We start from the raw sequence: 51,798 nt of genomic DNA, 5'->3' as shown, positions 1-51,798 counted from the left end.
CTGATTGACGATGAACCGGGTCTCCGGACGCCAGCCGGTCACGCTCTTGCCGTCCGCGCCCATGATCGGCAGCGTGGTGTACAAAATTCCTGGCGCGCCCTTGGGAAAGAGTCGGTGATCCGTGGCAATGGAACGGTCCTTGGTCAGGGGAACGTTGATGTTGCCCACCGCGTCCACGGCCATCTCCCGGAAAAAGACATACGAGGCATTGGCAAAGAAGATCCGTTGCTGCTCCTTGGGATGGTCCATCAACCACTGACGCAGACGTGGCATGGTCATCTCCTCGTGGGGAATCTTCCCTTCGTCGATCAGAATCTGTCCGATCGCCTTGTAGGCACGGCCATTCGTGCCCGCATACCCCACACGGATCAAGCGTCCATCATCCATCTGCACCCGACCCGATCCCTGGATGTGCAGAAAAAAGGCGTCGATCACGTTATCCACCCACACCAGCTCCAACCCGCGATTGGCCAGAGGGCCGGCAGGTTTTGACCGGGCCGTTTTTTTCGCCTTGCTCCCCTTTTTGGCGTGCTTGGCCGGAGGGGGGGGCGTTTTCTGGGGTTCCGGTTTGGTCAGATAGGGGGCGTCGATTTGTGCGCGGGCGAAATAGGGGGCCGGTTTGCCACGCTCCATCCGACACACCTTCTTGCGATCCGCGCAGTTGACCAGATCCGGCGGCAGTCGGTAGAGCGGGTAGTGATAGCGCGCCGAGGGCCTGGTGGAGCCGTGCAGCAACGGCTCGTAGTAGCCGGTCACCAGCACATTGCCCTTCGAGTTGCCGCCGATCGATCGGTAGAGCCGATACCGGCTTTTCAACACCCGTTCCAATCCGACCAGATCCCCGGACCTGGCCAGTTCGGCAAGCTCCTGGGTCGCCTGATGCATGCGTGCGGCACTCACCTTGTAGGAGCCGAACTCGAACGCCTGTTCCGGTGGCAGGCGTCGGTAATACTGGGCGCTCTGGGCCAGAGCCTCGCCCCAGGTTTGGATGGCCCCATCCTTGAACAGTTCGTCCGGAATTTCCGACCATGCGACCGAACGCAGACTGCCTCCATCGGTGGGAGCGTCGGCTTCATCGATCGCCTGTTTTCGGATCCCCTCCACCACCTCTTCCACCGGCTGTCGCTGACATCCGGTCATGAACAGTCCCATTGCCAGGACAATCGAAAACAACGGCCATAAACGCTTCACGGCAACACCTGTGATCACGAGAAGAGAACATGCCTGGCGGAAACCGGTCCCTTCGGCCCGAATGCCAGATCATGTTTTTGCCATCCGTTGGGGATTGTCGCAAGGTTTGATGTTGCGAATCGTGCCTGCCCTGGCGACGAAAACAGGCTTGAGGCCTGGCGTGGAATCAAAAAAGTTCCGACAGGGGGACGAGTTGCGGCTTGGGTGTGTTTTTGAGGTATTCCAACAGCCGTTCCACGCCGCGCGCTTCGTTGCCGTTGCCGTGAATCAACACGATGCCGCCTGGACGGATGCGATCGCCATCGGCCAGGATGGTGTCGCAACCGATGGCGAGCAATCCCAGACGGCTCACCGTTTCGAGCAGCGCCGGGGAGGAGACCAGCCCCGGAAAGCGGAAATAGGGCGGAGGGGTCACCCCTTGCCGGATCAGCAGCCATTCGAGGGCCAGCACCTCGCAGAGCGGATCGCTGCCCCTGGCCAGGAGGAAATTGTCCGGATAGGGTCGTCCCGGTGCGTAAAAGTGGGTGTGGGAGTGGTTGATCCAGGTGATGGATAACGCCCCTTCGGCGTGGCGGGCAACCAGCCAGTGGAACGCTTTGTCGTGTCGGCGGATCCAGCCCCCGGAGACGGCGATGGCCACCGGAACCGGACGGGGCAGATCGTGGGCGAGGAGTGCCTCGAACAGTCGCTGCTCCATGAGTTTGGGCGCGGGACAGAGATCGATGGTGAGACAAAACCCCGCGACCGGGTGCGCCGCGCGCCGCATGCCGGCGTTGACCAGCGGATGGGGCGGAGCCAGTTGACGCGCCAGGGCGCGGGCGTGGCGGCTGTGGGTTGGATTGTCCGGTGGCGCATCGAGCAACGTCACCGCCTCGCGCGGATGGATGGCGGTGGTGAGGGAGTCCGGATCCAGGGTCAGCACCAGGTGTTCATCCTTCAAGGTGAACGCCCGCAACAAGCGCACCGGATTCGGGGTGCCGGCGAGCTGGCCGAACTGCTGCACGGGTTGATAATCGGCCTGGAGATGGCAGGCGGGAAGCCGTTCGTCCGCGTGGGTCGGAAAGGCGGACAGCAACGCCCCCAGTGCTCCGGTCCGCCCGGCGCGCAGGAGTTGGCGGCGGGTGAGCGGTCGGGAGGTGAACGGGTGGCGGGGATGATCGTTCATGGCGCGCTCGTCAGGGATTCGGCACGCGTCGGATTCCCGTCGGGCGTCGCCTGTCCGTGCCGGCGGAGATCGTGCGGGGGGGGGATGACCGGCTCCGACGGGAGGGGGATCACGGCATGCGCCATTGGGGGTTGGCCAGGGTGCCGGAGAGGAGCAGACGCACCGGCTGGCCTCGGGCGAGGAGTTGACCGGCCAGACCGGGCAGATTGGTCTTGACCGGCTGGATCTGGATTTCGCCGTGGAGCGGACCGGCACGGGGATCGGCGGGCAGGAAACGCGCCGTGATCTTGCCGGAGACGGCCACATCCCCCTTGCCGGCCAGGGCGATCTCCACGAGGTTCGGTTCCTTGACCTTGGCCGAGAGGTTCAGCGGCTCGATTTTGGCTCCGAAGGCCACCACCCCTTGCAACTGGATCTCCCCTTCGCCGTTCTCCAGGGTGCGCGGTTCGTCGGTGGAGGCGTTCATCCACCCCGATCCCAACCCTTTGCCACGCAGTTCGGCGCCCAGGGGGCCGAGCCACAGACCGGCCAGCTTGCCCAGTTCCTCCAGGTGCAACCGCCATTCCAGACGCCCCTGATGACCGTTCCAGCTCCCTTCGCCCTCCAGGTGTCCGAACGCCATGCCGATCTCGTAGCCCGCGCCCAGCCGTCCGGAGAAGAGCGGGAGAAGCGACGGATGAAAGCGCATCGAATCGATGTCGCGATCCGGGTTGAAGAGCGGAGGGGTGAAACGGACCTTGGAAAAGCGGAGGCCATCCCAACCGAGGGAGAGTTTCTGCCAGCTCATGCGTTCGCCGATCAGGGCCCGTGACCAGTCGGTGAGCCTTTCCGGCGGCATGAAGAGCACCAGACCCGCCCCGTAGGAGAGGATCAGCACCAGCATCACACCGAGGAGCGCCCGTTTGCTCATGCCTGCCTGTCCCGCGATGCCAGCCCCACGTTCATCGGTCCGTTCATGCGCGTCGCCTCACAAAAGCCCGACTTCCAAGGAGAGCGACACCCCCGGCGCATCCTTTTCGGCGCGCTTGAGATCCCCGCGCACCACTCTCAGGCGCGAATGGGACTCCAGACGGGTCAAAAGACGAATCGCGGTCTCCATGGAGATCCCCTTGAACGTCAGATCGGCCTTCTCGCGCAGGGAGGGGGTTTCGTGGGTCTTCACCGGGATCGGCGCGATCTGCTGCATCTTGTCGCCAAGTTGCATGGCGGCGGTCTCTTTTTCCAGCCAGGGAAGCAGGGAGTTGATCGCCTCTTCGTCGGGTTTGGACGGGGCAGCGGTTTTCTCCCGGGTGCCGGAACCGCGTCGCGCCTTGATCTGTCCGGCCAGATTCGCCACCTCGCGTCGCACCCCCTCCTGGGCCTTGGCCTTGGCCTCCCAGGCTTGCACGCTCTCGTCGATCCAGCTCATTCCCTGCACGATCATGAGCAGCGTGGAGACGATCAGGGATAGGGCCAGCACCAGGCGTTTGTCGGATTCGTTCATGGCAGCACCAGGCGGAAACGGACCGTTTTGCTCTCCGGGACGATGCGCGCTTCGTCCATGCGGGTCTCCTTGCCCTTGGCCAGAGGCTGCAAGGCGGCGCGCAATTTGTCCAGATGGTTGTAGGAAGGGACCTCACCGTTGAGTTGCACCTCGCCGGGCTCATACCGCAACCGCAGCCACTTGACTTTGGTATCCGCCGGGACCGAGGTTTGGATCAGGCCGATCCAGGTGCTCAGGGTCGGGAAATCCCCCTCCCTGCCCCCTCCGGACATCAGCCCCAACGCCTGTTTCATCTGGGACAGAGGCTCGACGATCACCGGAATGTTCGGCAGGGCCTCGCGAAAGATCGCCTCGGTTTCGGCCTTGAGCCGGTCGTGACGGCTTTTGGCCTGGTGATGGCGCCACCCCTCCTCGCCGCCCCACGCCACCAGGAACATCAGCGCCAGAACCCCGGCTCCCCGCCAGGGACGCAACCAGCCGTGCCATTGCCGCTCGCCGGCCCCATGCAGAAAATCGAGCAGCCGTTCGTGTTGACCCCGCGCCGCGGCCAGGGCCAGTCCGGCGGGGCGCAGGAACTCCCACTGTTTCAACCCTTGTCCGAGGGCATCCAGGGTGGGAATTTCCACCGCGCCCAGGCCGCGGTTTTCCCACAACGGGCGCCAGAAGTCGCGGGTGCGACCCAGAAAAATCGCGCGACAGCCGGCGGGAGCGTTCAAACGGGTGGTGGTCTCCTCGATGAGCCAGGTCAGCTCCTCGATGAGCGCCTCCTCGCCGAGGTTTTCGGTGGCCGGGGCCACGAGACGCAGCGCCCGAACCCGGCCATCCTCGATCAGGTAGAGGGCGCACGGCGTGGCCGAGCCGTCCACCACCAGCGTCGGACCGGTGGTGCCGGTCAGGTGGGCGACCTCCAGCAGCGGCCAGGCCCCCAGTTCGGCGATCACCACCCCCACCGGCTTGATGGCCGATTCACGCAGGCGGTCGAGCAGCCCATCCATCGCGGTCCGCTCGCATACGGCGTGAAACACCCAGGCCCCGGATTCGACCGGTTCCCACTGCATGGCGTGACAGGGTGCCTCGAACCGTCGCACCAGGGAGTCGGCGGACTCCTGGGGGAGCACGGCCCAGATCTGATCCCGGCGCGCAAAGGGGAGTGTGCAGGTGCGCACCGCCATGCCGAGCGCCGAAATCCCGGCCAGAACTCCGCGTTCCCCGCCGGAGATCACCGGCAGGCCGCATTCGAAGCGCGGCGCGTCCCGATCGACCAGGCGCGCCCAGAGCGGTTTTTCGGAAGGGGCGGCAGAGACCGCGCCCCATGTGGCTCGCGATTTCATCTGTCCCAACCCGCGCGGCTGACGGTGACTTTCGGGCCGGTGCGGATCAGTTGTGCGTTCAGGAGCGCCGCCGAGCCCCCCACACGGGAGCGGATGCGCGCGGAAAAGCAGCTCGCTCCGGTGGTCACCAGATTGAGCATCTCCGTCGGAAGGGTCACGCCCATGGCGACCAGGTCATTGACCTGGCTGATCGGGGTTTTCATGCGCTGTTCCACCACACCTTGCCAATTCATCTCCGGAGCCAGAGGTTCGAGCACCTTCAAGCCCGCAGTATTGAGATTCAAGCGGCTATTCTTGCATGTATCGTCCACGCTGACAAAGGGCGCGAGTTTTCCCAACGCTTCCCGGTCCCAATCCGGCAGAAGCAGAAGCTCCTCCAGGTCGTGCAGGGGTTCCGGGGTCAGGCCCGGCGCGGCCCCGCCCGAGGGGGCGGCATCGAACGGCACCAGCCGTTCCACCAGCCGTTCGATCAGATGGGTCGGAATCCCCTCGCGGGAGGCCAATCGGGTCAGGATCGCCCGCAACTCCAGGTTCAGATGGCCATCCTCCTTGCGCAGCGCGTTGAGGTTCCAGCGCCGCCCCCCATCCTCGATCATGGCTTCGGCCTCGCCGTCCGGGTTGTCCGGCAAGGTGACCGGCATGGCCCACGGTTCGCGCGGGTGATCGATCATGCCGCCCTGCATGCCGTCGAGGGTCAGGATCGCCACCACCCAGGTCAACAGCGACTGGGCGTGACGATGGGCCGTTTCCAGCTCCAGCTCCCGTTGCACCTGACGCATCTGGAACCGTTGCGAATCCATGCCGGCGTAGACCAGCGGCACCAGAAAGGCGATGGCCGCCAGGGTGACCAGCAGCACCATGCCCCGTTCGCCGGCCCGTTCGCGCCGTGGGGGCGGTTGTGCCGCGCCGGCCTGTTCGTACCGCCGTGCCGCGCCGGCCTGTATTCGCCGTGGGATCATGGTTGCACCCGTGGTTGAATGACCGGCATGGGGGTGAGATGGACGATCAGGTTCCAGGGGCCGATGTCCTTCCAGGTGAAACGCCAGCGGAGCGCCTTCCACGGGGTTTGCGCCCCCTCGCCGAAGGGACGCCACTCCTGGGGGTCGAGCAGGTCATAGGCCAGTTCGTCGAGATTCCTGTCGATGGTCAGGGTCACCACCGCCTCTTTCCGATCGCGGCCCGCCGGCAGGATCGCCCGTTCCCAGATCATCCCCTTCTCCTCGACCTTGGAACGCCAGCGGTAGAGCACCTCCACCCGCGGTCCCATGCGCCATTCGGGAACCAGGTCGCCACGACAGCGCAGGACCAGAAGCTCCTTGCCCTCGCGGATCAGACGCGCCGGGGGCTCCTTTTCCAGATGTTCGATGTCGCGACGGATCACCCGTTTGAGATGGTTCCACAGATGGACGGTCTCGGCGCGCTCCTCCAGCAGACGTGTCCGCGTCGCGCCGGAGCGCACCGTCTGATAGACCCCGGTCATGATCAGGGCGGCGATGCTCAGGGCGATCAGGGCTTCGATCAGGGTGAAACCGGCGCGCGCGGGACGGGGTTTTGTCTTGGCGGTCCATTCGTTCAAGGTCTGGGTGAAACCGGCGCGCGCGGGACGGGGTTTGCGCGCGGTGGGGCCGCCCTCCGGGGGGAGACCGCCCTGTCTTGCGTCGGTTTTCACGATCCCGGCCATTGAAACCGTTCGGCGAACAGGATGGTTCTTTCGCGCGCCACCTCGATGTGCGCGATCTGGCCGCGTCCGTCCTCGGTGCGGCGGATGCGGCGGCTCCAGGTGTACAGGCGTCCGCCCATCTCCTCCTCGCCGGTCAACTCCTCGGGGGTGACCGGCCAGCCGGCGGCGAAGAAGAGTTCCATCTGATTGCTGGCGACCTGGGCCGCGCCCAGTCGCTCCTCGAGCCGGTACTGGGTGTCGGTTTGCTTGTTCAGGATCGCGCCGATGGCCACGAACAGACCGCCGATCAGGGCCATGGCGACCAGGATCTCCAACAGGGTGAAACCGCGCGCATGCCGGGAGGCTATTCCCATCGTTTCAGTCCCGCTTCCAGGCGTGGTTGGCTCCATTCGGGACGATAGGAGACGGTGAAGCCGTCCGGTTCCGTGTTGGAGGCGAACTGCACCAGGATCGGCTTGATCGGCCCGAAGCGGGTGAAGGGGATGGCCAGTTCGCTCAAGTCGGCCAGATCGCTTTTGTCCGGGATCCAGATCAGCCGCCCTTCGGCGGGGTTCAGGCGTCCGGGGGTCAAAAGGGGATCGGCGACCGGCAGAAAGGTCTCCCCGTCGCGCACCTCGGGGTGATAGCCCCCCTGGGTCAGATCGAGGCGCAGGCGGTAATCGGCCAGGCCCGAGGCGCCCTGATCCCGCAACCAGATCAATACATGGCGGAAGCGGTTGGCCGAAACGCGCAGCCCCTCCAGTTTGTGCGGTGCCAGGTGGGGGATCACCAGGGAGAGGAGAATCGAAACCAGAAACAGGGTGACCATCACCTCCAGCAACGTGAAGCCGTTGACCGGACGGCGTGGCGTCACGGCTTGATTTCCAGGTTCCAGGAGGTGATGTCCCCGTTCTTGCTCTCGCCGCCGGGCATGCCGTCGGCGCCCAGGGACATCAGGTCGTAGGCCCCGTGCAGACCGGGGGAGAGATAGACATAGGGATTGCTCCACGGATCGACCGGCGGTTTGGGCAGATACCCCTCCGAACGCCAGCGACGGGGGATCGGTTCGCTCTCCGGTTTGGTGACCAGCGCCTGCAAGCCCTGCTCGGTGGTGGGGTAGGTGTTGTTGTCGAGGCGGTAGAGGTCCAACGCTTGGCCGATGGACTGGATGTCGAGCACGGCCTTGGTCTGCCGGGCCTCGTCGGGACGGCTCATCACCTTGGGGATGATCAGGGTGGCGAGGATGCCGAGGATCACCACCACCACCATGATTTCGATCAGGGTGAAGCCGGCTTGGGAGAGGCGGAGTGGCGGAGCGTATAGGGTTGATTTCATGCGTTGATCTCACTTTATGCTTTGGATTGGTTGGCCCGTCACGGTCATTCCAGCCAGAAATCGTTGGCTGCCAGGGGGTCGAGGAGTCGTTGCGCCCCATCCGGGGCCAGGATCCTAGGCGCCCGGTCGATCTCTCCCCGTTCGTGGATCAGTCGGTCGATGGTGAGCAGGAGTCCCGTGAGCGCGCCATGGCGTTCGATGGCCTGTTTGGCGTAATGGGAGCAGTTGGGGTGCGAGGGACACCGATCGCCATCCACGCGACTTATCGTATGGGAATAGAGTCGCAAGGGGAAGAGCAGCCATTGGACGACCGGATCGGACTGGGCCCGTTTAACCTCGGGAAGGGGGTGGTATTCGAGGGGGTTCTCGTTGGCGTGGGCCGGGCTGGTGGCGCGGCAGAGGGCCAGGAGTGCCAGGATCGCGATTCCGGGGAGAGTCCCGCGAGCGGTTTGGGGCGGAAGGGCATGGGGGGGCATCGAAGACATGGCGACGACTCGTTCGGGGTGATTGTCGTGGAACGACCGTGACGCGGGAGGTTCCGAGACTCCATCATGCAAATTCGTGGCGCGACGTGCAAGATCTTCGTATCCAGAGGAGCGCGGCGATCTCAACATCTTGTAACATTTTGTGGGGATTTGAAAAACAATTCCATGTTGCGCGCCTTTCGTGTTAGAATGAAAAATGCCGAATTTGATTTGGATAAATGGGTGTTTATCGTGAATCGACCATCTCTTGTAACTTGACATGATGGGGGGATACCCCCTCACCCCTCGTACCATGGACCGCCCTTCGGGAGTTCCATGGTACGAGGCTGTTTGTTGATTCCCTGAATGGAATCGCCAAACCTGTCACGAAGCGGAAAAATCGATTCGTGCGTCTCAAATTGCCGCGCAATTTGGCGGGCCATGAATGGCCCGCGTCGGCTGTTTGGCAGGTGCAAACAGCCTCTAAGCTCTGTCGGGGGTCGCTCGTGGAGGTTGCATCCAACGGGGATCCTGTGACCGCGCTCTCCCTGGGGCTGCGCCCTGGATTGTCGGAGCTGGTCCAGGCCCATCTGCCCGGATTGACGCGCCGGATCATCGGCGAGGAGGTCGAGCGTCTGCGCGCCGAGGCCTTTTCCGTGCCCGTGGAGCCGGCCTTGCTGGCCGAGGCGTTGCGGCAGGCCTTCGAACCTCTGGTGGAACGGACCGCTCGCGAAACCGCCCGAATCATGTTGCGGGATATCCTTCCCGAAATGGCCGAACGCTTGGTCCGCGAAGAGATCGCGCGGATTGGCCAATCGGATTGATCGGTTACCCTGGGAACTCCCGAAGGGAGGTCCATGGTACGGGGGGTGAGGGGTTCTCCCCCCATCATGCAAGTTGGACCCTATCGTTCATGAACGCTTCGGAGAAATAGGACCATGGGTATGGTGAATCCCCGCCTGTCTGGAAAGAGCCTTCGCATGGCGCGCGCGTTGGGCGTGCCCAGTCTCTTGGCCCTGGCGTTGTTGCTGACTCCGTGTTCGGTTCTTGCGGCGGATCCCCCGGCCAAGGAGGCTCCGGCCAAGAAGGAAGCCGCCAAGGAGGCTCCGGCCAAGAAGGAAGCCGCCAAGGAGGTCCCGGCCAAGAAGGAAGCCGCCAAGGATGCTCCGGCCAGGGATGCGGCGGTTGAGGCGCTGCGCGCGGCCTCCGAGGCCGAGGCCAGGAAGGATCCCAAGGCGGTGGAGTTGTTCGTGAAGGCAGCGGGCCTGGCCGCCGAGGCCGGGCGTCAACCGGAGGTGGCGGTGGCCAACGAGGCGATCGTGCGTCTGCGCGAGGCGCTGCCGGCCAAATACGACGAGAAGTTGGCCAGCGTGGCCGGTTTCGCTCCAGAGAAGATGATCGCCGCCCGTGCCTGGTCCGCCTTGAACCAGGAGGCTGCGGCGCTGATGGCGCGCGGCGATGCCAACGGCGCCCTGGAGAGGGCCGGCAAATCGGTGGAGATGGCCAAGAGCGAGTTCGGGGAGAAGCACTATACCGGGCTGGTGGCGTTGCGCGAGCGGGCGCTGTTGTTGTTCCAGATGGGGGTGGCCCCGGATGCCGCCGCCGGACTGGAAGCCGCCCATGCCCTGGGGGTGGAGATCCTGGGCGCCGATCATCCGGAAACCCTCAAGCTGCTCGGTCAGCAGGCCGACCTGCACGAGGCCGTCGGCAACATGGCCAAGGCGCTGGGGATCCGCGCGGCGGTGGTCAAGGGGTGGAGCGAGGCGGTCGGCGCGGATCATCCGGTGACCCTGGACAACGGTTTGGCCCTGGCGCGTCTGCACCTGAATGTCGGGGACGTGGCGTCGGCCCACAAGATTCTGACCGGCGCGCGTCCCTTGTATGAGAAGGCGTTGGGGGTCAACCATCCGCGTCTGGCCGACTGTCTGACCCTGACCGCCGCCACGCTGGCCCGCCAGGGGGATCTCAAGGGGGCCTTGGCGCTCTACGACCAGGCGGCGGGGATCCATCGGGTGGCGCTTCTGCCCACGGCTCCGAGCGCCTTGAGCGCCCGTGTCGAGGCCGCGGAGTTGATTCGCAAGGAGGGTCGGTTCGACGAGGCCCGCAAGAGTCTGGAAGAGGTGATCGAACTGGCGAAACAGGATCCGGCGGGGCAACAGGCGCTGCTCGATGCCCTGGGGGCGTTGGCGTCGGTGCATGAGGACGCCGCGGAGTACGACAAGGCGGAACCTCTGATCCTGGAGGTCTTGAAGGGCGAGGAGGCGCTTCTGGGGGTCGAGCATCCCAATTTGTTGGCCACCCGGAACCGTCTGGCCGGGGTCTACCGCCGCCAGGGGCGGCTGGCCGAGGCCGAAAAGCTCTACGCCAAGGTTCTGGACGGCTACCGCAAGATCGTGGGCACCGAGCATCAGGCCTCGATCAACGTGATGAACAATCTCGGACTGGTGCTCGAGAACGAGGGGCTTTTCGACGAGGCCGAACCGTTGTTGCGCGCGGCGGTGATGGGTTCGAAGAAGGTCGCGGGGGAGGATCATCCCGAAACCCTGGCCACGCTGAACAATCTGGCCCTTCTGCACGAGAGCCAGGGCAACTTCGAGAAGGCCGAACCCCTGTATCGCCAGGCGATCGTCTCTTCCGCCAAGACGCTCGGGGAGAAGCATCCGGACAGCGTGGCCTTCGTGAACAACCTGGCCTATCTGATGATGCTGCAACAGAACCACAAGGAGGCCGGACCGCTCTTCGAGAAGGTGTTGGCCCAGTGGAGCGAGCTGTTCGGCGAGGGACATCAAAAGACCTTGAAGGCGATGAACAACCTGGCGCGGGTCAAGCACAAGCTCGGCGCCAGGGAGGAGGCGGAAGCGCTTTTCAAGAAGACGCTGGCCAAGCGTCAGGAGGTGCTCGGACCCAGACACATGGACGTGGTGCGATCCATGCGCGACCTGGGCGCCCTGTATCTGGACATGGGACGCCTCAAGGAGGCCGAGGAGTTGTTGCGCGGCGCGTTGCAACTGGGCGAGGAGGTGCTCGGCAAGCAGCATCCGTACACCTTCGAGGCGCTCAATGCCCTGGCCGACGTGCTGGAAGCCAAGAAGGACGAACCCTCCCTCAAGGAGGCCTTCACGGTGCGGCGCGAGGGGTTCGACCGGCGCACCGGGTTCTTGAACCGCATGCTGTGGGCCACGGGTGACAACGCCCGCGAGGGGTACATCCGTCTGCATCGCGAGGAGCTGAACACCTTCCTGAACCTGGTCACCCGTCAGGATGCCAAGGTGGGTGGCAGGGAGTTGATGGACATCGGCATGCAGCGCAAGGGGATGCTGCTCAAGGTGACCGCCGAGATGCGTCAGGTGGTGCAGTTGTCGAAGAATTCCCAGCTCGAGGCGATCGGTCGGCGTTTGACCGCAGCGCGCAAGAAGTTGGCCGCCCTGACCCTTTCCGGTCCCACCCCCGAGACCAAGGATAACCATCTCAAGACCCTTCACGAACTCGAGGATAGCGTCGATCGGCTGCAACTCGAGCTGGGACGGGCCAGCAAGCGGTTCCGGCGTTCGGTGGACGCGGTGACGGTGGACAAACTGGTGGCCCATCTGCCCGAGGACGCGGTGCTGGTCGATTTTCTGATCTACGGCGATCAGGGCAAGAGCCGTCTCGTGGCCGGTGTGCTGCGGCGCGAGAAAGATGGCCCGGTCTTCGACATGATCCCCTACGACACCGACATGGAGACGATGCAAAAGGCGATCGTCGCCTATCGCACCTCGATCCAGGAAGAGGGTATCGAGGACGAGGAGTTGATCAAGGCCGGTCAGGAGACCTACGATCTGATCTGGGCGCCGCTCAAGAAGGCCCTCGGCGGTCGGGAGAAGGTCTATGTGGTGCCGGACGGGATGTTGAACATTCTCCCCTTCAACGCGCTGGCCGATGAGGATGGGAACTGGCTGGCCAAGACCCTGGATCTGCACATCCTCACTTCGAGCCGGGATCTGATCCCCTCGGAGATTCCGGCGGCCAAGGGTGGGTTGTTGATTCTGGCCGGACCGGATTACAACTCCGACAAGGTGGTGGAACGCGAGGTGATCGCCGAGATCGCCGGCAAGCGGTCGGCTGCCTCCGGCGAGGTCAAGGAGGGGATGCGCGCCTTCTCGAGCGGCATGCGCGGATTGCATTTCGATCCCCTGCCCGGCGCCGAAAAGGAGGGCAAGCTGATCATCAGCCAGGCCAAGGGGGTGGACGAAAAGAAGGAAAGTCGGATCTACCTTCAGAACGACGCCCAGGAGAAGGTGGTTCAGTCGATCGAGGAGCCGCCGGAGATGCTGCATGTGGCCACCCACGGCTTCTTTTTGAAGCCGGACGACAGCCTGCGCAAGCGTCTGCTCAAGATGCAGCGCGGCGGCGAGGTGCCTTTGCCGCCTCCGGGGGACAACCCGTTGCTGCGTTCTGGTCTTGCTTTTGCAGGCATCAACGGAAATGCCACTTATCTGGGTGAGATCGATACCCGAAATGATGGGGTATTGACCGCGCTCGAGGTGTTGGGGCTGGATCTCACCGGCACCCGGCTGACGGTGCTTTCCGCCTGCGAAACCGGTCTGGGCGAGATTCACGAGGGCGAGGGTGTGTATGGTCTGCGTCGCGCCTTCCAGGAGGCGGGTTCCGAAGCGGTGATCGCCTCGTTGTGGGAGGTGAGCGACGCGGGAACCCAGGCGTTGATGACCGGGCTTTACAAGCGCATGTTGCAGGGCATGAGCGCCCATGACGCGCTGCGCGAGTCGCGTCTGGAGATGATCAACTCCCAGGAGTGGTCCTATCCGTATGTCTGGTCGGCTTTCATGCTGGTGGGGAAATAGGGGTTGACGATCATCGAATCGCCACGACGCCATCGGCCTCTTGTCGGTGGTTGAACGAGAAATATCGGGCTGAAGGACCAACCGGGCATTCAATCTGGTGGGTAAACCGTAAGGAGAGAGCAGATCATGGCCAAGCGCATCGAAATGACCCCGTTTCGTCCCCTGGAGATCTTTTCGCACACCCTGCAACGGGCGCAGGAGGGGGTGCGGGTCGATGTTCCGGGCGATGAGATGTTGCTCAGGGCCGAATACATCCGCCATGGTCAGGATCTGCTGCTGCGTGGCACCGGCGAGCACGCCGGACAGACGATCCTGGTTCCTGGATATTTCCTGCTGGCCACCCCGCCGGATCTCTACACCGCCGAAGGGGCGCGCATCACCGGCGACCTGGCGGTTCGTCTGGCCGGTCCGGTGGCTCCCGGCCTCTACGCCGAGGTGGCCCCAGGCGCGAGCCAGACCGGCATCGGCACGGTGGATACGGTCTCCGGCGAGGCATCCATCATGCGCGGTGGGGTGAAGATTCCGGTCACCCAGAGCATGGCCCTGATGGAAGGGGATATTGTCCAGACCGGTGAGAAGGGGGCCGTCGGTCTGATCTACGCGGATAAATCCACCGTCGCCCTGGGCGACAACGGTCGTCTGGTGATCGAGAAGATGGAGTTCGATCCCGCCGCCGGAACCGGTAAATCCTCGACCAACGTGGTGCAGGGTGTCTTCACCTTCACCAGCGGCGCGGTCGCCAAGATGGGACCGAACAACATGGTCTTCAAGACCCCGGTGGCCGAGATCGGCATCCGGGGCACCACGGTGGCCGGTCAGGCCCAGGCCGAGGGCAAGGAGAACACCATCACCCTGTTGCAGGATGCCGATGGTGGCGTGGGTCAGATCTCGGTCACCAACGCGGCGGGCACCCAACTGCTCAATCAAATCAACCAGACCACCGCGATCAAGAGCTTCAACGTGGCGCCGCCCCAGCCGTTCATCATGCCCGCCAACCAGGTCGCGCAACGGTACGGTTCGGCCACCAAGGCCCTGCCGCCGCCGCAGCAGATCCCGACCTTCAAGGGCGATCCGCGCCACGCCCAGGATGCCAAGAAGGGGGGCGACAAGAAGGAGGGCGACAAGAAGGAAGGCGACAAGAAGGAAGGCGAGGGCGAGAAGAAGGAAGGCGACAAGAAGGAAGGCGAGGGCGAGAAGAAGGAAGGCGACAAGAAGGAAGGCGAGGGCAAGGAAAAAGAAGGCGACAAGAAGGAGGGCGAAAAGAAGGAAGGCGAGGCCGAGAAGAAGGAAGGCGAGGCCGAGAAGAAGGATGCCGAGAAAAAGGATGTCGAAGCCAAGGTCGCCGCCGACACCAAGGAGAGCACCCCCAAGACGAGCGCCGAGGCTGCCCAGGATGTCAAGGCTGCCCAGGATGTCAAGGCTGCCCAGGTGATCGCCCAGATCTTCGGTGCGCAAAAGGATACCACGCTGGTCGGCAACTCCCTGCCTCTGGCCAACCCCGAGGTGAGTTCCTCCGCGCTGCAAAAGGATCTCGCGGACAAGGGGATCGCCTCTTCCAGTGGCAAAAGCATCGAGTTGCTCGTCAGCCAGACTGCCAAGACCGGAAGCGATATCCTCTCGAACAGCGTCACCAATATGCTGACGGACAGCACCAAGGCGATTCTGAACTCCAGTGACCTCACCCAGGTCGTCAGCCAGGGTACCAAGTCGCTGACAAGCTCCTCGCAGACCGATATTCTCAAGACGGTCACGCAAACGCAAACGGTGGTTGTCGAAACCAACACCACCACGACCACGACTCCGGTCGTGACGGCCCGCTCTTTCAAAGTCGCGGACGATTATCTGGTCGGCGCACGGGTCTATGTGGACGCCAATGGGGACGGCCTGGCCCAGACCGGTGAATTCGTCGGTCTGACCGGCGCGGGTGGCGCGATCAGCTTCACCAGCACGTTGCAGGGAGACCTCATCGTCGAGGGTGGCACGGAGGAGAAGACCGGCGTTGCCAACACCATGATCCTCAAGGCGCCCGTCGGCGCGTTGATCGTCAATCCGCTCACCACGCTGGTGCAGGAGTATCTGGAGCGGCATGAAAATGCCACTCTGGCGGACGCCAAGGCGGTGATCCGGAGCACCTTCGGGCTGTCGGATGTCGATCTGGCCACCTTCGATCCCCTGGCCAACCCGACCAGCAGCGCCGCTCTCGCCATGCAGAAGGCGATCACCCAGATCGGCACGATCATGCACTATGTCAAGCCCGGCAAGTTCGCGGATGCCATGGGTGCGTTGATGGGGACGATCGAGGCGCACGGTTCGGGTCATCTGGATCTGGGGGACAGCGCGACCCTGGCGAATCTGTTGAACTCCGGGGGGTTGATCGATCCCAACGATCTGACCAAGATCGTCGCGATCAACGACAAGATCAAGTCCGCCGCTTCCATGGACGGGTTGGGCAACGAGGCGCCGACCGGCCTGGTGACGATTGCCGGCAGCGCCATGGAGGATGCGACCCTCACCGTCTCCAACACCTTGAGCGATGCCGACGGCATAACGGGCGACATCACCTATCAATGGCTGGCCGATGGAGTGGTCATTTCGGGCGCGACCACCAATCAGTTCACCCTGACCCAGAATCAGGTGGGCAAGGCGATCACGGTCAAGGCGAGCTACACCGACGATCGCGGCAAGGTCGAAACCAAGGCCAGTGCCGCCACCGAGAAGGTGGCCAATGTCAACGATCCGTCCATGGGCACGGTCTATTTGAAGGATTACGCCACCCAGGGGACCATCGGCAACCAGACCGTCGTCAAGGAGGGGCAGACGTTGCAGGCTGCGGTTTCCGTCCTGGCCGACGAGGACGGGGTGGGAACGCTGCACTACCAGTGGTTCTCCGATGGCCATGCGATCGCCAACGCCACGGGCTCCGCCTTCACCTTGCGCGAGGCCGATGTGGGCCGGAAGATCTCGGTGCAGGTGAGCTTCCACGATGGGTACAACCATGAGGAGATCTTGCCGGTTTCCGCCGAAACGCGCACCGTGGCCTCCTTGAATCCGAATCTCAACGGCAAGGTGTCGATCGTTCAGACCACGCCGCAGTATGCCTCGGAGGTCGAGGACGTCAGCTCCGAGTGGTCGATCAGCCTCTGGTCCGCGAAGCAGGCCCTGGGCGCGCCGGACACCACCGCCTATGGCGACTTTTCCACCGCCTGGGCGCCGGGTCGCATGAACTCCCAGGATGAAGAGTACCTTTCGGTGCTCTTCGACACCCCGGTGCATGCCAACGGCGTGACCATTCACGAAACCTGGGGCAATGGCTTCGTCCTGGCCATCGATCTGCTGGATCTCCAGGGGGAGTGGCATCAGGTCTGGACCGGTCTGGACACCAGCCAACCGGGTGAGGTGGCCGAGTTCGATGTGGCGTGGCAGACCACCGAGTATGCGGTGAATGGCTTGCGGGTGCATGTCGATACCGAACACGACATGGCGACCTACGAGGCCATCGACGCCATCGAACTGCATGGCGGCGTATCCACCTTCCAGACCCTGACCGCGCACATCGACGACGCGGACGAGGTTTACGGCAACGTCAGCTATCAATGGTATGCCGACGGCAGCGCGATCGCGGGGGCCACGGGTCAGAACTTCACCGTGCGCCAGGCCGATCTGGGCAAGGCGATCACGGTGCGCGCCAGCTATCTGGATGGGGAGAACAACGCCGAGAATCCGCTCAGCGCGTCCACGTCGGTGGTGGTCGCCGGCGAGAACCAGAACCCGGTGATCACCAACGCCTCGTATGTCACGGTCAACGAGAACGCCGCGAGTTATGTGTTGACCGCCCAGGGCACGGATCCGGAAGGGGGAACGCTCACCTGGTCGTTGTCGGGCGTGGATGCGGGGCTGTTTGATCTGAATGCCTCGGGTGTGCTGTCGTTCAAGGTGGTGCCGGACTATGAGCATCCGGCTGATGGCGATCACAACAACACCTATCAGATCACCCTGACCGCCACGGACAATCAGGGTGCGGAGACCACCCGGTCGATCGACGTGTATGTGGCCAATCTCAGCGACACCCCCAACAGCACCTTGACCATTCTCGAACTCACCCAGCATGCCAGCGCGGTTGAGGGAAAAAGCAGTCAGTACTCCTCCATCAGTTGGAGTGCCGAGCAGGTATTGGGATTGCCCAATACGTTTGATTATGGGGACATCACCACCTCCTGGGCTCCTGCCGGCATGAACGGCAACGACGAGTACCTGTGGGTGTCGTTCGATACCCCCGTGCATGCCACCGGGGCCACGATCCGCGAGACCTGGGGCAACGGATTCGTTACCGGGATCGATTTGCAGGATACGGATGGCATTTGGCATTACGATGTCTGGACCGGCACGGATCCGAGTCTGCCGGGCAGCCCGGTCGATTTCACCGTGCATTGGAATGCCACCGAGTATCTGGTTCAGGCGCTCAACGTGCATGTGGATACCGATCATGACCAGTCCGCCTGGGAGGAGATCGACTCGATCCAGTTGCACTCCGCGCCGCTCGTGGGGCAGACCCTGACGACGCAGTTGCGCGACGCGAATGGCACGCCGAGCGGCGTGCAATACCAGTGGTATGCGGATGGCGTGGCCATCGCCGGGGCCAATGGCGCGACTTTCGAGGTGGCCTCGGCCCAGGCGGGCAAGGCGATCACGGTCCAGGCGACCTATACCGAGAGTGGCGGGATCCATTCGGTCGCGACCAGCGTGGGCACCTCGCCGGTGACGAACGTCACCGGTACGTTCACGGCCAACAATCTGAATCTGGCTGAGAGCTTCACCGAGGACGACGAATCGGTGGTCTTGAACGACATCGTGATCACCGATGCCGATCCGCTCGCGACCTTCACCGCCACCCTGACCCTCTCCGACTCGCGCGCCGGGTCGTTGGGCACCGGCACGATCCACGGTGTCACCTCGCATTTCAACGGTCTGACCTGGATGGTCACCGGCGATGCGGCGACGGTGAATGCCCATCTGGCCGAGGTCGAATATCTGCCGGCGAACAACTGGAATGAAAGCTTTTCCATTGTGACCTCGGTTTCGAACGATCTGGGTTTTCTGGCGACCGGTTCCAAGGCGATTGCCGGAACCGCGCTCGATGATCTGCCAGTCGTCACCAATCTCGGCGCCTCGGTGGGCCTGGGATCGAATGCGACCGTGTTCGATCTGCCGAATCTGTTCATCACCGATCTCGACAACACCAGCGTGACGGTGACCTTGACCCTGCCGGGCAGCGTGACCGGCACCTTCTCCACCGCCACCGCCGGAACCGGGGCGACCGCCGTCACCTCGACCTTTGCGGATGGTGTCTGGAGCGCGAGCGGTGACATCGCCCATGTCAACACCCTGTTGGCCGGGGTCGCCCTCACCCTGAGCAGCGCGCCCAACACCGACACCACCCTTCCCATCGCCGTGTCGGTGAACGATGGCCAGGTCACGGGATCGCTCTATCTGCGCGGCGCGATCATCGGCACCTATCACGACGATCGGCTGGAAGCCCCGGATGGCACGGGGTGGGTGTTGCGTGGCATGGACGGGAACGACACCCTGATCGGCGCCAGCGGCAACGATACCCTGGAGGGCGACTACGGCAACGATATCCTGGATGGTGGCGCCGGGACGGATATCTTGCGGGGTGGGTACTCCGGTTCGACCCCTTCGAGTTCGGATTACGGTCGCGATCTGTTCGTGATCGGGCCAAGCAGCGAGGGCGCGGATCTGGCCAAGGCGGACACGATCCAGGATTTTCACCACACCGATTCCTGGTCCGAATGGTCGAGCATCGGCTGGAATGGTGGCGACCGGATCGGTTTGAAGGGAACTCTGAACTTCAACGACATCGGTTGGGAGCAGGGTTCCGGAATTTACGCGCAAGATACGATCATCCATCTCACGGCCAACCACGATCCGTTGGCGATTCTCAAGGGTGTGTCGGCCTCCAACCTGACCGCGCAACACTTCGTCCACATGAGCGCCACCGAGCGGACCCTGACCGGCACGGCGGGCAACGACGGACTGGTGGGCGGCATGGGGAACGACACCATCAGCAGCACCGGAGGCAGCGATACCATTCAGGGCGGCGGCGGAAACGACCGGATCGTGGTTTCCGGCAAGAGCGGCACGTTCGTGGATCGCATCGATGGTGGCGACGGACAGGATACGCTTGCCATCCAATATGGCACGATCCAGGGCATCGACGATTTCGTCACCCGTGGCTTGACCAACGGGACCCATGCCTGGACCGATGCCAGTGGCGGCCAGTTGGTTTTCAAGGATATCGAAACCGTTGAATTCGCGGATGCCAGCTACCATCTGGTGATGAGCAACCCGAATTATGATGTGAGCTATCTGTTTGGCGGGTACTATTTTTACTCGACGGACACGATGGAGGTGCGTTTGTTCGAGGGTCCGGACAATGGCTACGACAACAATGTCGTGGATGCCTCCATGCTCTTCGCGGGGGTGCCGGGTGGGGTCACGATCACCGGAACCGGTACGACCAACGATCTGATCGCGGGCACGATATTCGTGGATCGCATCGAAAGCGGCGGCGGCGATGATTATGTCCGCTCCGGTGGTGGCGCCGATACCGTGCTGTTGGGCGCGGGTCGGGATGTGCTCTATCTGGAGGGTGCGGCGCGTCACGAAACCCTGCTCGATGGTGGCGATGGCATCGACTGGCTCCACTTCGGGTTCAAGGACCAGATGATCCCGCAAACCTTCTCCCTGGCCCAGGCCAAGCTGAGCGGGCTGGTGGTGAATTTCGAGAACCTTTTCGGCGGGGATGGCATCGATCGTCTGAGTGGCGACGAGGGGGCCAACGAGATCCGTGGCGGTGGGGGTTCCGATCATCTGTACGGCGGGGCCGGAGACGATACCCTTGACGGCGATCAAGGACCGACCAGTTCGGGATCGAACTATCTGGATTATTACAATCTCTCCTATTGGGGGGTCGGCAGCGGCGACGACACCCTCGAGGGTGGTTTGGGCAACGATACCCTGACGGGCGGTTACGGGGCGGACACCTTCGTTGTCGGTTCGGATGTGATCCAGATCGTCAACGGCGTCACCACCATCGGCGGCACGGACACGATCAGCGATTTCGATGCCACGCAGGATGTCATCGATGTGCGTGATCTGTTGACCGGACTGGGTTACACCGGCACCCAGCCGATCACCGATGGCTGGTTGCAACTGGTGCAGTCGGGATCGAACGTTCTGGTGCAGGTGGATGTGAATGGCGCGACCCTGGGCGCCTTCGACGCCCCCAGCACCTACACCCTGTTCACGGTCAACAATGTCCAGACCACGGCGCTGGATGGTCGCATTCTCCCCGGCGTGGGCAATCAGACCCTGACCGGCGATTCCAGCAACAACACCTGGACCGGTGGCATCGGCAACGACCGGCTGGAGGGGCTGGATGGATCCGACCGGCTCACGGGTGGGTATGGGGATGATAGCCTGATCGGTGGCGACGGATACGATCACAGCTCTTACGGTGGCGGACTGTACGGTGGACCGGGCAACGATCAACTGTATGGCGGGAACGGCACGGATTCGCTGTATGGCGGTTCCGGCGACGATCTTTTGGATGGCGGTCAGGACGACGACTACTCGGATTACCTGAGTGGCGATGAAGGGAACGATACCCTGGTTGGCAAGGGGACGCTCACGGGTGGCGACGGGGATGATTATCTCCGTGGCAGTGGTTCGTTGTATGGTCAGAACGGCGATGACGAGCTGTATGGTTTGGCCACGAACGATGTCTTGTACGGCGGTGCGGGGTCGGACCTGTTGTTCGGGGGCGCGGGCAACGATACCTTCGTGATCGACGGTTCGGAGATCCGGTACGATTATTATTACGATGTCCAGGGCAACAGTCACACGCGTTATGTGCTGTTGGGCAGCGATCGGATCGTGGATTTCAATCCAGCCGAGGATACCCTCAATCTCGTCAATCTGTTGTTTTACACCCTTTCCTATTCCGGCAGCGATCCGTTTGGAGATGGTTGGCTTCTGGCCGAACAGGTGGGGAGCGATACCGTGATCCGGATCGATCTGACTCAGACCGGTCATGTAAGCGCCTCTTCCCAGATTCTCGTGACCCTGGAGGGGATACAGGTCGATGCGTTGATCACCGGGATCCAACCGGCTGGAATCGTCATCGATCGGACGATCCAGGGAACCCCCGCCAATGAAACCCTGAATGGCGGCGCGGGGCTTGATCATCTTCATGGTTCAAGCGGGGACGATATCTTGAATGGCAAGGCCGGTGATGACCATCTGGCCGGCGATTCCGGGAACGATACCCTGTGGGGGGATGATGGCAACGATACGCTGTCGGGTGGCTTTGGACGCGACACCCTGTATGGCGGCAACGGCAACGATACGCTGGATGGCGGTGGTCTGGACCTGGATGGCGATTATTACGACTTTGGGGGGTATTATTATTACGATCGTTTGCATGGCGACGCCGGCGATGACACCCTCACCGGTTTTGGCGAGATGTATGGCGGGGATGGCAACGATCATCTGACCGGTATGGGGCAGATGTGGGGTGGCGATGGGAACGATGTCATCTCCGGCAATGGATACCTGTATGGCGAGGAGGGGATCGATATCCTGACCGGTGGGTCTGGAGACGATTATTTGAGCGGTGGTGCCCGCTCCGACACCCTGACCGGTGGCGCGGGTTCGGATCTGTTCCTGTTCGACTACCACACCATCACCAGGGTCTGGAACGAAGATCTCGATCAATACGAGTTTCTGTCGGGAGACGCGGATCTCATCACCGACTTTTCCGCCGAGGACCACCTGGATTTTTCGGGCATGCTCAGCGAGGTCGGGTATTCAAACAGCTATTACAACTATTACTACAATACAGGTAACTACTATTACGGTTATTACTACAACAGCTACAGTGGTAATCCGTTTGGGGATGGCTGGCTGAAAGCCGAACAGGTCGGCAATGACGTGGTGATCCGGCTGGATACCACCGGGACGGGGAATTTCGGTGCCGGATCCATCGAGGTGGTCACGTTGCAGGGGATCACGGTGGCGATGCTGAACAACAACATCTTCCCCGGTGGTCCGGAGGTGGCGTTGGCGCTCGATGGCACGAACGGGAACGACACCCTGTTGGGCAATACCGGTGACGATACCCTGAATGGCTTCTCGGGCAACGATATCCTGGTGGGTGGTTTCGGAGACGATCATCTCTTCGGTGGTGCGAATCAGGATACCATCTACGGCGGTCCGGGCGATGATGAACTTTCCGGCGGGCTGGACGATGGCAGCACGAATTACCTGTACGGCGAGGCGGGCAACGACGCCCTGTCCGGTCGCGGCATGTTGTACGGTGGCCTGGGCGCCGACACGATCAACGGCGTGGGCACGCTCTACGGAGACGATGGTGACGGGGGTGGCGGTGCCGAGGATTGGGATATGATCACCGGCAGCGGCACTCTGTATGGTGAGGGCGGGGATGATATCCTGACCGGTCTGGGTGGGGATGATCAGTTGTTTGGCGGGAACGGCCTCGATACCCTGTTGGGTGGGGCTGGCAACGATCGGCTCAATGGGGGTGCCGGCGCGGACAACCTGACCGGTGGCGCGGGTGCCGACACGTTCGTGTTCGACTCCAGCGGCCTTGTCAGCGCCAATGGCGTGAAGGTGTCCAATGGCACGGATACGATCACCGATTTCGCCCTGGGCGACAAGCTCGATTTCACCTATGCGTTGTATCATGCCGGATATTCCGGTTCCAATCCGTTCGGCGACGGCTGGCTGGTGGCCACCGATGTGTCTGGCGATGTGGTGATCAACATGAAGGGCGGGGCAAGCTCCACCGGGTTTTCCACCCTGGTCATTCTGGAGAATGCCACCCTGGATCTGCTGTGGAACGCTGTCTCACCCGGCGGTCCGTCGGTCGCCCTTTCCATCGAGGGGAACGGGCTTGCCAACACCCTGTACGGCGGATCCTGGAACGATACCCTGTTCGGTCTGGCGGGGAACGATACCCTGATCGGCTATGCGGGCAACGACATCCTGCATGGCGGATCGGGCACGGACTACCTGTATGGGGATGTGGGTGACGATGTTCTGTATACCGGATCGTCGATAGCCGATGTTTTCTGGTATCAGGATTATGCTTACGGAGAGGGCGGCAACGACACTCTGTATGGGTGGAATCTGGATGGGACCATCGGCAGTGTGCAGGTTGGGTTGTATGGTGGGGACGGCGACGATGCTCTCTGGGGGATCGGTTCCCTCAACGGGGATGGCGGGAACGACACACTGATCGGTTCTTCCGGCACGTATGGCAGCCTCAACGGCGGCGATGGCAACGACCAGATTTCCGGTACGGGGGTTTTGCGGGGTGGCTATGGGGATGACATCCTCATCGGCCAGGACGGCGATGATGCGCTCCATTTTGGGGCCGGTATCGACACCCTGACGGGTGGAGCCGGCGCGGATACCTTCGTTCTGGATGAGAATCCGTTCACCGGATCCGGCGCGTCGAGCGTGGTGGATGGCATCGACACCATCACCGATTTTGGGGTGGGCGATACGATTGAGGTGTCGAACGCCCTGTATTCGGCTTGGTATTACGGCTCGGACCCGATTGCGGACGGGTGGTTGTATGCGGTTGAGGAGGGATCGAACACCCTGGTCTTGATCGATGTGGATGGGGGTGGCGACTCCTGGCAGACGCTGTTGAAGTTGCAGGGGGTTCAATTCGCGGATCTGGATCTTTCGGCGGTCCAATCCCGTGTGTTGAAGCATGTGGCTGGGGACGGCACGGAACTTGACAATGTTCTGACCGGAACGACCGGTGACGATACGGCGCATGGGGGGGGGCGCAACGATACCCTGTCCGGTGGCGATGGCAACGACACCCTGTATGGGGATTCGGGCAACGATACGCTCAACGGTCAGAGCGGCATGGATACGCTGTATGGCGGCTATGGCGCGGATATCCTCGATGGCGGGGATGGCAATGACCGGCTCGTCGGCTTCACCGACTTCACCACCTCCGACATCAATCTGGCGATCGGGGATGGCAATCGGGATACCCTGCGTGGTCAGGGTGGGGATGACGAGATGGTGGGTCTGGGCGACCTGCATGGCGGGGCAGGGAACGATGTCATCTTCGGTGGCGGCTATTTGAATGGTGACGAGGGCGACGATCAGATCACGGGCCTCGGCACCCTTGTCGGCGGTGCCGGAAACGATACCCTGACCGGCCTGGATGGGGATGATGCGCTTTCGGGTGGCGCCGGTTCGGACAACCTGACCGGCGGCTCGGGCGCGGATCTTTTCAAGCTCGATTCCGACAGCGTGATCATGGTCAATGGCGTCAAGAGCGTGGATGGCAGCGACATGATCCACGACTTTTCTCGCGCGGATGGGGATCGTCTGGATCTTTCGGGTGTTTTGTCGGCCATGGGGTATGCCGGCTCCGATCCCGTGGGCGACGGCTGGATTCAACTCACCGAGCAGGAGGTCGCGGGTTTTTCGGGACCGACGCGCACCGATTTGCAGATCCGTTTGGATGGCAATGGGGGCGGCGATGATTTCTCCACGGTGTTGGTGACCTTGAAGGGGGTGACGCTCTCCGCCTTCACCGGTTATGCCGGGACGAGCGGGGATGACGATGTGCATGGGACCTTCGCCCATGATTCCATGGCCGGTAACGAGGGGACGGACTATCTGTCCGGCGGTGGCGGGGACGATCAGGTGAGCGGTGGTGCCGGAAACGATTCGCTGTATGGTGAAGCCGGCGACGACAACCTCGATGGCGGCTTCGGCAACGACTACCTGGTGGGGGGTGCCGGGAATGATCGCTTGTCTGGCGGTGCCTGCACCAGCGGCGATACGTTGTATGGCGAGGATGGGGACGATTATCTGACCGGATACGGTTACCTGAACGGCGGCAATGGGAATGATGAACTCTCCGGCAGCGGTCAATTGTACGGCGATGCCGGCAACGACACGCTGATCGGGACCGGCACCCTGCATGGCGGTGAGGGAGACGATCATCTCACGGGTCTGGAAGGGAACGATCTTTTGTACGGCGATCGGGGATCGGACATCCTGACCGGCGGTGCGGGGGATGACACGTTCATCATCGACTACGATGTCCGATATTGGGATACCGTGTATCGCGTGGATGGCACGGATACCATCACCGATTTCTCTGCCGGGGACAAGCTGGATATTTCCGGGTTGTTGGGGTATTACGGCTATGGTTATTCTGGCCAGGATCCGATCGCCGAGGGTTGGATCCAGGTGAGCCGCGACGAGACCACCCAGGATGTGACGGTGAAGTTGGATACGACCGGATCGGGTGATTTCACCAACGCCATCACCCTGGTGGTTCTGCTCGATGCCAACCTCATCGATCTGACCAACGGCATGTTGCCAGCCGGTCCGGCGATTGCCCAGACGATCACGGGTGACAACGGCATGGATCGTTTGAACGGCGGCAGCGGCAACGACACGATTCACGGCCTGGGTGGAATCGATACCCTGTATGGCGGTGCCGGTGACGATATCATCCATGGAGGGTCGAACATCTACTACGGCTACTCCTACTATGAGAGCGAGAAACTCTACGGCGATGCCGGCAACGACACGCTGTATGGCGAGGAGGGGCAGGACGAACTGCGGGGCGGCACCGGCAACGACCATCTGTTTGGCGGCAACGACGGCAGTTGGGACTACCTGTATGGCGAGGCTGGCAACGACGAACTGGTGGGTCGCGGATCGCTTTATGGCGGCGAGGGTGACGACATCCTGAGCGGGTCCGGCTACCTGGAAGGTGGCAATGGCAACGATACGATCAGCGGCAGTGGTCGTCTGGAAGGTTCCGCGGGCAACGATATCCTGACCGGTCTGGAAGGCGACGACGTGTTTTATGGTGGCGCCGGGGATGACGTGATGACCGGTGGCGCGGGCGCGGATCGTTTCGTGTTTGACAGCGCGATCCTGGAATACACGGGCTATGCCAACGGTCGCTATCTCTATGCCTTGGCCGGCGCCAATCAAGTCGGGTATCAGGGGGATCGCATCCTTGATTTCCAGGCCGGTGACACGTTGGATTTTTCCAATCTTCTGTATTATATGGGCTACAGCTATTATACCACCAATCCCTTTGGCGATGGTTGGTTGCAAGCTGTGCAGAATGGTACGGATGTCGAGATCCATCTGGGTCCGATGGCCAAAGAGGGGGTATCCGGCTTTGGCGATCTGATCGTCACGCTGGAGGATGCCACGCTGGATCTGCTGATCGACGGTGTTCTGCCTGGCGGTTTGCAGATGACCTTCAGCCAAACCGCATTGGATAACGATTTTGAGGGTAACCAGTTCAACACCCGCTACCAGTGGGATCAGTCGGACGGCACCTTCGGCGGCATGGATGCGATTCGGGATGCCGGCGGGCAGGATCAACTGCTCTTTGGCAACCTGCATGACGTGGCGATCCGCGTGGCCCAGGCTTCCACCGATACCACGGGCAGCGATCCCTTGTCGGTGGATATCGATCATGGCGTGGTGGACACTCAAACCGGTGGGCTGGATCTGACCTTCGACACCCCGGAGTCTCACATCGCGCTGGCACGCGATATCGAGACGGTCGCGGCCACGGACGGGGCTTTGACCACCTCCTCCACAACGCCAGCGGTGGATCTGCATCCCGTGCTGGAAGGGACGGACGCGAAGAACATCGATGCCACCCATGCGGCCTATATCGTGGCCGGCAATGCCTTGAACAACGTGATCGATCTGAGTGGTTTGAGCGACGCCACGCGGACTTTGGTGTTCGGTGGCGATGGAAACGACAGCATCGTGGGGGCGAGCGGTTCGGATGCTCTGGTGGGTGGCAAGGGGAACGACATCCTGACCGGTGGCGCGGGCCAGGATATCCTGACCGGTGGCGATGGGGCGGATGGTTTCGTGTATGCCAATGCGGGCGAGGGATCGCTGACGTTTGCCCGGGCGGACATCATCACCGACTTCACGCCGTTGCAGGACAAGATCCTGCCTGGTGGCGGATTCAATCCTCAGGCCGGTTATGTGGAGCTTTCCTTCGAGGCCCATTCGTTGGCCGGTCTCCAGACCGCCATGGAGGGTGGCGTTCTGGATGCCCTGGCCAGGGATGCCGGTATCGCGGATGGAACAAACTATTTTGCTTTCCTGAGCTTTACCGATAAGGATGGTGGGGCCGAGAGTGGCAACTATCTGGTGTATGACACCGACGCCGCCACGAGCGGAAACATGACGGTGCTGGCGGAACTCGAGCATGTGAACGCCAACCATTTCGGACACGCGGATCTGGTTCATCCGGTCTGATTCGTTGAATGGTCCCTTGTCCGGCCAGGCGTTTTTTCTCCTGGCCGGGCCAGGGGTGCGAAATCGATGCTTTTTCGTGAATTCCGGTTACATTTGGTTGACGAAGTGCTGGTATTGCCGGTATAAATCTTGCTGAATGTTGGATTGGAACGAATGGTATTCGTGAAACTCCCGTTGGGGAGGTTCACGTTCGGGGGTGAGTGGGCTCTCCCTCCCATTAGGTAGGTTTGTGATCCTGACCCGGTTTTAAGGAGTCATTCCCATGAAGGTAGGTCGTATCGGCGGTATCGGATTGTTGGCCTTGCTGGCTTTTATGAGCCCGGATGGGCAGGCGGGCGCGGAGACGCTGCGCGGTGCCGTGGAAGGGGTTTTGCAGCGCCATGACCGTGTGCTGGCCGCCAAGGCCGATGTCACCGCGGGTGAGGAGCGCGTCTCCGAGACCTTCAAATCCGGCTTTCTGCCCACCTTGACCTTGAGCGGTCAATACGGGCATGAGCGGCGCTTGCAGAAGGCCCCGGGCACCGATACCGAACTGGAGCCGCGTGAATTCGACGTGCGGTTGAGTCAGTTGTTGTTCGACTTCGGCAAGGCCTATGCAGCGGTGGATGTGGCGCGTTTGAACAAGGACCAGTTGCTCGCCGATCTGGAGACCGCGCAGCAAAACCTGATCCTGGATTCGGCCACGGCCTACTACCAGATGCGTAAGACCAACGAGGTCTTGAAATACTCCAGGCAGTCGGTGGAGAGCATCAAGCGTCAGGGCGAGGTGGAAGATGTGCGCGTGGCCCTGGGACGCGGTTACTCGTCGGACGTGCTGCAAGTCAAGATGCAACTGGCCGGGGCCCGGGCCCGTGAGGTGCAGGCCACGGGTGCCGTGGCGCAGGCCCAGGAGCGTGTGCGCACGGTCTTTTTGCAGGAGCCCGCCGAAGTCCTGAAATATTCGCCTCCGGACGAGACCTTTCTGAAAAATCTTCCCAAGAGCGTGGATGACGCAGTGGCGGTGAGCGTGCAGAAGAACCCGCAGCTCAACAAGCGGCGTCTGACCGCCGACATGCGCGAGGCCCAGAAGCGTGGCGCGTTGCGCAACAACTTCTTTCCCACCTTTCAGGCGATCATCGAGCGTAAGTTCAAGGACAAGATCAGCGGCGTGGATGAGTTCGAGGACGAGACCTACGGTCGCGTGGAGATGAGCTATCCGTTGAATCTGGGTTTGTCCGGGTTGAACTCCGTGGCCGCCGCCGGTCAGGATCTGGAGTCGGCCAAGCGGCAATACGAGGATACCCGGCGTTTGATCGAAGAGCAGGCCCGCGTGGCCTGGCACAACCTCAACACCGCCCGCGCCAATGCCGAACTGCTGCACAACCAGGCCAACATTGCCCAGAAATTTTTGGAATTGGCCCGCGAGGAGCGCAAGCTCGACAAGCGGTCGCTTCTCGAGGTTCTGACCGCCGAGACGGCGTTGATCAACGCCCGTGCGGATGCCACCGCCGCCGAGACCGATGTGATCATCGCCGGTTATACGTTGTTGCAGGCCATGGGTGCTCTGGATACCGTCGCCCTCGACAGCGGCAACGGTCCGCCCAAGCGGATGACGGATGGTCCGGCGGTGCCGCCTCCGGCCTCCGAGCCGGCCAAGTCCGCCAAGCCTGCCGCCGACAAGAAGGCGGATGCGCCCAAAGCGGACAAGAAAGCCGATGCCGCCAAGAAGGGCGCCAAGGCAGAGACCAAGAAGTAAGAAGTGACCAAGACCGGTGTAAAAACCGTTGCAGGGGTCCGGGGACCGAAGGTCCCCGGCGGAGGTCCGGAGGCAGAGCCTCCGGGACTTTGTTTTTGACTTTGGCGCGCTTTGCAAAATAGCGTTTTCTTTCGCGTTTTTTGCGAAAAAAAACGCTGCGCGCCGTCTTGGTTCCTTGAGACGTTTTGCGTCTTTGCAAAACGTCTCAAGGAACCATCGCCAGAACGAACCGTCGCGGAACCGACCGTCACCAGAACGGAGGACCGTCGGACAACCGACCGTCGCCAGAAGGGAGGACCGTCGGACAACCGACCGTCGCCAGAACGGAGGACCGTCGGACAACCGACCGCGAAGGCGGTTGGCCAAACGGCCCCTGCGCATCAACCGTTTCCCTGCCGCGGCCCATCCCATCACCTTCCACGCATGAATCAACCAACCTCATGACGGTTCTGCTCAGGCAGCTGTTTTCCCGCCCCCTCTTCGCGGTCGAGTTGTTGGCCGTCTCCCTGTGCATCCACATCCTGGGACTGGCATCCTCCCTCTACGTCATGCAGGTGTTGAATCGCTATGTGTCGCACGGGCTCGATTCCACCTTGTTCACCCTGACCATCGGGGCGATCCTGGCGATCGTCCTGGAGTACGGCTTTCGACAGGCCCGCCTGAAACTGACCCATGGGGTGACGGTGAAGCCGGATTATCATCTTGGCATCGGCATCTTCGACCGCATCACCACCACCAGCGCGGCCAGCATCGATCGACTGACCCCCGCCGCGCAACGGGAGATCGTCGCGGCGCCCGGAGTGCTCGGCAGGGCCCATGCGCCGGCCAATCTCGTGGCCCTGATCGACCTCCCCTTTGCCTTGATGTTCGTGGGGGTGTTGTTTTTGATTCAACCCTCGGTGGGTTGGGTGGCGCTGTTTTTTCTGATCTTGACCTTCATCGTCTCGATGTTGGGGCATCCCCTGTTGCGCGGACTGCTCAAGGAGCAGACCCAGACCGCCTCCGAGGTGACCGCCCTGAGTGGCGCGACCCTGCGTGCCGTGGACGCGGTGCGCGCCTTCAATGGCGCGGAGTTGTTGAAGAGCCGCTTTCGCACCCGTCAGGCCGAGGGGTCGCGTCTGCAACGGCTGGTGGAGACGCGTCGGGAGCTGATCCAGACCGCGGCCCAGAGCCTTGGGGCGTTGATGAGCGTTTTCGTCATCGCCGAGGGGGCCAGATTGGCCGTGGCCGGGCAGATGGATGTGGGATTGCTGGTGTCGGCCAACATTCTGGCCTCCCGGGCCATGGCGCCGATCCTGCGATTTGCGCAGTTGGGCGCGGTGCTGGGTGAGGCGCGGCGTGCCATGGAGACCTTGGGCGCGTTCACCCGCCTGCCCGTGGAACGGCCCGCCGGCGCGCAGTTGAAAACCTTCAACGGTCGCCTGGAGTTGAAGGATCTCGCTTTTGCCCATCCGGAATCCGATCCGCTTTTCGAATCCCTCAACCTGGTCCTGACCGCCGGCACCTCGCTGGTGGTGGCCGGGGCCAACGGCTCCGGAAAGACCACCCTGGCACGCATTCTGGTGGGATTGTTGGAGCCGACCCGTGGCCAGATCCTCGTCGATGGGGTGAATCTCGATCAGTTGTCGCTGGCCTGGTGGCGGCGTCAGGTGGTCTATCTGCCTCAGGAACCCACCTTCGTCGAGGGGACGATCCGGGATAATCTTCTGATCATGAACCCCGATTGGAGCGAGGAGGGGATGAACGCCGCCATCGCCGAGGCCGGTTTGGCCAAATTCCTCCATGACAGTCCGAAAGGGTTGAATACCCCGCTGGTCAACGGCGGCGCCCAGCTGGCCATGGGGATTCGCAAGCGTCTGGCCCTGGCCCGCGCCCTCGGGGGAGAGTGTCGTCTGGTGATCTTCGACGAACCGTTGGAAGGGATGGATCTGCCCGGTCGCGAGGCGGTCACCGGGGTGATCGCCCGCCTGGCCAGGCAGGGGCGCGGGGTGATTGTCTTTTCCCACGACGCGGGGTTGATCCGGGGGGCGGATTTCGTGCTGAATCTGGATCGCAAGCCGGTGCCCGAGGTGCGCGTCAAGGCGGTGCAACCGGCGGAGTCGGGATCATGAGCGGCATGCCGGTTGTTCCGATGTCGGGTGACGAGATCGACGACGGGGTGGGTCGCGGTCACCATCTGGTGGTGTCGCTGTTTCTCGGGCTGTTCGTGGGCATGATGATCTGGGGCTCCTACGGCATGCTCGACGTGGTGAGCTACGCCCAGGGCGAGGTGATTCCCTCGACCATGCTCAAGCAGGTGCAGCATCTGGAAGGGGGCGTGATCCGGAGGATTCTGGTCAAGGAGGGGGAGACGGTCCGCAAGGGACAACCCCTGGTCGAGTTGGAGAGCGTGGCCAGCGACTCCGACGTGGGGGAGTTGACCGCCCGCATCGCCTCGCTGGAGGTGGACAACGCCCGTTTGCAGGCCGAGGCCGGCGGGGCCGAAAAGATCACCTTTTCGGCCACCATGAAGAAAAATCATCCGGATCTGGTCGCGCGTGCCGAGGAGTTGTTTGCCAGCAACCGCGCCAGGCGTCACGAGAAGCTCGCCAGCCTGCGCGAGAGCGTGGCCGGCCAGAAACAGGCGATCCAGGAGGTGCAGTCGCGCATTCGCGGCAACAAGAAGCGGCTGAGTCTGGTGGAAGAACAGGTGAAGATCAGCGGTGAGTTGCTGAAAAAGGATATCACCAACCGCTACTCCCATCTGGACCTGCTCAAGGAGCAGCATCAGATCTCCGGGGCCATCGAGACCGATGCCCAAACCCTGTTGCGCACCGAGGCGGCCTACAAGGAGGCCCAGGCCAATCTGGCGGCGGTGGGTCACGAGTTCGAAGAGGCGGCGCGGGAGAAACTGGCCGAGAACCGCCGCCAGATGACCGAACTGTCGGTACGGTTGCAGAAGTTCGAGAACAACCAGTCCCGCACCGTGTTGACCGCGCCGGTCGATGGGGTGGTGAAGAATCTTTATGTGGTGACCGAGGGCGGGGTGATCCCGCCGGGTGGCACGGCCCTGGATCTGGTGCCGGGGGAGGATCGCCTGGTGGTCGAGGCGAAACTGCCGATTCAGGATATCGGCTATGTGAGCGTCGGGCAGCCGGCCTTCATCACCCTGACCTCGGCGGATGCCTCCCGGTTCGGCAAGCTGGCCGGCACAGTGGTGTTGATCAGTCCCGATGCCCAGGCCACCAAGGAGGGGAACCACTATTACAAGGTGCGCGTGGAGACCGAGCGGGCCTATTTCGAGAAGGGGAGCATGCGCTATCAGCTCTTTCCGGGCATGATCGTGCGCTGCGCGATTCACACCGGGCAGCGCACGGTGATCGAGTATCTTTTCTACCCGGTCATGAGTTTCATGGATCCGGCCCTGACCGAGCGTTAGACAGCGACAGGCGCGGGATCATGCGGAGATTGGCGGCGCGGGATCACTCGGTGATCGGCAGGATGGTGTCGTGACACCAGTTGGCGTCATCCTTGTCGGGATAGTCGGTGGTGTAGTGGAGGCCGCGACTCTCCTTGCGATGGATGGCGGAACGGATGATCAGCGAGGCCACCACGGCGATGTTGCGCAGTTCCAGCAGGTCGCGGGAGATGCGGCAGTTCCAGTAGTGTTCGTTGATTTCGCGTTGCACCAGTTCGATGCGGCGTCGGGCGCTGTGCAGACGGCGATTGGAGCGCACGATGCCTACGTAGTTGCCCATGAAACGGCGGATTTCGTCCCAGTTGTGGGAGATCAGCACCGCTTCCTGGCAGACATGGGAGTCGAAGCTGTCCCAGAGCGGGATGTCCGGATGGGCGAAACGGGGGTGCTCGCGCATGGTGTTGAGCATGGCGTTGCCGGCGGCCTCGGCGAAGACCAGGCACTCCAGCAGGCTGTTGGAGGCGAGCCGGTTGGCCCCGTGCAGACCGGTATGGCTCACCTCGCCGATGGCGAAGAGGCCATCGATGTCGGTGTGTCCGTGCAGGTCGGTGACCACGCCGCCACAGGTGTAGTGGGCGGCTGGGACGACCGGGAGGGGCTCGGAGGTCATGTCGATGCCCAACTCCAGACATTTTTTGTGAATGTTCGGGAAATGATCCTCGATGAAGCTTTTGCCCTTGGCGGTGATGTCCAGGTAGACGCAGGGATCGCCGGAGCGTTTCATTTCGTAGTCGATGGCCCGTGCCACGATGTCGCGCGGGGCCAGGTCGGCGCGCGGGTGGTGACGTTGCATGAAGGGTTCGCCGTTTTTCATCACCAGGATGCCGCCTTCGCCGCGCACCGCCTCGGAGATCAGGAACGATTTGGCCTTGGGGTGGTACAGGCAGGTGGGGTGGAACTGGATGAACTCCATGTTGGCGACGCGGCAACCGGCCCGATAGGCCATGGCGATGCCATCCCCGGTGGCGATGTCCGGGTTGGAGGTGTAGCGGTAGACCTTGCCCGCGCCACCCGAGGCCAGGATCGTGAAGCGGGCCTGGAGGGTCGCGACCCGACCGGTCGGGATCTCCAGGGCGTAGCAGCCGAAGCAGCGGTTGGGTTGACCGGGCGCGAAGATACCGAGTTTGCGGGCCGTGACCAGATCGATGGCCATGTGGTCGGCGAGGATGCGGATGCGCGGATGTTGTTTGGCCCGTTCCAGGAGCAGTTCCATGACCGCCCGTCCGGTGGCGTCGGCGGTATGGATGACCCGGCGGGTGGAGTGGCCCCCTTCCTTGGTGAGATGAAACCCACCCTGGGTCTCGTCTCGGGTGAAGGGCGTGCCGAGGTCGAGGAGGCGACGGATGGAGCGGGGTCCGTTTTCCACCACCTGCCGGACCGTATCCTCGTGGCAGAGTCCGGCGCCGGCGATCAGGGTGTCGGCGATGTGGGAGTTCAGGTCATCGGCGGGGTCGAGCACCGCGGCGATGCCGCCCTGGGCGTAGTAGCTGTTGGATTCTCCCTCCGCGGCCTTGGTGAGCACGAGCACGTCGCCGTGTCCGGCCATGCGCAGGGCCAGATCCAGACCAGCGACGCCGGCGCCGATGATCAGGAAATCGGCGGTAAGCGGACGGGATGAGAGCAAGGTGGACATGGGGTCCCTATTTTGGCCTTGTTGTGGCGTCTGTCAAGACATGCTATGTGATCTGACGTGAGAATCGAACGTTTCTTGAGATGAAACAAGGATTTCATGGTTTGGAAACCCGGATGCGCCGATTGTCGGCGACGGCAAGCAGACTGGCCAGAATGGTGCGAACCGGCATGCGCGTGCCGCGGAACGCCAACTCTTCCCACGGATTTCCGGGTCGCGCGTGATAGGGTCTTGGATGTTCATGGTATGATTCGGGAACTGGGGAATGAGGGGTGCGCAACGCTTCCAATTCCATGGTATGAGTGTAGCATGAGGAGGTGTCCATTCGGCAAGCACAAAGTCGCGGCTTGTGGGTTGTATCGTGAGGAAGGTTGTGAAAGTCGCTTCTCATGAGCTATGATACATCGACTCACGCTGCATTGGTGTTGGGACGAGCATGCGTTAGAGAAATCAATTGTGGCAAAAAATAATGGGGTAGGGTTGAATTTTTGCAACGAAACGGTGTTTAATCTTGTCAAAGCGTCAGATGGAGCCGATGTGGAGTCCGAGCTTTTGAGCGAAGTCGAAGCAGACCAGATCGGGTCGGACCAGACCGAAGCGGATGCCATCGGGTCGGACCAGACCGAAGCGGATGCCATCGGGTCGGACCAGGCCAAAGCGGATGCCATCGGGTCGGACCAGGCCAAAGCGGATGCCATCGGGTCGCTCCAGACCGAACCGGCCCAGACCGGGGGCGATGACGCCGATCGACTGTTGGTGTCGCACGCCCAGAAGGGGGATCAGAAAGCCTTCGAGGTGCTGGTGCGACGCTATCAGGGCAGGGTGGCCTCCACCATCGGTCGGATCGTCTCGGATCCGGACAAGGTGCTGGATCTGACCCAGGAGACCTTCATCAAGGCCTATCGCGCCTTGGAGAAGTTCCGGGGCGAATCGGCGTTCTACACCTGGCTCTATCGGATCGCCGTGAACACGGGCAAGAATCACCTCTTGTCCAGGGAGCGCGGGTTGTCGATGTCCGACGAGGAGTTGGAAGACTCGGAGCGGATGGCCCCGCAGTTGCGCAACCACGAAACACCGGAACGCCTGATGCTGCGCCAGGAGATGATGACCAACCTGCGTCAGGCCATCGATGCCTTGCCGGAACAGATGCGTCGCGCCATCCAGATGCGCGACGTGGAGGGACACTCCTACGAGGAGATCGCCAAGGCCTTGCACTGTCCCATCGGGACGGTGCGTTCACGAATTTACCGCAGTCGTCAGGAGATCATGGATCGGATGCAGGCCTATTTGCAGGATAGAAATCCATACGGTATGGGCACGGGACATCATCATGCGAGGGGGCACGGGCGATGAGTCAGTCGGGCGGTTGTGATCCGGAACTGGTTTCCGCGTTTCTGGACAGCGAGTTGGATCGTATCATCGTCGGCCATGTGGCGCGACATCTCATTCATTGCGACCACTGTTGCCGCACCATGGGGCGACTGGCGCAGATTCGCGAACTCATGGCCGGCGAGGCTCCCTGGTTCGAAACCGAGGCCTTCACCGAATCGGTGATGCTGGCCATCCGCAACGAAAAGAGCACCACGCCGCGGGATGTGCGCCGCGATTCGCTCCGGGATCGTCTGTTGCGTTTCGGCATTCCGGTGCTCGTGGTGGGAACGATTCTCGCCGAGGCCCTGCCGGTCGGGGCCGAGTCATCGGAGACGCTGGAGTCGCCGGAAATCCATGCCTGAACCCAGAAGAATCGAAAAACCGAAAATGATCCGCGAAGAGGGACTTGTCGTGGCCCTGGAAGGGGCGTATGCGGTGGTGAGCGGCCAACGTCAAAAGATGTGCGGCTCGTGCCATAATTCACAATCCTGCACTGTCCTTTCTGGAGGGCTGGGGCAGCGATCCATCAAGATCCGTGCCTTCAACGCCTGTCATGCCCAGGTCGGGGAGAGGGTCTCCATCGAAATCTCCGAACGAACCTTTCTCAGGGCCTCGTTTCTGGTCTATATTCTCCCCCTGGTGGTTCTGTTCGCCATGGTGGCATGGGCACGCTACCTGATTCAGACCTTCGGCTGGTCCGTGGATATCGAAGCCTGGTCCGCAGTGGTCGGATTCGTCTCCCTGGCCGCGACCTTTTTCTGGTTGCACAGCCGCTCCCATCGTTCGGATCGGGATGGCGGACCCGTGGTCGTGGAAGTGCTCTCCACCGATTGGTGTCATGGTCAACCGCCCGGTTTTCTCTCCTGATCCTATTTCACCAAGGGAATCGTCCATGTCGAAGCTGACCGGTCGGCTGCTTGTCGTTTGTGGGCTGTTGCTGATGTGCCTGGGGATGATCGCCTCCGCCGAGGCCAGCAACCTGCCCGATCTGGTCCCCCTGGTGAAGAAACTCCAGCCGGTGGTGGTGAATATCAGCACCTCCCAGAAGGTTCATGCGTCCGCTTCCCGGCAGGGCGGAAAACTCCCCCGTCGCGGTCAGCCGCAAGGGGAGTCGCCCCTGGATGAGCTGTTCCGGCGTTTTTTCGAGGAGGGGCCGAACGATCACCCCTCGATGCAGTCGCGCAGTCTGGGTTCCGGGGTGATCATCGACGACGCGGGCCATATCCTCACCAACCATCATGTGGTGGACGAGGCGGACGAGATCCTGGTGCGTCTGTCCGACGAGCGGGAACTGGTCGCCACGGTGGTGGGGCGCGACGCCAAGAGCGATCTGGCCCTGATCCGCATCAAGAGCGATGGAAAATTGCCGATCGCCACCCTGGGCAACTCCGATCAGGCCGAGGTCGGCTCGTGGGTGGTGGCGATCGGCAATCCGTTCGGACTGGAGGCCTCGGTGACCATGGGGATCATCTCCGCGCGCGGTCGCAGCATTGGCAGCGGTCCCTATGACAATTTCCTCCAGACCGACGCAGCCATCAATCCGGGCAACTCCGGCGGTCCGTTGTTCAATCTGCAAGGCGAGGTGATCGGCATCAATACCGCGATTTTCTCCCGTTCCGGCGGCAACATGGGAATCGGTTTCGCGATTCCGATCAACATGGCCAAATCCATCGTCGCGCAGTTGCGCGAGTCGGGGAAGGTGACCCGTGGTTGGCTCGGGGTGCGTATCCAGACCGTGACCAAGGAGTTGGCCGAGGCGTTGGGTCTGGGTGACCAGAGGGGAGCACTGGTGGCGAGCGTGGAGCCGAAGAGTCCGGCGGAAGCGGCGGGGGTGCGCTCCGGGGATGTGATCGTGCGGTTCGATGGTCATGAGGTGGGGCGGATGAAGGAGTTGCCGGCCATCGTCGCCGAGACGCCGGTGAACAAGAAGGTCGCCATGGAGGTGGTGCGCGCGGGCGAATCCCGGAAGATGGAGGTGGTGATCGCCGCGATGCGCGATGACGAACCGGACGAAGACGAGGATGAGGAGCGCGATGCCGGTTCGGGAAAACGGGAGAAGACGATTCTGGGCGTGGTGCCTCAGACGCTGACGCCGGAGTGGCGCGAGCGTCTGGAACTGCCCGCCGGGATCGAGGGGGTGGTGGTGGCGAACGTGGAGAGCGGTTCTCCGGCGGATCAATCCGGCATGCGTCCCGGCGATCTGATCCAGGAACTCAACCGCAAGCCGATCAAGAGCGTGGAGGACCTGCGCGCCGTGCTCGGCAAGGCGACTCCGGGGCAGACGCTGTTGGTGCTGATGCGTCGTGGCAGCGATCCGTTGTTCCTGGCCGTGCCCCTGCCGGCCAAAAAGCCGTGAAGCGCAGCAAGCCTTTCACCTGAACCTTGGTGAATCGGGATCTGCTCACCCATTGTTTTCCTCCCGTCATTCGATGAGAGCCGTTCTTTAAACATGGACGCAACCGATTGGACTGGATTGTCAACCGCTCCCCATGGGGCCATCCTGTCACGGGTTGCGGAGATGCTCCGAGAGGTTCATCTAAGCGCAAGGTTGCGTTCAGAGCATCCCCAGGTATGGATGGAGATGGAAACACGGTTTTCCTATCTTCCGGTTGCCTGTTCGGGCAGCATGATCGATTATCAAATGGCCTATGGGAGCTGTGGCGGGGCCGTCATGATCGACATCTCCCTGATCTTGAATCATGATCGCAATCCTTGCGGACTCTGGCCGCTTTCGTTGACGCTCCTTGAAAACGGTGACGCACGTATCAGCAGTCAAGGCGGATGCATCGCTTCACCTCTGTTCCTGGCCGAACTGGCCGGGAGATCGGTTCATGACATTGTGACGAGATGCCTGAATTTCCTGAAACTGCTTGGGAACTGGACGCGTCATCGTGAACTGATGTTGATGGAGGGCTTTTCCGGACGCCATGCAATCGGCCATTGGCATGATCAACTGATGCGGTTGGGCGCCGTGGTGACGGTGCGTCACGAGCTGTTCGTGGATCTCTCCCTGTCGTTGGCGGAGATCAAGAGCTGCATGCGCAAGAGTTTTCGTTCGTTGATCACCTCGGGCAGCAAGATCTGGCAGCTCGAATCGATCACCTCGGCCAATCCGGAGGTGTGGGCGGAGTTCAAGCGATTGCATTGCCAGGTTGCGGGACGATCAACCCGTTCCGATGAGACCTGGCAGATTCAATACGATACCGTGGTCAGTCAGCAGGGGTTTTTGATCGGTCTGCGTGACGCGCATCAACGTCTGGTGGGGGGCGGTTACTTTCATGTCACCAGGCAGGAAGGGTGTTATGCGGTTGCGGCTTATGACCGCGCGCTGTTCGACAAACCGCTCGGGCACGTCGTCCAGTTTATGGCCATTCAGGAGATGCAGCGTCGTGGATTGCGTTGGTACAAGATCGGTCGGCGCCACTATCCCGCGGATACGCCGTCGCCCACGGAAAAGGAGCTATCCATCGCCTGTTTCAAGCAGGGATTCGCGACCCATATCTTGCCGAGCTACGAATTCAGTCTCACCCTATCCCCCCTTGATTCCGCATCCCCCCCTTGATTCCGCATCCCCCCCCTTGATTCCGCATCCCCCCCCTTGATTCCGCATCTCCCCTTGATTCCGCATCCCCCCCTTGATTCCGCATCCCCCCCTTGATTCCGTTTTCTGACCTGGTGATTGTTCAGCACGCCCTTGCCCGCGCGGATGAGTCGGGAAAATGACGGGAGATCAAGAGGCTGTCCGGCCATCACCGCACAGCCTCGCATGATCGAACAGGCTTGAATATCCGTCGCGGATCGGTATTCTTGATATCGTTGATTGGGTGTTTTCATTGTTTTTCTATAGGTTTAAAAAAATCTATTGAGATCGATTATGGGTTTATATAAAATAAAGAGCGCATTGTTTCGGATAATGAAATCATATTGGAAGCAATCCACGCCAAGGGCCCTGCCTGGCTTTGTCCGTGGATCGGTCATGCCTGGTGGGGCAGGGGGATCCATTCTTATGTTGGCCATTCTGTCATGACCGCCTCGGAATGCCCGTCAGGGAGGTCCACGATGCTGTTTCATGCCCCATGGGGAAAAACCGATGGAGCGGTGGTCCATCATCTGGCGCATCATGGTGCGGATGTGGCGGCGTGTTTCGAGGGGCTTGCCACGCACCCGGTGGTGCGGAGCCGCCTGGAGCAAACGGCGGGCAGGGCGCTCACGGCGCGCGATATCCTCCGTTTGGCGGTGCTCGCCTTTCTGCACGATGTGGGCAAGTTGCATCCGGGATTTCAGGCCAAGGGGTGGAGCGGGGTCAACTGGCCGTTTTCCAAGCCCGGACATGTCGATGCCGGGGCGGCGATCTTCTTTTCCGGCGCGGAAAAATGGCGTATCGCCAACAACCTGCACCTGCCCGCGCTGCATCGCTGGGGTGTGAATGAACATCTCCTCGGTGCCGTTCTCGCCCATCATGGCCGGCCTTTTCAACCCAACAGGGTCCACGGATGGCAAGCCGCGTTCGGGTACGACCCTCTGGCCGCATCCAGGGAGATGGGCGAGGTCATGTCCAGCTGGTTTGCCACCGCCTTCGACGAAGGGGGCGAGGTTCTGCCGGAGCGTTTCGAATTCCAGCATCTGCTGTGCGGTCTGGTCACCCTGGCCGACTGGCTGGGATCCACGCGGACGATCTTCGATTATCGGCCCGAACTCGACATCCATTACATGGAACAGGCCCGGGAGAAGGCGCGGCGGGCGCTGGAGGAGGTTGGTCTGGATGCCGGGGCCTTGCGGCGTACCGGCGCATCCTGGACCGAATTCGCCACGATCAGTGGCCGAACCGATCCCCCGCGTCCGGCGCAACGACTCGTCGGGGCGTGGCCGCTGGAGGATCCGCTGGTGATCCTCGAAGCGGAAACCGGATCCGGCAAGACCGAGGCCGCTTTGTGGCGGTTTGCCCAACTGTTCGCGGCGGGCAAGGTGGAGAGCCTCTATTTCGCCCTGCCCACGCGGGCCGCCGCCCGACAACTGCATGGTCGGGTGCAACAGGCGTTGCGACGCATGTTCGGCGACCATGCTCCGGAGGTGGTGCTCGCCGTGCCGGGCTACTTGCAAGCCGGGGAGAGCACCGGGTGCCATCTCCCTGGCTGGGAGGTCCGCTGGGACGATGACGATGGCCGGGACGAACGGCAGCGTCTGGCCCGCTGGGCGGCGGAAAGCGCCAAGCGTTACCTGGCGGCCACCGTGGCTGTGGGCACGGTGGATCAGGTGATGCTGGCCGGGGTTCAGGTCAAGCATGCCCATCTGCGCGGGGCGGCGCTCTGCCGGTCGCTGCTGGTGATCGATGAGGTCCACGCTTCCGACTCCTACATGAGCCGGATCCAGACCCATCTGCTCAATCAGCATGTCGGACGCGGCGGATACGCCATGCTGATGTCGGCGACTCTCGGTTCCGTGGCGCGCAGCCGCTGGTTGAGCCGGAGGTGGAAGGTGGATCAACCCTCCTTTGCGGAGGCGGAGTCCGCCCCCTATCCGGCGGTCTGGGGGATGTCCACGCCCCAACCCCGCGAAGCCGCCCTGGCCGGAGCGGGGAAAAAGGTGGCGATGACCCTGCTCTCCGGTTGGGATGCCGCCGAGGCGACCCATCCTGCCATCGACGCGGCGCGACGTGGGGCGCGGGTGCTGGTGATCCGCAACACCGTCAAGGCGGCGGTGGGGAACTTTCGCGCGGTTCGGGAGGCCGGTGCGGAGGATTGGCTGTGGCAGGCGGCTGGCGGACCGGCGCTGCATCACAGCCGGTTCGCCGCCGAGGATCGCATGCTGCTCGACCGCTCCGTGGAATCCGTGCTCGCCCCGCACGCGGAGCGCGTGCCAGGGGGCGTCATCGTCATCGGGACGCAGACCCTGGAACAGAGCCTCGACATCGATGCCGATCTGCTGATCACCGATCTCTGTCCGGTGGATGTGTTGCTGCAACGCATCGGGAGGTTGCATCGCCACGCTCTGCCCCGGCCCGACGGGTTCGAGAGGCCGGCCTGCATGGTGTTGGCGCCAGGGGAGGGGCTCGACCGGCTGGCCGCGCCGGCTTTTGACAACGGTCTGGGCTGTTTTCGGGATGGGGGCGGGGTGTATCGCAACCTGCATGCCTGCGAGTTGACGCGACGTCTGGTTGGGGAGCATCCCGAGTGGCGGATTCCGGCCATGAACCGGTTTCTGGTCGAAAGCGCGACCCATCCGGACATGATCGAGGCGCTCAACGCGGAAAAAGGGGCGCTCTGGAGCGACTACTGGAACAAGGCGACCGGGAGCGACATGGCCGAGACGCATGCGGCCCGGAATGTTCTTCTGGAAACGGAACGGGGATTTGCCGATACCTGTTTTCCTGGGGACGAGGAGAAGATTCGTACCCGGCTTGGGGAGGAGGGGGCGCGGATCATCTTCGTGGCGCCGGTGGTGGGCCCCTTCGGGGTGGTCATCGGCGGGTTGACATTACCCGCCCACTGGTCGAGGGGGGTGGTTGCGGAGGAAAAAGTGACGGCGCGGACCGAAAATGACCAGGTGTTCTTTCAGGTCGGCGACGTCCCGTTCATCTATGGCAGGGAAGGGGTGGAAAAGGCAGGCCCATGACGACGCTTCGATACAATCTTCTGGATGAACCCCATGTGCGGGTCTCCCCTCTGGGTGTCCTGACGCTTCCGGGCCTGTTGGCCGCCCTGACCCGTGATGAGGTGGAGGGGTTCCCGGCATTGAGGCCGCATCAGGTGCCGTTCTGGCATATGTTTCTGGTGCAGTTGGCGGCACTGGCGCTGCACGGCGCAGGGAAAACGGACATCCCCACCGACGAACCAACCTGGAAAGGGTTGCTGCGCGGTCTGACCCCGGATTTTCCGGATGACGAGCCGTGGTGCCTGCTGGTGGAGGATTGGAGCCGGCCCGCCTTCATGCAACCGCCGGTGCCCGCGGAGGTCAGGCTGGAGAAGGAGATTCCGACGCCCGATGCCCTCGACCTGCTGATCACGTCGAAAAATCACGATCTCAAGCAGTCCCTGGCCCGTGACGGCGCGGTGGAGGATTGGGTTTACGCGCTGGTCTCTCTGCAAACCGGGGAAGGGTATGGCGGGGCGGGCAATCAGGGCATAGCCCGCATGAACGGCGGATCTTCCTCCCGTCCCATGCTGACCCTGGCACCCTTGCTCGTCACTACGGGCCGTGGCGGCTTGACGACGCCTCGCTCGGGGGCGTGGTTTGGACGGGATGTGCGGGTATTGCTCGAGAAGCGGGAGGAGGTTCTGGAGCGGTCAGCCCTGGAGTATCCCGCCGGGAAGGGGCTTGGGCTGGTCTGGCTGGCCCCCTGGTCGGAAGGGGCACAGCTTCGGATCAACCAGTTGGACATCTGGTTCATCGAGGTGTGCCGCCGGGTGCGTCTGATCCTGAGGGAGGATTGTGGCATCTCCTGTCGCAAGGGCATCTCCCAAAAGACCCGCATCGATGCCAAGCATCTCAAGGGTGCCCTGGGGGATCCTTATGCACCGGTACACAAGACTGAAAACAAGAACTTTACCCTGTCTGGGGGCGATTTCGATTACCGCACGTTGACCGATTTGTTCCTTTCCGGGGAATGGGTTCGTCCGTTGCTGGCCGAAACGGCCTCTTTCGAGGTTGGTGGCGCGACTCTGGCCCTGGTGGCCAGCGCGTTGGCGCGGGGCAACAGCAAGACCGAGGGATTCAAATCCCGGACGGTTCCCGTGGGCGGCCCGATCTCCCGCGCCCTTGGTCCCAAGCGTGCTGAGCTGCACAAACTGGCCCAGGCGCAAATGAAGACCATCGCGGAGTTTGACAAGGCTCTGCGTGACGCGCTGGTTCTGGTGGTGGCGAAGGGCGATCACGCGCGCATCAAGAAAGAGCATTACACCTTCACCAGCACGGCCAGAGACCATCTCGACCGTTATGCCGACGCCATCTTTTTCGAGCGGCTCTGGGCGCGGTTCGAGGCTTGGGAGGAGCAGGGCGAGGAGGGGGAGGGAGCCGAGGAGGAGGCATTCCTACGTCTGCTCTGGGCGCGCACGCGCGCCATCTTCGAGGCGGCGTTGCCCGGCATGCCCTGTTCCGGTTTGTTCCGTCCCCGTGCCGAGGCGCGGGCGCGTCGGAGGCTCAACCAGGCCGTCGGAAAGAGCTTTCCCCATCTTTTCTCGCAGGCAACCACCCCGGACATCAACAAGGAGAACGCCAACGATGCCACCCGATGAGCATGCCACCGGCCTGGGAGAGGCCGTTCATAAAACCTCGGCTTATCTGCTGAGGCTCGACCCCGGACCGCTGGCCCGTCTGCGACGCATGGACGCCCAGGGCCCCGGAGAGACCGATTTCTGGCAATTGGCCGGAGCGTGCGGATTCTTGACCACCATGCAGGGAGATGCATGGTTGCGGTTGGTGAAGGTCATGGCGTTGCTGACCCCGAGGGGCGATCCGGCGGCCAGGGGGCGATTGCACCAGGGCGAGCGCGCTTTCGGGGCGGTGCTGTGCGATGGTGGTCAGCCCGCCTGGTCGGGTGAGACGCCCTTTTTTTCGGAAACCCGTCTGGCCCGTTTTCTCGCGTTGCCCTTTGCCGGACGCGGCGATGCTCTCGAGGGGATGGCGCGCATGCTGGCGGCCAGTCGCGCGCCCGATCTGGGTATCAACTGTCTCGACATCGCCTGTCTGCTCTTTTCCAACGACGTCGAACACACCCGCAAGCTGGCAACCACCTATTATGGCCGTCTCGACCACGCCTTCAATCCCAAGCACAAGGAAAACGCCGCATGACCGCTCCTCGATTCCTGCAAATTCACACCCTGCACTCCTATACCGCCGCGCTGCTCAACCGCGACGACTCCGGCCAGGCCAAACGGTTGATGTATGGCGATACGCAGCGCACCCGCATCTCCTCGCAATGCCTGAAGCGTCACTGGCGCAAGGCCGAGACCGACCCCCACGCCCTGGGAAAGCTGACAGGGTATGTGGCGTCGTTCCGCTCCCGCGAACTGGTGACCCAAAAGGTGATCGAGCCCCTGTGGGGACGTTACCCGGAAGGGGTGGTGAATGCGCTGAATGCGGCGTTCCAGAAACTGGTGTATGGCGACAAGGGCGAAACCAAGAAAAGCCGGCAGACTCTGCTGCTGGGGCAGCCGGAGTTGGATTGGCTGGCGGCGCAGGCCGAAAGGATCGCCTCGGAGTCCTCCGATGCCAAGGGGGCGGAAAAAGCTGTTGCCGAATGGGTCAAGGATAAGAATTTCAAGGTCATGAGCGCCAATGCCGCCCTGCCCGGCGGTCTGACGGCGGCGTTGTTCGGGCGCATGGTCACCTCCGATCCGGCGGCCAACATCGACGCGCCGGTGCATGTCGCCCATGCGTTCACGGTCCATGCTGCGGAGGCCGAGGGGGATTACTTCACGGCGGTCGATGACCTTAAACGGGATGATGAGGACAGCGGCGCGGATACCATCCAGGAGACCGAACTGACCTGTGGTCTGTTTTACGGTTATCTGGTGATCGATCTGCCCGGCCTTATCGGCAATTGCGGCGATGATCGGGAGTTGGCCGCCAGAGTGGTCCACAATCTCGTTCATCTGGTGGCCGAGGTTTCGCCTGGCGCCAAACTTGGCTCGACCGCCCCCTATGGCCGCGCGGATCTGATGCTCATCGAAGCGGGCGATCGGCAGCCGCGTTCGCTGGCCACCGCCTACCGCCGACCCATTCCCCACGATCTGGAACGGGCGGTGGCCCAACTCGATGGGCAACTGTCCCAATACGACGAAGTTTACGCCACCGGCGAGGCGCGCCGCTACCTGTCCACGGCTTCGACCCCGCTCACCCCCACCGCATCGAGCCCACTGGAACGGGTTTCCCTCAAGAGTCTGGCCGAATGGGCCGCCAGTCAACTCCGGGAAGTCGCCGATGTCTGACCACCGCTGGCTTATCCTCACCCTGGAAGCGCCGTTGCTCTCCTTCGGGGGCGTGACCATCGATCATATGGGCGTCAGCCGCGATTTTCCCGCTGCCTCCATGCTGACCGGTCTGATTGCCAACGCCTTGGGCCATGCCCGCACCGACTGGGCGCGCCACCAGCGGCTTCAAGATCGGCTGATCTTCGCGGTGCGGTGGGAACGGGAGTCCGGCTCGGGTTTGCTCACCGACACCCAGAACGCGCAACTGGCCAAAAACGATCAGGGCTGGACCACCTGGGGTCAACCCGAAGGCCGTGATGGCGCCTCCTATGGCGCACCCCACCGCCGTCAGCGGGAGTACCACATGGATGCCTGCCTGACGGTCGTCCTGCGGCTTGAGCCGGATGCCGACACGTCCGATCCCGATACCCTCGCGGCCTGTTTTGACCGTCCCGCCCGGCCTCTGTTCATCGGTCGCAAGTCGTGCCTGCCGAGCGGTCCGCTGCGCCGGCATGCGTGTATCGAGGCCCCCACCGCCCACGCGGCCCTGCGCCGACTTCCCGGATCGGAGCGCTTGCGGGCGCTCTGGCCTCTGGGGGAAGGTCCGGAGGATGGCGCGGAGGTGTTGCGTGTCCTCGATCTGCCGGACATCCGCAACTGGCGCACCGGGCTGCATGGAGGCGCCCGCCAGGTCGTCGAGGGCTTCGTTCATCCGGAGCATGGACCATGACCACACTTTACATGATCAGTCTGCCGCTGGATCTGCGCGAATTGCGTCGTTGGTCCGCGGGCCGTAATCTGGCCTCCGACGAAGGGAGCGCCTTGCATCACCTGCTGAGCGAAACCTTTGGCAAGGGTATCTTGCAACCCTTCCGTCTGATGGTGGCGCGGGAAGGGCGGTCCGGAACGCTCTACGCCTATACCCGCCAGGAGCAGACGACCCTCCAGGAAACAGCGCGCGAGACCGCTACCCCGGAGGCTCTGAATCTGTGCAATCCCGCCCGGATGGCGGTCAAGGCGATGCCGGATGCATGGCCAACCGGACGGAGGCTGGCTTTCGATATCCGTGTTCGTCCCGTACGCCGACTCCGACACCCCTTGGGTGATTTTCAGCGCCAGGGGGCGGAAGTGGACGCTTTTCTCGTCGAGGCGCTGCGCCGTTATCCCGATGCCCCTCCCGAGGAAGCCGGGAGCGGTTTGCAGCGGGATCAGGTCTATGCGCACTGGTTCGCCGAACGGCTCGGTGAAGCGGCTCAAGTGGAAAGGATCCGCATGACCCGCTTTGAACGGGTTCGGGTTTCAAGGCACGGTGCCGAACTCGCCCAGGGACCGGATGTTTCGTTTCAGGGGGAGATGACGATTGTCGATGGTCCCCAATTCGCGGAGAAACTCGCCCGAGGGATCGGTCGGCATACTGCCTATGGTTATGGGATGCTGCTGCTGCGGCCTGCGCAACGGGGATAACGATGCTGATTGGACGTCTTGGCCTTGAAAAGGCGCGGATACCCTATTCAGACCGGCATGGTCTGGTCTGGCTGGATCGGGGGCGTCTGGAGGTCGAGGATGGCTGCTTGCGTTTCGTGACGGCTGGCGGGGGTGAGTTGGCTGCGGGGGATTATCAAATTCCGCATCAGTCCCTGTCGATTGTGCTGTTGGGGCCCGGATCAAGCGTCACCCATGACGCGCTGCGTTTGTTGGCGCGGCATGGATGCGCCTTGGCGGCCATCGGGGAGGGGGCGGTGCGGTTTTATACCGCCCAACCCCTGATGCCGGACTCTTCGGCGCTGGCGCGCGCGCAGGTGACGCTCTGGTCGGATCTCAAAACGCGCATGGAAGTGGCACGGGCGATGTATGCGATTCGCTTTGGCGAGATCGTGCGTACCCGTGACATCGAGGTGCTGCGCGGACAGGAAGGAGCGCGCATCAAACGCAGCTACCAGTTGGCCGCCGAGCGGCATGGTGTTTCCTGGAGTGGCCGGCACTACGATCATGCCCATCCTGGAATGGACGATCTTCCCAATCAGGCGCTCAACCATGCCTCGAGCGCCATGCGCGCGGCAGCGGGTGTGGCTGTGGCTGCGGTCGGGGTCATTCCGCAATTGGGTTTCATCCACGAGGATTCCGGGCACGCTTTCGTGCTCGACATCGCGGATCTTTACCGGCACGATGTCACTCTGGATATCGCATTCGGCGCTGCCAGGGAGGCCATCAAGACCGGTGAGTCGGTGGAACGACTCACACGCCAGCGTGCCGCGCGATTGTTGCGGCAGAAAGATGTGATCCCCGGAATGATCGACCGGATCAAACGGTTGTTGAACCGTGATGGCGAAGCGGAGCGTTCCTGATGCCGATGGTCGTGGTCGTGACGCGCGATGTGGAAGGTCGCTATCGGGGATTTCTCAGCTCCATCATGCTGGAACTTGCCCCTGGGGTGTATGCGCACCCGCGTATCAGCCCTGCCGTGCGGGCACGGATCTGGTCCGTTCTCACCGAATGGCACGCACAGCTGCGACAAGGCAGTCTTGTCATGACCTGGAGCGATAGCGCCGCAAACGGTGGCCTCGGACTCTCCACGCTGGGAGAGCCACCCAAAGAGATCGTTACCCACAATGCCATGCTGCTGGTGCGTCGGGCATTGCCGAACAAAACAAACACGCCGACTTGATCCCTCCTTGGGGATCCAACTTTGTTCTTTGACAAAACAGCTTAATTGGCCGATAGTTAAACGCCAGAGGTTCCCCCGCCTGCGCGGGGATAGACCGGGCCGGATGCCGAGGATGTGGAGCTTGACACGGGTTCCCCCGCCTGCGCGGGGATAGACCCTCATTCAGGTTTTCCCACGCCGGTGCCGGCATGGTTCCCCCGCCTGCGCGGGGATAGACCCTGCGGAACGCCCTCGGATCGACTCGTGACGGCGGTTCCCCCGCCTGCGCGGGGATAGACCTTGACCAGATTTCGGAGGATGGAATCCTTGAAGGGGTTCCCCCGCCTGCGCGGGGATAGACCCCCGCGCGCCCGCTCCAAACGCCTGCGCCACCGGGTTCCCCCGCCTGCGCGGGGATAGACCTCAGGCCGATAACAGACGACCGAACCGTGGAGAGGTTCCCCCGCCTGCGCGGGGATAGACCCTGCTTATGACCTGGGGATAATCCATGGCGCTCGGTTCCCCCGCCTGCGCGGGGATAGACCCCATTCGGTTTCTCGATTGTCCGGGAAATGACAGGTTCCCCCGCCTGCGCGGGGATAGACCCAAGGAATTGCTTGATCAGTATGCGCAGTTGGAGGTTCCCCCGCCTGCGCGGGGATAGACCCCGGGGATTACGAGGGCGTGCAAGCTTTTCTCGGGTTCCCCCGCCTGCGCGGGGATAGACCCGCTCTTGCGGAAGCTGAACAACGGCGATTTCGGGTTCCCCCGCCTGCGCGGGGATAGACCCGTTTGCAGAGCGGCGTATTTGTAAGCCGCCGAGGTTCCCCCGCCTGCGCGGGGATAGACCCTGCTTATGACCTGGGGATAATCCATGGCGCTCGGTTCCCCCGCCTGCGCGGGGATAGACCCGCGGTCATGGCCTGCCGGGACGAAACTGGTGGGGTTCCCCCGCCTGCGCGGGGATAGACCCATGCCGGCAGATCTATATCCGATTCCGGGACCGGTTCCCCCGCCTGCGCGGGGATAGACCCATCCCGGACTTACTTTCCCCGCAGTCGGCGCAGGTTCCCCCGCCTGCGCGGGGATAGACCCCGGCTCGATGAATTTTCCGCCGATCTGCGTAGGGTTCCCCCGCCTGCGCGGGGATAGACCCCGCGATGACCCGGCGGCGGGTTTCTCCCATTAGGTTCCCCCGCCTGCGCGGGGATAGACCCATCACGAAGCAGTATATTGCGGACGTGACCGAGGTTCCCCCGCCTGCGCGGGGATAGACCCAGTGTGCGAGGTGGCCAGTCAGTGTGTGCAATGGTTCCCCCGCCTGCGCGGGGATAGACCCTGAATGGCGATGGCCGTCCCAGGAGATTTTTGGGTTCCCCCGCCTGCGCGGGGATAGACCCAAGCCACTCCGCGCGCACACCCAGCGCGACACGGTTCCCCCGCCTGCGCGGGGATAGACCCCCGCCCACCGGACCGCGTTTTGATAGCTTCAAGGGTTCCCCCGCCTGCGCGGGGATAGACCCATCCCGGACTTACTTTCCCCGCAGTCGGCGCAGGTTCCCCCGCCTGCGCGGGGATAGACCCCCGTCATCCCGCAATTCACCAAGCACCAGCGAGGTTCCCCCGCCTGCGCGGGGATAGACCCTGCGCAAGATGCAGCCGCAAGCCGTTGAGGAGGTTCCCCCGCCTGCGCGGGGATAGACCCGAACAGAACGTCACCACGATCATCCGGCAAAAGGTTCCCCCGCCTGCGCGGGGATAGACCCAAGCGGTGTTATCTTTAAGGCCGTTGATTTGCGGTTCCCCCGCCTGCGCGGGGATAGACCCCCGGCTGGCGGGCCGGGTCGGGTCGAAGATGGGGTTCCCCCGCCTGCGCGGGGATAGACCCAGATTGGTGAACGCAGAGGCTGCTCTGACACGGGTTCCCCCGCCTGCGCGGGGATAGACCCTTTACCTCATCCACCCCGACGGCAAAAAGATCGGTTCCCCCGCCTGCGCGGGGATAGACCCAACGAACGGTCATTTTCCGGATGGTGCGCGAGGGTTCCCCCGCCTGCGCGGGGATAGACCCAGCTTTCTTGGCGTCATTGATTCCAAGCGCCAGGTTCCCCCGCCTGCGCGGGGATAGACCCTGTCGCCGGGGCGCTGGATGCGGTGTGGGACGGGTTCCCCCGCCTGCGCGGGGATAGACCCAAGAGGTCGCCGTGCTGGCCGCCGAGGAGGGAGGTTCCCCCGCCTGCGCGGGGATAGACCCCGAACGCCCCACGACATACCCTCCCATCCCCAGGTTCCCCCGCCTGCGCGGGGATAGACCCGCGACCTGCTCGACGCCCGGAGATTATCCGGTGGTTCCCCCGCCTGCGCGGGGATAGACCCTTCAGGCGCTATATCCGCGTGGTGGATACCATGGTTCCCCCGCCTGCGCGGGGATAGACCCACATGGATCGCTCCGATATCCATCACAAGCCTGGTTCCCCCGCCTGCGCGGGGATAGACCCCTTTTCCATGTGGCGGGCGACGAGTAGAAACCGGTTCCCCCGCCTGCGCGGGGATAGACCCCATGGCCGATCTTGTCCGCCCACTCGGTGAACGGTTCCCCCGCCTGCGCGGGGATAGACCTCAGGCCGGTCACATCCGGCACGGTGAGCAGAGGGTTCCCCCGCCTGCGCGGGGATAGACCCCCCGGAGTCTGCACGCTTGACACCGTGTAAGCGGTTCCCCCGCCTGCGCGGGGATAGACCCTCGCCGTGCATGCGGCGCTGACGAGCGGGGTCGGTTCCCCCGTCTGCGCGGGGATAGACCCACCATTGCTCACCTGCGCATGGATGTCCATCGGGTTCCCCCGCCTGCGCGGGGATAGACCCTGACGGACTGACTGACCGGACTGACGACCGGGGGTTCCCCCGCCTGCGCGGGGATAGACCCTTATTCGATCGGGGGAGGAAGGAATGCAGCCAGGTTCCCCCGCCTGCGCGGGGATAGACCCGGCATGTGGATCATCATTGATGCGTTTTCAAAGGTTCCCCCGCCTGCGCGGGGATAGACCCCGCACCCGCACCACCGCCGCGTTGCGCCGCATGGTTCCCCCGCCTGCGCGGGGATAGACCCTGACTTAGCGCACATTTTTACGCGCGCGTTTGGGTTCCCCCGCCTGCGCGGGGATAGACCCCCGGCTGGCGGGCCGGGTCGGGTCGA

At 62.7% G+C, this 51,798-nt stretch carries 31 protein-coding genes and 1 CRISPR repeat array; of the genes, 19 read left to right on the top strand and 12 right to left on the bottom strand.

Annotated elements, in window-relative coordinates; translation table 11 throughout:
• The 11 genes from ACV4UY_RS10585 to yidD form a co-directional block, all read right to left on the bottom strand.
• The coding region (locus tag ACV4UY_RS10585) for an MltA domain-containing protein (protein WP_491607565.1) at positions 1 to 1,191 on the bottom strand (1,191 nt) is incomplete at its 3' end.
• A gap of 166 nt (positions 1,192 to 1,357) precedes the next feature.
• A complete protein-coding gene (locus ACV4UY_RS10580) occupies positions 1,358 to 2,356 on the bottom strand; it encodes a polysaccharide deacetylase family protein (protein WP_491607564.1) in 999 nt (332 codons plus the stop codon).
• A gap of 109 nt (positions 2,357 to 2,465) precedes the next feature.
• Positions 2,466 to 3,266, bottom strand: a complete 801-nt coding sequence (locus ACV4UY_RS10575; RefSeq protein ID WP_491607563.1) for a hypothetical protein — start codon at positions 3,264 to 3,266, stop codon at positions 2,466 to 2,468.
• A gap of 57 nt (positions 3,267 to 3,323) precedes the next feature.
• On the bottom strand, positions 3,324 to 3,839 hold the full coding sequence (locus tag ACV4UY_RS10570) for a hypothetical protein (RefSeq protein WP_491607562.1): 516 nt from the start codon (positions 3,837 to 3,839) through the stop codon (positions 3,324 to 3,326).
• Entirely contained in the window at positions 3,836 to 5,170 is a 1,335-nt protein-coding gene (gspL, locus tag ACV4UY_RS10565; protein ID WP_491607561.1) for a type II secretion system protein GspL, read from the bottom strand. The genes ACV4UY_RS10570 and gspL overlap by 4 nt, the downstream gene beginning before the upstream one ends.
• Positions 5,167 to 6,129, bottom strand: coding sequence for a type II secretion system minor pseudopilin (locus ACV4UY_RS10560; protein WP_491607560.1), 963 nt, complete (start codon positions 6,127 to 6,129; stop codon positions 5,167 to 5,169). The genes gspL and ACV4UY_RS10560 overlap by 4 nt, the downstream gene beginning before the upstream one ends.
• Complete coding sequence (locus ACV4UY_RS10555; RefSeq protein ID WP_491607559.1) at positions 6,126 to 6,839, bottom strand: PulJ/GspJ family protein; 714 nt, start codon at positions 6,837 to 6,839, stop codon at positions 6,126 to 6,128. The genes ACV4UY_RS10560 and ACV4UY_RS10555 overlap by 4 nt, the downstream gene beginning before the upstream one ends.
• Positions 6,836 to 7,204, bottom strand: coding sequence for a type II secretion system minor pseudopilin GspI (gene gspI / locus ACV4UY_RS10550; RefSeq protein ID WP_491607558.1), 369 nt, complete (start codon positions 7,202 to 7,204; stop codon positions 6,836 to 6,838). The genes ACV4UY_RS10555 and gspI overlap by 4 nt, the downstream gene beginning before the upstream one ends.
• Entirely contained in the window at positions 7,195 to 7,704 is a 510-nt protein-coding gene (locus ACV4UY_RS10545) for a pilus assembly FimT family protein (RefSeq protein ID WP_491607557.1), read from the bottom strand. Before ACV4UY_RS10545 ends, gspI begins: the two co-directional genes overlap by 10 nt.
• Positions 7,701 to 8,165: a type II secretion system major pseudopilin GspG gene (gspG, locus tag ACV4UY_RS10540; RefSeq protein WP_491607556.1), complete on the bottom strand. Its 465-nt coding sequence runs from the start codon at positions 8,163 to 8,165 to the stop codon at positions 7,701 to 7,703. Before gspG ends, ACV4UY_RS10545 begins: the two co-directional genes overlap by 4 nt.
• A 44-nt stretch (positions 8,166 to 8,209) precedes the next feature.
• On the bottom strand, positions 8,210 to 8,650 hold the full coding sequence (yidD, locus tag ACV4UY_RS10535; RefSeq protein WP_491607555.1) for a membrane protein insertion efficiency factor YidD: 441 nt from the start codon (positions 8,648 to 8,650) through the stop codon (positions 8,210 to 8,212).
• A gap of 485 nt (positions 8,651 to 9,135) precedes the next feature.
• Between yidD and ACV4UY_RS10530 the strand changes: the two genes are divergently transcribed.
• The 6 genes from ACV4UY_RS10530 (at position 9,136) to ACV4UY_RS10505 (ending at position 33,011) form a co-directional block, all read left to right on the top strand.
• Entirely contained in the window at positions 9,136 to 9,453 is a 318-nt protein-coding gene (locus ACV4UY_RS10530; RefSeq protein ID WP_491607554.1) for a hypothetical protein, read from the top strand.
• Between the two features lie 156 nt (positions 9,454 to 9,609).
• Entirely contained in the window at positions 9,610 to 13,470 is a 3,861-nt protein-coding gene (locus tag ACV4UY_RS10525; protein WP_491607553.1) for a CHAT domain-containing tetratricopeptide repeat protein, read from the top strand.
• Positions 13,471 to 13,596: 126 nt separating this feature from the next.
• Positions 13,597 to 27,858, top strand: a complete 14,262-nt coding sequence (locus tag ACV4UY_RS10520) for a type I secretion C-terminal target domain-containing protein (protein ID WP_491607552.1) — start codon at positions 13,597 to 13,599, stop codon at positions 27,856 to 27,858.
• Between the two features lie 262 nt (positions 27,859 to 28,120).
• Entirely contained in the window at positions 28,121 to 29,593 is a 1,473-nt protein-coding gene (locus ACV4UY_RS10515; protein ID WP_491607551.1) for a TolC family protein, read from the top strand.
• Positions 29,594 to 30,033: 440 nt separating this feature from the next.
• Positions 30,034 to 31,704, top strand: a complete 1,671-nt coding sequence (locus ACV4UY_RS10510; RefSeq protein WP_491607550.1) for an ATP-binding cassette domain-containing protein — start codon at positions 30,034 to 30,036, stop codon at positions 31,702 to 31,704.
• Complete coding sequence (locus tag ACV4UY_RS10505; RefSeq protein ID WP_491607549.1) at positions 31,701 to 33,011, top strand: HlyD family type I secretion periplasmic adaptor subunit; 1,311 nt, start codon at positions 31,701 to 31,703, stop codon at positions 33,009 to 33,011. Before ACV4UY_RS10510 ends, ACV4UY_RS10505 begins: the two co-directional genes overlap by 4 nt.
• Before the next feature lie 43 nt (positions 33,012 to 33,054).
• On the opposite strand, the gene nadB is transcribed toward ACV4UY_RS10505, so the two are convergent.
• The gene (gene nadB / locus ACV4UY_RS10500) at positions 33,055 to 34,683 is read right to left on the bottom strand and encodes an L-aspartate oxidase (protein WP_491607548.1); all 1,629 of its coding nucleotides are present in this window, start codon (positions 34,681 to 34,683) and stop codon (positions 33,055 to 33,057) included.
• A gap of 534 nt (positions 34,684 to 35,217) precedes the next feature.
• Here nadB and rpoE point away from each other — a divergent pair.
• From rpoE to cas2e, 13 genes are all read left to right on the top strand, one after another.
• Positions 35,218 to 36,033: an RNA polymerase sigma factor RpoE gene (rpoE, locus tag ACV4UY_RS10495; protein WP_491607547.1), complete on the top strand. Its 816-nt coding sequence runs from the start codon at positions 35,218 to 35,220 to the stop codon at positions 36,031 to 36,033.
• Positions 36,030 to 36,413, top strand: a complete 384-nt coding sequence (locus tag ACV4UY_RS10490; protein ID WP_491607546.1) for a hypothetical protein — start codon at positions 36,030 to 36,032, stop codon at positions 36,411 to 36,413. Before rpoE ends, ACV4UY_RS10490 begins: the two co-directional genes overlap by 4 nt.
• Complete coding sequence (locus tag ACV4UY_RS10485) at positions 36,406 to 36,918, top strand: SoxR reducing system RseC family protein (protein ID WP_491607545.1); 513 nt, start codon at positions 36,406 to 36,408, stop codon at positions 36,916 to 36,918. The genes ACV4UY_RS10490 and ACV4UY_RS10485 overlap by 8 nt, the downstream gene beginning before the upstream one ends.
• A 25-nt stretch (positions 36,919 to 36,943) precedes the next feature.
• A complete protein-coding gene (locus ACV4UY_RS10480) occupies positions 36,944 to 38,407 on the top strand; it encodes a DegQ family serine endoprotease (RefSeq protein WP_491607544.1) in 1,464 nt (487 codons plus the stop codon).
• Positions 38,408 to 38,500: 93 nt separating this feature from the next.
• Positions 38,501 to 39,613: a FemAB family protein gene (locus ACV4UY_RS10475; RefSeq protein WP_491607543.1), complete on the top strand. Its 1,113-nt coding sequence runs from the start codon at positions 38,501 to 38,503 to the stop codon at positions 39,611 to 39,613.
• Positions 39,614 to 40,110: 497 nt separating this feature from the next.
• A complete protein-coding gene (gene cas3 / locus ACV4UY_RS10470; protein ID WP_491607542.1) occupies positions 40,111 to 42,663 on the top strand; it encodes a CRISPR-associated helicase Cas3' in 2,553 nt (850 codons plus the stop codon).
• A complete protein-coding gene (locus tag ACV4UY_RS10465; protein ID WP_491607541.1) occupies positions 42,660 to 44,282 on the top strand; it encodes a CRISPR-associated protein Cse1 in 1,623 nt (540 codons plus the stop codon). Before cas3 ends, ACV4UY_RS10465 begins: the two co-directional genes overlap by 4 nt.
• Positions 44,269 to 44,838, top strand: coding sequence for a hypothetical protein (locus ACV4UY_RS10460; RefSeq protein WP_491607540.1), 570 nt, complete (start codon positions 44,269 to 44,271; stop codon positions 44,836 to 44,838). Before ACV4UY_RS10465 ends, ACV4UY_RS10460 begins: the two co-directional genes overlap by 14 nt.
• Positions 44,835 to 45,977 (top strand): type I-E CRISPR-associated protein Cas7/Cse4/CasC, encoded by a 1,143-nt coding sequence (gene cas7e, locus ACV4UY_RS10455; protein ID WP_491607539.1) that lies wholly within the window; start codon positions 44,835 to 44,837, stop codon positions 45,975 to 45,977. The genes ACV4UY_RS10460 and cas7e overlap by 4 nt, the downstream gene beginning before the upstream one ends.
• Positions 45,970 to 46,689: a type I-E CRISPR-associated protein Cas5/CasD gene (gene cas5e / locus ACV4UY_RS10450; protein WP_491607538.1), complete on the top strand. Its 720-nt coding sequence runs from the start codon at positions 45,970 to 45,972 to the stop codon at positions 46,687 to 46,689. Before cas7e ends, cas5e begins: the two co-directional genes overlap by 8 nt.
• The gene (locus ACV4UY_RS10445; RefSeq protein WP_491607537.1) at positions 46,686 to 47,423 is read left to right on the top strand and encodes a type I-E CRISPR-associated protein Cas6/Cse3/CasE; all 738 of its coding nucleotides are present in this window, start codon (positions 46,686 to 46,688) and stop codon (positions 47,421 to 47,423) included. Before cas5e ends, ACV4UY_RS10445 begins: the two co-directional genes overlap by 4 nt.
• 2 nt (positions 47,424 to 47,425) lie before the next feature.
• Positions 47,426 to 48,304, top strand: coding sequence for a type I-E CRISPR-associated endonuclease Cas1e (gene cas1e, locus ACV4UY_RS10440; RefSeq protein WP_491607536.1), 879 nt, complete (start codon positions 47,426 to 47,428; stop codon positions 48,302 to 48,304).
• A complete protein-coding gene (gene cas2e, locus ACV4UY_RS10435) occupies positions 48,304 to 48,624 on the top strand; it encodes a type I-E CRISPR-associated endoribonuclease Cas2e (protein ID WP_491607535.1) in 321 nt (106 codons plus the stop codon). Before cas1e ends, cas2e begins: the two co-directional genes overlap by 1 nt.
• Before the next feature lie 68 nt (positions 48,625 to 48,692).
• Positions 48,693 to 51,772: a CRISPR direct-repeat array (repeat unit 29 nt; unit sequence GGTTCCCCCGCCTGCGCGGGGATAGACCC).
• Positions 51,773 to 51,798: the final 26 nt, after the last annotated feature.

The sequence above is a fragment of the Candidatus Magnetaquiglobus sp. genome (genome assembly GCF_058402785.1).
This window is presented reverse-complemented; position numbering and strand designations above follow the sequence as displayed.

Excerpts from the sequence above, each read along its gene's own strand:
- ACV4UY_RS10570 (WP_491607562.1), bottom strand. The coding sequence starts at position 3,839 with ATGAACGAATCCGACAAACGCCTGGTGCTGGCCCTATCCCTGATCGTC.
- ACV4UY_RS10505 (WP_491607549.1), top strand. The coding sequence starts at position 31,701 with ATGAGCGGCATGCCGGTTGTTCCGATGTCGGGTGACGAGATCGACGAC.
- ACV4UY_RS10515 (WP_491607551.1), top strand. The coding sequence starts at position 28,121 with ATGAAGGTAGGTCGTATCGGCGGTATCGGATTGTTGGCCTTGCTGGCT.
- ACV4UY_RS10475 (WP_491607543.1), top strand. The coding sequence starts at position 38,501 with ATGGACGCAACCGATTGGACTGGATTGTCAACCGCTCCCCATGGGGCC.
- cas3 (WP_491607542.1), top strand. The coding sequence starts at position 40,111 with ATGCTGTTTCATGCCCCATGGGGAAAAACCGATGGAGCGGTGGTCCAT.
- gspG (WP_491607556.1), bottom strand. The coding sequence starts at position 8,165 with ATGAAATCAACCCTATACGCTCCGCCACTCCGCCTCTCCCAAGCCGGC.
- ACV4UY_RS10480 (WP_491607544.1), top strand. The coding sequence starts at position 36,944 with ATGTCGAAGCTGACCGGTCGGCTGCTTGTCGTTTGTGGGCTGTTGCTG.
- gspL (WP_491607561.1), bottom strand. The coding sequence starts at position 5,170 with ATGAAATCGCGAGCCACATGGGGCGCGGTCTCTGCCGCCCCTTCCGAA.
- nadB (WP_491607548.1), bottom strand. The coding sequence starts at position 34,683 with ATGTCCACCTTGCTCTCATCCCGTCCGCTTACCGCCGATTTCCTGATC.
- cas1e (WP_491607536.1), top strand. The coding sequence starts at position 47,426 with ATGCTGATTGGACGTCTTGGCCTTGAAAAGGCGCGGATACCCTATTCA.
- ACV4UY_RS10465 (WP_491607541.1), top strand. The coding sequence starts at position 42,660 with ATGACGACGCTTCGATACAATCTTCTGGATGAACCCCATGTGCGGGTC.
- cas2e (WP_491607535.1), top strand. The coding sequence starts at position 48,304 with ATGCCGATGGTCGTGGTCGTGACGCGCGATGTGGAAGGTCGCTATCGG.
- ACV4UY_RS10510 (WP_491607550.1), top strand. The coding sequence starts at position 30,034 with ATGACGGTTCTGCTCAGGCAGCTGTTTTCCCGCCCCCTCTTCGCGGTC.
- ACV4UY_RS10525 (WP_491607553.1), top strand. The coding sequence starts at position 9,610 with ATGGCGCGCGCGTTGGGCGTGCCCAGTCTCTTGGCCCTGGCGTTGTTG.
- yidD (WP_491607555.1), bottom strand. The coding sequence starts at position 8,650 with ATGTCTTCGATGCCCCCCCATGCCCTTCCGCCCCAAACCGCTCGCGGG.
- gspI (WP_491607558.1), bottom strand. The coding sequence starts at position 7,204 with ATGGGAATAGCCTCCCGGCATGCGCGCGGTTTCACCCTGTTGGAGATC.
- ACV4UY_RS10445 (WP_491607537.1), top strand. The coding sequence starts at position 46,686 with ATGACCACACTTTACATGATCAGTCTGCCGCTGGATCTGCGCGAATTG.
- ACV4UY_RS10485 (WP_491607545.1), top strand. The coding sequence starts at position 36,406 with ATGCCTGAACCCAGAAGAATCGAAAAACCGAAAATGATCCGCGAAGAG.
- ACV4UY_RS10575 (WP_491607563.1), bottom strand. The coding sequence starts at position 3,266 with ATGAGCAAACGGGCGCTCCTCGGTGTGATGCTGGTGCTGATCCTCTCC.
- ACV4UY_RS10490 (WP_491607546.1), top strand. The coding sequence starts at position 36,030 with ATGAGTCAGTCGGGCGGTTGTGATCCGGAACTGGTTTCCGCGTTTCTG.
- ACV4UY_RS10460 (WP_491607540.1), top strand. The coding sequence starts at position 44,269 with ATGCCACCCGATGAGCATGCCACCGGCCTGGGAGAGGCCGTTCATAAA.
- ACV4UY_RS10580 (WP_491607564.1), bottom strand. The coding sequence starts at position 2,356 with ATGAACGATCATCCCCGCCACCCGTTCACCTCCCGACCGCTCACCCGC.
- cas5e (WP_491607538.1), top strand. The coding sequence starts at position 45,970 with ATGTCTGACCACCGCTGGCTTATCCTCACCCTGGAAGCGCCGTTGCTC.
- ACV4UY_RS10520 (WP_491607552.1), top strand. The coding sequence starts at position 13,597 with ATGGCCAAGCGCATCGAAATGACCCCGTTTCGTCCCCTGGAGATCTTT.
- cas7e (WP_491607539.1), top strand. The coding sequence starts at position 44,835 with ATGACCGCTCCTCGATTCCTGCAAATTCACACCCTGCACTCCTATACC.
- ACV4UY_RS10560 (WP_491607560.1), bottom strand. The coding sequence starts at position 6,129 with ATGATCCCACGGCGAATACAGGCCGGCGCGGCACGGCGGTACGAACAG.